Below are 53778 nucleotides of genomic sequence, written 5' to 3' on the forward strand. Positions count from 1 at the left end.
ATCTTAAAACGGAAAAGCTACACTTAGAAAGGCCGAAGACCTTCACCGAGACCCAACAGCATATTGCTGAGTATATCGCCTACTACAACTACGAACGTTTCCAGAAAAAACTCGGCGACCGCTCCCCCGTGGAATACCGGGAAGCGATCGCCGCTTAACATACTCTTTTCTTACTGTCTACTTGACGGGGCTATGACCAGGATGTAGGTATATACTACCGGTTATTACCTACGTAGGAGAGGATTTTGTTTTTATGAAAAAATGGGGGATTATCGCATCACTCGTTGCTGTCTCAGTCGTATCAGCTTCGATCGGTGCAACGGCTGCAACAGGAATTCAAGAAGTAAAGGCTTATTTGAACATGACATTGAACTTGAAACTTGCTGGTGACTCCTGGGCACCGCTTGACGGGTCTGGGAACCGAGTATATCCGATTACGTATAATGGAACGACTTACCTGCCTGTACGAGCCGTGGGAGAAGCGATGGGCGTAAATATCGGGTTCGATACGGCCACCAACACCGTCTTGATCGGTGGGGGCGCAGCGTCTGGCACCACTGCCGGAGCTAGCTCCGTTTCGAAAGGCGTTGGGTACTCACGCACGAATCCCGCTCCTCTCGGTACTGTTCTAAGCTTCAATGGCGAGCGAGTCCTAACCATTAATTTCGATGGCAAGATGTCCGTTTCTGAAGTAATTCGCGGGGAAGAAGCATGGGAAATCATTCGAGAAGCCAACATGTACAATGATGAGCCTCCAGCGGGGCATGAATATCTTCTTGCGAAAATCAATATTGATGTGACGAAGACCGTAAAAGACGGTGCTGTCGCCGTTATTTCACCGGTGTGGTTCACATTAGTGTCAACAGCAGGGAAAGATTACGAGGACGGAAGCGCTTTTGGTCTTGAGCCTAAGATTCGTGCCGCCCTCTACGAAGGTGCATCGCACACCGGATGGGCAAGTTTTATTGTTAAAACAGATGATCCGAGCCCGGCCATTACCTTCAACAGAGACGATGATGGGTCAGGTGGTATTTGGTTTAAGACGAATTAAAATATAAAATCCCCCGCTGGCCGTTGTGCTGCGGGGGATTGCTTATGCCAGGAACTCCACAAATACCGGATCGCGCAACATGCCGAACCTCGTATAATTCCGGGTTTTCACTTTTGCTCGGAGCAACGGTTGGAGGTACACGAAGTCCTTGTGCGATCCTGATTCGATCAACTTCGCGACCTCGAAGAAAGCTTTCTTATGTGCCGGCGCTACGCCGAACTCGATGACACCGGCGGGTTGCAGACGATCTCCTACTGCGAGAGATACAAGCCACCCGAATTCGGATTTACGGTACCCTGTGATGACAACCTCCGCATAGGTCCAGTTGATGACCTTAAGCCATTTCGCGACTCGTCGGCCGGTCGCGTATCTACTAGCCTTTTCCTTCGCGACGATGCCCTCCATCCCCCGCTCCTGTATCGAGCGGAACAAGGCTATCCCGCTCCCATCAAAAATGGGGATAATCGAGATGTTCGGGTTCTGTACCTGAAGCCCGGCGAGGATTTCCTTACGCCTCATCAGCGGAAGCGAGCGGAGATCTTTGCCCCGCAGTTGTAGGATATCGAACACGATGAAGCTGACCGGGTTCGTTCGGGCCGCGGCTTGGATCCGCTCCGTTCTTCGCAGCTGGAAGCGCTCGTTCAACGCTTCAAACGAGATTGTCCCCGTCGCGGGATCGACCTGCGCGACTTCACCGTCAAGGATTACATCGTCCTCGAGTCCGGGAAGTAGCTCGGGATATTTCGTCGTCACTTCGTTATTGTGTCGGGTATATAGCCGGGTCCCGCCGTTTATGTGGGAATAGATCATACGGTGGCCGTCTATCTTCGGCTCGAAGATATGGTCGGAACTGTCGAATGGTTCGTGAGCCGTCTCGAGCAGCATCGGAGAAATGAACATTTTGCATCACCTGCCTAACATTGTACCGCTCGTCGGTGAATGCGTTGAGTGGGAAGTCGAGGAAAAGAGAATCCCCCGTCAGCCATAACGGCCAGCGGGGAATTCTCATTTGCTACTGTAAGATACTACCCGCAGCAATGCGAGATCATAACGGGTAGGGTGTAACCTTAACTGAAAATTGGTGATTGGGAGAGAAATCAAACGGTGTACGTGGAGACACTACTAGGTACAATTTATCGCCAGGCCCAACCGGGGTTGTGTGGCCGATGTCCGTTCCACCAGGACCGTTATCTCCGATAGCAATCCCACTAGTAGTATAATTTATAGAGGCAATATATTTAATAAAATATAGATCGTAGTTGTAGCCAGGGGGGCAATTCAATTCAAAAAAAGCTCCGTCATAAGTTTTTCCTGATGTATTTTCCCATACAAACCAATCAATGTCTGTGGAGTCATAGATGGTGTGATAGTTTGTTCCGAAGGGTACAAGCGGGATAGCAGTTTCCATGGAATTCGCTTCATTATCAGCTGCAAGAGCTGATTGCGTTGTAGCAAACATGCTAACGGTGAGCAAACTTGCCACTAAAAGCTTTCTGATTTTGGACATCATTATCTCTCCCACTAGTTATTGGGACTGGCCAGTCGCCTACAATAAATCTATCATTTAACCCAAAATATTACAAGGAAAAAGATTCCACAAAGGGATATTTACATCTTCATTAGGGTGCAGTTTGTTTAGGATTACTTGGTATCAGGCGTTGTGTAAGGAACGAGTGTTCTGTAAAGAAACCCTTCCCGCTCCTGCTTCGTAGGTGTATACTACCAGTGATTACCACCGGAAGGGGCTGCGGTCATGGCAGTGTATTACGTTTGTCCGACATGCCAAGCGAAGAATGAAGAACAGCGAAGCTATTGCGATAAATGCGGTCATTGGCTGCTCAGCACAGCCTACCCCGCGAAGAGGATCGACACGAAGAAGCGTGCGAAGAAGGCCTTCGGCGGTGGTTCAATAATTGCTCTTCTCTTCATCGGTGCCGTGTTCTATTTCGGCTTTGTAGAGCAAGGGGCGACTCCGACATTTTCGCCGGGGACATATAGTTTCGAGAAAATGGAGATTGGGGAGCAGTACACCATATCTCAGTTTGTTGTTGATCCGAAGAGGCCATCAGCAACGGCCGACTTAACAGCCGTCAACGAGTCTCGAGATCCTATAGAGGTTAAAGCGGTGTTTTACGATGAGGCTGACAACCGTGTCGGGGTGGCCTCTACGATCATTACCAACGCCATAGCGAAGGGGCAAACGACTACGATCTCCCTCGATTTCGAAGAGGCGACCGGCTTAGATAAGCTCCGGCAGGTTCGCATCGAGGTAAATCCCCTGTCCCCTCTAATGTTGCTCGATCGGATGGGCGACAAGCTGAACAATGTGAATCCTCAATAACGCAAAAATCCCCCGCCAGCCAACACGGCCAGCGGGGGATTCGTCTTATTTCCGGTATTCGATTAAATCCGCGACATCCTCGATTTCGAGCGCCTGCATGACTTTCTCCAAATTTTCAGGCGACCAATGCTTCGCCTTGTTCTTCGCCATGTCGTCAACCGTGTTCCAGCGAATGCCGGTCATCTCGCTCAGTTGACGTGTATTGACGCCCTTCATTGCCATGGCCTGGTCCAACTTAAGCATCAACATCCCCCATCACCTCATGAACATAATACAACGAATCTCGATTAAATTCAACTATTTTCGTTGATATTCAACGATATTCGTTGTATAATAAAGTCATAAGGAGGTGAGACACAAATGGATAAGCTGACAGCTAGCGCATTTGAAAAAATGCAAAAAAGAGAACACTCCCTGCGAGTGTTGCGCGACCGGGTGGGACTGGGGCGCATAACTCGGGAAGTGTTCCGGACTGAATGCTTGAAGGTCATCGAGAGGTACCAACTCTCTGATGACGAGCAACGCGCTTACGACCTGTACAACCAAGTACAGAAACAACGTAAACGCAGGTAATACGGTTGGAGGGGGTTGCCGCCCCCTCCTCCTTACATTAACATATACGCGGGTAATAATGAAGGGTTGGCGATAGCTGTGAATGGATTAAAGCAGTTAAAGCATCTTGATTATGCGGTTTACGGGAACGTGATCGTTCCGTTACTAATGTTCGATACTGAAGTGTGGTTCCGTATAGACGATGACTGCGAGGCTGGGAAGTGTCGGGTCGTATGCCGTCCACGGCGGTTTGGTAAACGGCATGGGAGGAATGCCCGGACGTATTCTCTGACGGAAAAACCTTCGACCTTTTCGGAGGATGAATATTGATAATCCCCGCCAGTGACGACGACCAGCGGGGATTCATTTAATCGCGCTTCTCCACGGTGTTCTTCACGCCTGAGTACGCGCCGATCGCGGACAGTCCCATCACGAGGCCGACGAGGATCGCCTGCGGCGGATCTTCAGGGGCGACGTAGATAAACCCACCCGCGAGCCCGAGAACGAGCGCCACGGCGGGCAGCAGGCGTACACCGACGCCCATTTTGCCGGCGAGCCCGACAAGCGCGATGATGATCGGAATGAGTGCGATGTCGTAAGCGGTATATTCCATCTTACTTTTCCTCCTCGATTTCGAATGTCATAATGCGGGAGAACTTCTCGTCGATGTAGACGGCCACGGCGGCGACTCCTTCGTGAACAGCCAATAACTCGGTGCGGATATTGACCGCCAGCCCTTTCGCGTTCGCCATCGGCTACTTCGCTCCCTTCGTCGTAAGTACAACGTTTGCGCCATCCCATCCCACTTCTGCCCCGAACAGTTCAGCGATCAAGCGGATCGGCACGTGCGCTCGAGCCTCGATAATGTACCCGCCACCGATTCGCTCGCCATTCAAAAGCACGCCGCAGGCACCCTCCACGGCCGGCAGCTGCTTCGCATTCCAGTTTGCGAAGAAGTCCGGCTCCATCACGTTCACGTCGAGCCGGCCATTGTACGGCAGGCCGTCGTTGTCGCTTGTGTACTGGAACGCCGCCCAGTTGCCCCAGACGCCGTTGTCGCCTGGCGTCTTCACGCCGTAGTGCGCGATCCAGACCGGCCACGGCCGGAGCTCCGGTCCGAGGTACGACTTCGCAAAATGCGTGTACGTGTAGACGATTGGCGTCTCGCCAGTCAGCCGCTCGATCTCCTCGAGCCACTTCTTGGAGAAGAACGTGATCTGCTCCCGATTGTACTTACCTTCGTTCGTCTCGATGTCGAGCGCGAAAGGCAGATCGTGCGGCAGATCCTTCGTCGCTTTCAGCAAGTTCTCGACTTCTTTGCGCGGGTCGTTATACGGCCGGGCGTAGTGGTAGAAACCGATTCTCAGTCCCGCGCGGCGCGCGCCGGAGTAGTGCTCCTTCAGTTTCATATCGATATACGTGACGCCCTCCGTCGCCTTGATGTAAACGAACTGGACGCCCGCGGCGCGCATCGCCATCCAATCGATCGCGCCCTGGTGCCGACTGACGTCGATGCCCTTGATATGCTTGTCCGTTCTGGTTTGCATTACGCTCCTCCTCCCTGCCCGTCCAACCTGTTAAGTCGGTGATGGGCTTGTTTTGCAGATTCTTCTAGCCTTGTTACCCGTTCCGTGAGAGCGTCAAAGCGCTGCCCCTGCGCTCGTTGCTCGATTCGAACGTCGTCGATCCCGCGCTTGATGTACTCCATGTCGGCGTGCAATCGAGCATCTTTGCTTGCTTCGGCAACCGTCTCCTGCCGAATGGAACGGGATCGCCCCATCCATCCAAGTACAATGCCAGAAATGCCAGCGGCCGCCCCTACGACCACCGCGATCGATCCCGCATCCATATATCCACCCCGCCCCTATCAAATAAAAAGCCCCGGTCGGCTCGGGGCTACGCTGCATATGGATCGCCAGTGATGAGCTCATATTCTTCAGGCGTGATCTTGTTGTATTGGACATACCGTGCGACCTGCTCCTTCGTAGCCCAGCCTTTGTCGTAATACGTCTAAGAGAATTAGCGGACAAGCTTAAAAATAAATCTCTGGATTACCTTCTCGGTCTTGAAGTCGACACGATCGCCGCGCACCACGAAGAAGAGGACTGGACAGAAGAAGAAATCGAAGAGATCGAACGCTTCAAGGAGTTCGTCCGTTCGAAGCGGCAGAATAGTTAATTTGGAGCTGACGCCATTTGCCTTACGAGAGATTATTGAAGGATGCGGAAGAGGGGCAAGTCGACGTTTACGAAAAGAATATAAAGGGGAATATTAAAGGGCTATATTCAAATAACATCATCTGGATCAATCGGAATATCACGACCGCAGCTGAGAAGACGTGTATATTAGCTGAGGAACTTGGGCACCATCATACAACCGTCGGCGACATATTGGACCAGACCAAAGTTACGAACCGAAAGCAGGAACGTCGAGCACGGTCCTGGGCGTATGACAAGCTTGTACCCCTATCCGCGATCATCGAAGCACATAAAGCAGGTGTAAAGAGTCGGCACGAATTCGCAGAGCGACTTCAAATCACTGAGGAATTTTTAGCAGCAGCAATCGAATGGTACCAAGAAAAGTATGGACTTTTTATCCGTTATCAAGGATCAACCATATATTTCGAACCGCTCGTGGTCTTGGAATTGTTCGAATCATAATTCCTTTACCAGCCGCGAGGCTGTTTTCTTATAGCATTAAACCGAACATATGTTTTGAATGGAGGAAAGGAAATGGCATTCTTCCGAAAACGTGGGGAGAAGTGGGAGTACCGTATCAGCTTCGTCGATCGGCAAACCGGTAAGCAAAAAGAGACAACGAAGGGTGGATTCAAAACAAAGAAAGAAGCCCAAATCGCAGCAGCAGAGGCTGAATCAAAGATCCATTACTACGGTTTCGCTGAAAATGGCGGAGGATCAGTAGAGAAGTTTTTCAATGAATGGCTTGAGGTGTATAAGCGACCGAACGTGAAGCCGATAACATATTCCGTACAGGAGCGGAACGTTCGTCTTAATCTCCTGCCTCGTTGGGGGAAATACCGACTGAAGGACCTTTCCAGAAATGAATATCAGAAATGGATCAACGAGTTGCGTGGACATTACAGTGAAGGGACGGTCCGAAGGATTCATAGCATCATGAGCAGCGCCATGAACGACGCAGTCCACGAATTCAAAATCATGCGGGAGAATCCGATTCAGCGGATCAAGATCCCGAAAGAAGTGGACAAGCAGACAGGTGTGCAGTTCTATAGTCGGGAGCAACTCGAGAAGTTCCTCGATGCCACGAAAGAACCGGTAAAACACGCTAAGTACCAACATTCGATTCAATATTATGCGCTCTTCACATTGCTCGCCAGAAGCGGCCTGCGGATCGGCGAGGCTTAGCGTTAACATGGGACGATATCAACTTCGACCAGTGCACCGTCACCGTGAATAAAACGCTCGTATACCCTTTGAATTCGGAGCCTTACATCTCCACTCCGAAATCCAAAACGAGCGGCCGGACGATCAAATTGGATGCCGTGACGATCGCGTTAATGAGACGTCACCGAATCAACAAGAAAGAAGTCATATTACGGTATGAAAATTACAAGCAGACTGACAAAAACATCGTATTCCATCAGCATGACGGCCGCTGGTTGCGGACCAATATCGTCAGAGATTACTTCAAAACGGTATGTAGACGCGCCGGTGTTCCTATTCTGTCTCCGCACGCACTCCGACATACACATGCGGTTCACCTTCTCGAAGCTGGCGCAAATATAAAATACGTGTCCGAGCGACTTGGGCACGCAAGCGTGAAAGTCACAGCGGACACGTATCTGCATGTTACACAAAAGATTGAAGATGATGCGCTCGCCCTCTATGAGCGCTACGTCCAGAAATAACTGACCGGACAAAAACCGGACAAACCCCGTTTTGAAGCCCGAAAACCCTTAATCCTACAGGGTTACCCGATACTTCCTTCCATCTCGAACTTGATAAGACGGTTCATCTCGACCGCGTACTCCATCGGGAGCTCCTTCGTGAACGGCTCGATGAAGCCCATAACGATCATCTGCGTCGCTTCGGCTTCCGACAGGCCGCGGCTCATCAGGTAGAAGAGCTGATCCTCGGACACCTTCGACACCGTCGCTTCGTGCTCGAGGGTGATGTTGTCGTTCATGATTTCGTTGTACGGAATCGTGTCCGACGTCGACTCGTTATCCATGATGAGCGTATCGCACTTGATGTTCGCCTTCGCGCCTTCGGAGTTGCGTCCGAAGGAAGCGAGGCCGCGGTACGTTACCTTGCCGCCGTGCTTCGAGATCGACTTCGAGACGATCGTCGACGTCGTGTCCGGAGCGAGGTGGATCATCTTCGCGCCCGCGTCTTGGTGCTGGCCCTTGCCCGCGACCGCGATCGACAGCACGCTGCCCTTCGCGCCGCGGCCTTTCAGGATGACCGCCGGGTACTTCATCGTCAGCTTGGAGCCGATGTTGCCGTCGACCCATTCCATCGTCGCGTTCTCTTCCGCGACGGCGCGCTTCGTGACCAAGTTATAGATGTTCGGCGCCCAGTTTTGAATCGTCGTGTACCGCGCGCGCGAATTTTTCAAGCAAAGAATTTCGACGACGGCGCTGTGCAGCGAGTTCGTGCTGTAGATCGGCGCCGTGCAGCCTTCGACGTAATGGACGAACGCGTCCTCGTCGACGATGATGAGCGTCCGCTCGAATTGGCCCATGTTCTCGGAGTTGATCCGGAAGTACGCCTGAAGCGGAATTTCGCACTTCACGCCCTTCGGCACGTAGATAAAGCTGCCGCCCGACCATACCGCGCTGTTGAGCGCCGCGAACTTATTGTCCGCCGGCGGTACGACGGTGCCGAAATATTTACGGAACAGCTCCGGATGCTCCCGAAGCGCCGAGTCCGTATCCATGAAGATAACGCCTTGGTCTTCGAGCTCCTTCTGCATGCTGTGGTAGACGACCTCGGATTCGTACTGCGCCGAGACGCCGGCGAGGAACTTCTGCTCCGCTTCCGGGATGCCGAGCTTATCGAACGTCTCCTTGATTTCCGTCGGCACTTCTTCCCACGTCTTGCCTTGCTTCTCGGACGGCTTGACGTAATACTGGATGTCTTCGAAATCCAGATCGTCCATGTTGCCGCCCCACTTCGGCATCTCCATCTTGTGGAATTGCTCCAGGGACTTCAGGCGGAACTCGAGCATCCACTCGGGCTCGCCCTTCATCTCGGAGATGCTGCGGACGATATCCGCGTTCAGGCCCTTCCCGCTTTGGAAAATCGCCTTATGCTCGTCGCGAAAACCATATTTATATTCGCCGATCTCGGGCATTTGCTTCGCCATCGATAAACCCTCCTCTATGAAAATGTTCCCTGCTTACCGCTTCTCGACGGAAGCGGTTCGATCTATCTGAACGGATTTGTTCACGGTTGCGATTCTACGCCCTTGCGCAGCGCGTTCCATGCAAGTGTAGCACACTTGATGCGAGCGGGGAACTTATTCACGCCGCTCAGCGCTTCGATGTCTTCGTATTCCTCGAACTCGACGGCCTCGCCCTTCATCAATCCGGAAAACCGCTCCGCGAGATCGATCGCCTGCTCCAACGTCTTGCCCTTGACCGCGTCGGTCATCATCGAGGCGGACGCCATCGAGATCGAACAGCCCTCGCCTTTGAACTTCGCCTCGCGCACGACGCCGTCTTCGATCCGAAGCTGCAGCGTAATGCGGTCGCCGCACGTCGGATTGCTCAGCTCGACGCCTACGGTTCCTTCGGCGAGTTCGCCTTGGTTTCGCGGGGTTTTATAATGATCCATAATCACGCGACGGTACAGATCATCCAATTGCATGGCCGAAGTACTCCTTTGCGCGTTGTAGCGAAGCGATTAAACGATCGACATCCGATTCGTCGTTATACAGATAGAAGCTCGCCCGCGCCGTCGCCGACACCTTCAGCCACCGCATGAGCGGCTGGCAGCAATGGTGGCCGGCGCGCACCGCCACGCCCTCGGCGTCGAGCACCGTCGCGACGTCGTGCGGGTGGACGTCGTCGAGATTGAACGTCACGAGCGACGTGCGTCCGGACGCCGGGCCGAACACCGACACGCCGTCCATGGCGGAGAGCCGCTCCCACGCGTACGTCGCGAGCTGGCGGTCGTGCGCCTCGATGTTGTCCATGCCGACTTCCGTCAGGAAATCGATCGCGGCGCCGAGACCGACCGCGCCGGCGATGATCGGCGTGCCCGCCTCGAAGCGCCACGGAATTTCCTTCCACGTCGCGTCGAACAGGTCGACGAAATCGATCATCTCGCCGCCGAATTCGACCGGCTCCATCGCTTCGAGCAGCTCGCGCTTGCCATAGAGTGCCCCTATGCCCGTAGGCCCACACATCTTGTGGCCCGAGAAAGCGAAGAAGTCGCAGTCGAGCTTCTGCACGTCGATCTTCAGATGCGGCGCGCTCTGCGCCCCGTCGAGGAGCACCTTCGCGCCGTGCTGATGCGCCAGCGCGATGATCTCTTCGACCGGCGTGACGGCGCCGAGCACGTTCGACAGATGCGTCACCGCGACCATCTTCGTGTTCGGCGTAATCGTCGCCGCGGCGCCCGCGAGGTCGAACGACCCGTCGTCGTTCATCGGGAGATGCTTCAGCGTCGCCCACGTCGCCTTCGCCGCCTGCTGCCACGGAATGAGATTCGCGTGGTGCTCGATCGGCGAGATGACGATCTCGTCGCCCGGCTTGCAAACCGCGCGGGCGTAGCTGGCGGCCACCGTATTGATGGACGTCGTCGCGCCGCGCGTGAAGACGATCTCCGAAGCGGAGCGGGCGTTAATGAACCGCGCCACCTTCTCCCGCGCGCCTTCGTAGGCGTCCGTCGCCCGCGTGCCGAGCGTATGGACGCCGCGGTGCACGTTCGCGTTGTCGCGCTCGTAGTACCGCTGCACCGCCTCTATCACTTGGCGGGGCTTCTGCGACGTCGCCGCGCTGTCGAGGTACACGAGCGGGTGGCCGTTCACGTCCTGCTGCAAAATCGGAAACAGCGACTTCAGCTCCGCAGGCGAGAGGGCGCTCATTGTCCGAGTTTCCTCTCGACCAGCGCGCTAAGCTGCTCCCGCAGCGCCTCCAGCGGGATCTCCTCGATGACCGGATACAAGAAGCCGTAGATGATGAGGCGCTCGGCCTCCGGCTTCGGGATGCCGCGGGACATCAAGTAGTACACTTGGTCCGGGTTCACTTGTCCGACGCTCGCGGCGTGGCCTGCGGTGACGTCGTCTTCGTCGATGAGCAGAATCGGGTTCGCGTCGCCGCGCGCCTTCGGGCTCAACATGAGCACGCGCTCGGTTTGCTGGCCGTCCGCCTTCGTGGCGCCGTGCTCGATCTTCGTGATGCCGTTGATAATGCCCGTCGCTTCGTCGCGCATGACGGCGCGCGTAATCATGTCGCTCGCCGACGACTTGCCGAAGTGAACGGCGCGGGTCGTGTAATTCAGTTTCTGGTCGCCGACGCCGACCGCAATGACTTTCATGTCGGAATTGGAGCCGTTGCCCTTCAAGATCGAATACGTGTCGGCCACGCCGTTGCCGTGGCTCAACTCGCCGACGATCCATTCGATCTTGGCGTCGTTCTCGAGCACCGCGCGGCGGTAGTTGACGTCCGTCACGTGTGCCCCGAGATCGTGCACCGTCGCGACGCGGACGCTGGCGCCCGGCTTCGCGAACACTTCGAGTACGCCGTTATGCAGCATCTTCGTCTCCGAAGCGGCCGACAAGTAGTTGTCGACGTACGTGACGGAGCTGTGCGTATCGGCGACGATGAGCACGTGCGGCGCGAACGTCGCTTCCGGATTTTCGCTGTAGAAGATCGCCTGAATCGGCTCCTTTACTTCTACGTTCTTCGGCACGTACAGGAACAACCCGCCGTTCCAGAGCGCCGCGTGCAGCGCGGTCAGACGGTGTTCGTCTTTCTTGACCGCTTGCATGAAATATTGTTGAACGAGCTCCGGATGGTCGCTCGCCGCTTGCTCCAGGCTCTTCAGGATGACGCCTTGGCTCTCCAGCTCCGGGGACACCCGAACGAACACGACGCCGGAATCATGCTGCACCAGCAGGTTCGGGCTCGGGTTGTCGCCGATCAGGTTCGCGAGCTCGCCCGGAAGCTCGGCCGCGTTCGCGACCGGCTTCGCCGGACGGTACGCGCCCGTGCCGCCGAGCGTCCAGCGGTCGATCCGCGTCTTCTCGAGCTTCGGCAGCGCCAGCTGCGACGCGAGCGCGAGCGCTTCGGCGCGCGATTGCGCGAGCCAAGCCGGCTCTTGCTTCGCCGCGGCGATCGAAGCGTACGTATTTTGGTCGATGGCAATCGTATCTGTGGTCACTGTTGGCCGCCCCCTTACGAAAATTTCGGAGCGGTGGTGTTCTTCGGAACGACGAACTCTTCTTTGTCGTTGCCTACCGTCTCGTCTTCGATGCCAAGCTCCGCTTTCACCCAGTCATAGCCTTCCGCCTCGAGGCGTTCGGCCAGCTCCGGACCGCCGGACTTCACGATGCGGCCCTGCATCATGACATGAACGAAATCCGGTTTAATATAATTTAACAACCGCTGATAGTGCGTAATGATCAGGAACGAACGATCTTCCGCGCGCATCGCGTTCACGCCGGCCGCGACGACCTTCAGCGCGTCGATGTCGAGACCGGAGTCGATCTCGTCGAGAATGATGATGCGAGGCTCGAGCACCATCATCTGCAGAATTTCGTTCCGCTTCTTCTCGCCGCCGGAGAAGCCTTCGTTCAGGTAGCGGTGCATGAACTGCGGGTCCATCTCGAGCTCTTTCATCTTCGCTTCCATCTGGCGAATGAACTTGATGAGCGAGATTTCTTTGCCTTCGCCGCGGCGCGCGTTGATGGCGCTGCGCAGGAAGTCGGCGTTCGTCACGCCCGTAATTTCGCTCGGGTACTGCATCGCCAGGAACAAGCCCGCGAGCGCGCGCTCGTCGACGCCCATCTCGAGCACGTCTTCGCCGTCGAGGGTGACGCTGCCGCCTTGGACTTCGTATTTCGGATGACCCATGAGCGTCGAAGCGAGCGTACTCTTGCCCGTTCCGTTCGGCCCCATGATCGCGTGGATTTCGCCGCCCTTGATTTCAAGGTTGAACCCCTTAAGAATTTCCTTGCCTTCGATCGAAGAGCGAAGATCTTGTATTTTCAAAACCGGTGCTTGTGCCATAACGACTGTTTCCCTCCAAGTTTAATTTTCTATTTAGAATTATTCTAAATTGATTCTCACTGATTCTCAACTGTTAATTTTAATATAGAATTATTCCAATTCGCAAGGGCGGCCGGAAAATCGCTCGTTTGCGCGAAAACTCTTACCTTTTTAAAACTTCCTGGATGTCCGCCGCCTTCCGCGCGAACGCTTCGTCGGACAAGACCGGTCGCCCGAGGGCGGCTCGGTCCGCGCCGATCGGCAATCGTACCCAGGACTTGCATCCGGCGAACCCCGGGTCGTTAGGCACATCGATCGGCGCCTCGAACCGATATACGCGCAGCAGCAGGCAATGCAGCGGCTTCGTCCGCTTCCAATGAAGCCGCTCGGAGGCGTAATCGTCCGTCCATATATGATATGGAGACAACGCTCGCAGGCGTTCCTCGTCCTCGATCAGCAGATCTTCGACCGCTTCGGCCCAAGCTTTGATGGGCACGACCGGCGCGTCCGGCGTCCACTCCGCCTTCGTCGCGGCGACGAGCCGCCGGTACGGCTCTTTCAATAGATGCTCTTTCTGATGTTCGTAGGTCGGGAAAAAATAAAACGATTCGTTCGTCAATTCGAAATCGCGCGTCTCCTCTCGAATCCCGCCCTTGCGCAAGGCGAGAATCGTATCGCCGCCAAGAAACGCTTCCACCGCGGACGCCCATTCCTTCAGCGCCGCCGTCGCATTTTCGCTCATGCTATGTATCCGCCTCCCCGGTAAAACAATGCAAGGGCCGTTCCGTATCGAAATGCCCGTCTCTCCCCATTCTAATATCGCAGTCATCATTCTCGCCAAAGGAGTGACGGTTTCATGCGCGAAGGATTAATTCCGGCCATCCTCGGCACCGCGGTCGCCACGACGGGAGCTGCGATGCTCAAGCGGAACCCGGCTGTCGGCTACGGAATCCTCGGCTTCGGGCTCGCCCACATCGTGCTCGGCGCCATCGACTTGATCGAACACAAATAATCAAGCCGCCAGGAGCGAAAATGAAGAACACCTGCGCCCGACATCGGCAGCAGGTGTTTTCATTATACATAAAAAGTTGCTATTCGTTAAACGACCGGAGCATCCATGCATGCTTCTCCAGCGAGGAACGAATGCCGAGCAGCATGTCCGACGTCGCCTCGTCGCCGGCCTGCTGCGCGATGTCCATCCCTTGCTCGAGCTCGGCGATGATCGCGCGGAAGTCGTTTTCGATGTTCCGCACCATATCGGCCGGCTTCTCGCCGCCCGCCGCTTCCCCGATCGAGGCGGTGACGAGGTATTCCCGCATCGTCGCGGGCGGCATGCCTCCGATCGACAGCACCCGCTCCGCGAGCTCGTCGATGTGGAGCGCCGCTTCGTTGTACAGCTCCTCGAATTTGAGGTGCAGCGTGAAGAAGACCGGCCCCTTCACGAACCAGTGGTAGTTGTGCAGCTTGACGAATAAGACGTTCCAGTTGGCGATCTGCTTGTTCAGGAACGCGACGACGTTCTGCGTCGTCCCCGAGCCTTGAGCGGACAGAGTCCGGTCGAGCGTTGCGTTTGGGGTCATGAGTTCCGCTTCCTCCTCTTGTTCGAATGACTTGCTTTCTTCTTCGAGTACCATTATTTTGCAACGAAGCAGCGGATCTTATCACAACGCCGCGAAATGTATTTTCTTCCGAGCCCCGCTTGTCTTATACTAAGAGGTAATGTCTTTAGAAAAGGCGGGATCCGAACCATGAGCGCATACCATCCGTTAACCGAAGCCGAAGCGATTGTAAGGGCTCGCGCCGTACCGGGCGTCTTCGCCCCCGGCGCGAACCTGACCGTACGCGAGATCGGCGACGGCAATTTGAATTTGGTGTTCCATATCCAAGAGTCCGGCCAAGGCAAAGGGCTGATCCTGAAGCAGGCGCTTCCGTACGCGAAGGTCGTCGGCGAATCGTGGCCGCTGACGCTCGACCGCGCCCGCATCGAGAGCGAAGCGCTGATGATCCAAGGCGAGCTCGCGCCCGGCCTCGCGCCGAAGGTGTACGAATACGAGCCGGAGCTCGCGCTGACGATCATGGAGGATTTGAGCGACCACGTCATCATGCGCCGAGGCCTTATCGAAGGCAACGCATATCCGCTCTTCGCCGGCCATATCGGGGAGTTCCTCGCGCGAACGCTGTTCTTCACGTCGGATTTCGGCATGAACCAGCAGCAGAAGAAGCTGAAGACCGGGCGATTCATCAATCCCGAGCTTTGCAAGATTACGGAAGACTTGATCTTCGACGATCCGTATACGGTATCGGCGAACAATAATTACGATCCCGCGATCGAGAAGGAAGCCGCGTCGCTTCGCGAAGACCGCGAGCTTCATCTGGAGGTCGCGCGCCTGCGCTACGGCTTCCTGACCAAGGGGCAGGCGCTGCTGCACGGCGATCTGCACACCGGCTCCATCTTCGTCACGCCGACGTCGACGAAAGTCATCGACCCCGAGTTCGCCTACTACGGGCCGATGGGCTTCGATATCGGCGCCGTGCTGGCGAACCTGCTGCTGAACGCCGTGGCGCAGGGGGGACGCATGGACGATCCGTCGAAGCTCGGCGACTTCCGCGCGTATTTGCTCGACACGGTCCAGCAGGTGTGGGACGAGTTCGAGACGCGCTTCCGCGCGTTATGGGCGGAGCACTGCGTCGACCGTCTGCTGCGGGAATCCGGTTACCTGGACGCGTTCCTCGCCGAGCTGCTGCAGGACACGTTCGGCTACGCCGGCGCGAAGATGGTCCGCCGCATCGTCGGCCTCGCCCACGTCGCCGACATCGACGGCATCCCGGACGAAGCGCGCCGCAACCGCGCCCGCCGCGTCGCGCTCGCGATCGGCACCGATCTTATCAAGCGGCACCGGACGGCGGGATCGATCGGTCAGATGCTCGCTGTCGCAAACCTCCATCTTGCATCGAAAGAAGGCAACTGAATTGACTGCTACGAACCATGACAATTGGCTGCAATCGGTCCGCTGGAACGCGGATCATCTCGACTTGCTCGATCAACGGCTCCTCCCGGAGGAAGTCGTCTATTTGAAGCTCGTCGCGTCGAAGGACGTCTGGGACGCGATTAAGGAGCTGAAGGTGCGCGGGGCGCCGGCGATCGGCATCGCCGCCGCGTACGGACTGTATCTCGGCGTCCGGGACGCCGTCGGCGGCGTGCCGGAGCTGCTCGACGCCGTGAAGCGCGAGCGCGATTACTTGGCGTCGTCGCGCCCGACCGCCGTCAACCTGTTCTGGGCGCTCGACCGGCTCGTCCGCAAGGCGTCGGAGCTGGCGGAAGCCGGAGCCGACGCCGCGGCGATCAAGGAAGGCCTGCTGCAGGAGGCGATCGTCATTCAGTCCGAGGACGAGGAGACGAACCGCGCGATCGGCGAGCACGCGCTGTCCTTGTTCGAGGACGGCTACGGCGTCTTGACGCACTGCAACGCCGGCGGTCTCGCCACCGCCCGCTACGGCACCGCGACGGCGCCGATGTATCTGGCGAAGGAGAAGGGCTGGAACCTGCGCGTGTTCGCGGACGAGACGCGCCCGGTGCTGCAGGGCGCCCGGTTGACCGCGTTCGAGCTTATGCGCGCGGGCATCGACGTGACGCTCATTACCGATAACATGGCCGCGATGGTCATGTCCAAGGGCTGGATCCAAGCGGTCATCGTCGGCACGGACCGCGTCGCGGCGAACGGCGACGTCGCGAACAAGATCGGCACGTACGGCGTAGCCGTGCTCGCGAAGGCGCACGGCATTCCGTTCTACGTCGCTTGTCCGATGTCGACGATCGATCTGAACACGCCTACGGGCGCCGATATTCCGATCGAAGAGCGGCACGAGGACGAAGTGACCGTCGGCTTCGGCAAGCGCACCGCGCCGCAAGGCGTGAAAGTGTACAACCCGGCGTTCGACGTCACCCCGGCGGAATACGTATCGGCGATCATTACCGAGAAGGGAATCGTTCGCGCCCCTTACGCGGACAACCTGCGCCGCCTGTTCGAATAGTCGAGTTTCGTAAAAAAATGCTGCCCTCCGAAAATCGGAGGGCAGCATTTTCTATGTTCAGATCATCTTTAATAGCGCGTCCGCCCCCTTCATGCCGACCTGCACGCCGAGCTTCTCCGCTTCGATCGTCACCGACTCGAGCGGCGCGTTCACGAGCTCCTCGAGCGTCTTGACGCCGACGGCGCGTCCCGCGACGATGCCGCGGTCCTTCAGACGTTCGTTCAGCAGGGCGACGTCCAACGCTCCGCACATAATATACCCCCGGTCGGTCGCGACGGCGACGAGGTTCGTCTTCGGCAGCTTCACCTCGATGCCGATCATCGCGTGTCCTCCGATAGTCATGGGCACCATCCGCATCATCCGTATTCGCCTCCCTTCGTCTCGCTTTCCTTCTTCCCATATATATGCGAAAGGATTCGCCTCGTGAGGGCTGGCGCAATTCGGGCCAATTCCGGGGACCGTCTGTCCATGGCTCGGCGGGTCGCGCTTCATATGCTGATGGTGATAGGGAGGAGATGAAGAGGATGCAACGATCGAATATAGCCTCTAAGGCGAAGTCGCTTGTCGGCGGTCCGATCGTCGTCAAGATGAAGGACGGCAAGACGGTGTCCGGCACGCTCGTCCGCATCGCCGGCCAGCGACTGTACGTCGCTCCGAGCTGCGCCGCCGGCGGGAAGCGGAAGTCCGCCCCGGTTCGGACGAAGGCGCTGCTCCCGCTGCTTCTGTTCGACGTCGCGGCGATCGGCGCCGGCGTGCCTTACGGGTACGGCGGCTACGGACCCGGACCGTACGGCGGTCCCTTCGGCCCTTACGGCCCATATGGACCGTACGGCGGCCCCCAAGGCGGTCTCTGGTTCTAACGAAAGGGGCGATGCTTCGGCCATTCGGTTTTCGAATGACCGGCATCGCCCCTTCTCGCCGTTACGCCGTCGACGTTTCGTCTTTCGCGCGGTTCGCTTCGGATCGCAGCCGATCCCGAAGCTTCTCGGGCGACAACGGCGGACTGTATAAGTAACCTTGCAGCTCGTCGCAGCCGTAGGTGCGAAGGTAGGCCAGCTGCTCCTCCGTCTCCACGCCCTCCGCGATGACCGTCTGTCCCAGATGATGCGCCATCGTAATGATCGTCCGCACGATCGCCGCGTCGTTCGGGTCGTCCATAATGTCGCGGACGAACGATCGGTCGATCTTCAGCTTGTCGACCGGGAAGCTCTTCAAGTAGTTCAACGAGCTGTAGCCCGTGCCGAAATCGTCGATCGAGATGCGAAGGCCCAGCTCCTTCAGACGCATGAGCGCCGCCGTGGCGAACTCCACGTCCATCGTCATGCTCTCGGTAATCTCCAACTCCAAATATTGCGGCGCAAGGTCGGTTTCGATTAGAATCGCCGCGACGCGCTCGGTCAAGTTCGGCTGAAGGAATTGCCGCACCGACAAGTTGACGGATACCGGAATCGGGGGAAGCCCCTCGAGCTGCCAAGCCCGGTTTTGCCGGCATGCCTCCCGAATGACCCATTCGCTGAGCGGCACGATGAGGCCCGTCTCCTCCGCGATCGGGATGAATTCGCCCGGCGAGACGATGCCGCGTTCCGGATGCCGCCAACGGATCAGCGCCTCCGCGCCGACGATCTCGAACGACGGAATATGGACCTGCGGCTGATAGACGAGGACGAACTCCTCGTCTTGAATCGCCTTGCGAAGATCGTTCTCCATCGTAAACTTCGACAAGTACAGCTCGTCCATCTCGGGCGTATACAGCTCGTAACCGTTCTTGCCCCTCTCCTTCGCCTTGGAGAGCGCAATCCCGGCGTTCTTTAACAGCACCGTTTCGTCCGAGCCGCCGTAGCCGACGGCGATGCCCATGCTGGTAGAGATGTGCAGCGTATAATCCTGGATCAGGAACGGCTCTTCCAGTTCTTGGGTAATGCGGCGAGCCAGGTCGCCGGGCGGTACGGCGCCGCCGCTGTCGCGGAACAGGATGCCGAATTCGTCCCCTTCCATGCGCGCCGCCATGCCGAAGTCGGATACGCTCCGGTTCAACCGGTCGGCCAGCTGCAGGAGCAGCATGTCGCCGATGTCTTGACCGAGCGAGCCGTTGACGAGCTTGAAGCGGTCCACGTTCAGCAGGACGACGTAGATCCGGGTACGGTCCCCTGCCGATACCAAATATTCCGAGACCATGTCCCGAAACAGCCGGCGATTCGGCAGCCCCGTCAAGTCGTCGTAATACGCCATATGCTTGATGCGTTCTTCCGTTTGCCTTTTCTTCGTAATGTCTTCGTAGATCGCGATCACGCCCGTAATCTTCCGCTTGTCGTCCTTGATCGGAAGCGTGGTCACGTGAATGTCGGCCGGGAACCCGGTATTCAGCACGAGGACGGAGTGGAACGACGCGACGTCGCCGCCGAGCGTCTGTTGGAAGCGCCGCATCGTCTCGTTCAAATGATTGACGTGGATGAATTCCGTGAACGACTTGCCGATGACCTCCGACTCCGCGTATCCCGAGATGTTCCGGGAAGCCGGATTCGTCCGGACGAACGCGCCGGACCGATCCAGCAGCGTAATCGCCACGGGAATCGAATCGAACAGCGACGTGAACACTTCGTCCTTCTGCGCCAACTTCCGTTCGACCGACGCTTCGTCGGCTTTCTCGTTGCGGGAGCGCCATACGATCCCGACGGCGGCCGCGACGAGAAAAGTCGCCGATATCCACGCATACGCCCGATCGGGCGGGGAGTGTCCTCCTCCTTGAGCGAGCCAAACGAAGAAGGCGGCGGCTTGCGCCGCCACCGCAATGACAGTCAGCGACTTCGGGTTGAGGAATGGAAGTTTACGCATAGTTGAAATCCTTTCGCGCGAGCCGACGCCGGAGGCTGGTCGAATGTGAAGCGCTGTAAAGTCGAATCATGTAATAATTTGTCGCCTTGGGGTCGAAATCCTGCCTGCCCGAAAATTATTCCGCTCATCCTTCCTTCCGCGAGACCAAGGCGGCGCTCAGCACGCACGCCCAGCCGGTCAAGAACGCAACGCCTCCGAGCGGCGTAATCGCGCCGAGCCACGAAATTTCCGTAATGCTGAGCACATATAAACTGCCGGAAAACAACGCCGTCCCCAAGACGAACGCCCAACCCGCCCACGACAGCAGCTTCGGGCGATGGAGCGAGCCGCCCAAGAGGCCGACGATCAGCATCCCGACCGCATGCAGCATGTGATATTGCACTCCCGTATCGTAAATGTCCGCGTAATAATCCTCGAGCTGCAGCCCGTGCGCGCCGAACGCGCCGATCGCCACGCTGAGGAAAGCGCTGACGGCTCCCGCCGCCACCCATGTTCTCGTCGCCAAAAAAATCTCCCTTTCTATCTGGCCTTCCCGTTGGTTAAAATGATAATGCATCGGATGAAAAAAGGAAACTTTTTTCATGATATACTCTATGAAAAGAGGAAAGGAGGGTCCCCTCTTGGAACGTACACATTCAAGAATCGGCATCGCTTCGTTCATCCTCGCCGTCGTCTCCGTACTCGGCATCATCGGCTCGGCGATCGGCGCGAGCGTCCTCGCCGCCGGCTTCGCGAACGACCCGGCGTTCTTGAACGGCGTCGAGGCCGGGGTGCTGCCGGAAGGCATGGGCGGTTTCTTGGCGGTCATCGGGCTTATGTTTCTTTTTATTTTGACCGCGCTCGTCGGCGCGGTGCTCGGGCTCGTCGGCCTGTTCCAGAAGGAACGGCTCAAGCTGTTTTCGATTCTGGGGCTCGTGTTCAATTCGCTCGTCGTCCTGTTCGTCATGGTCATCATGATGATCGGCATGCTGGCGGCTCCGGCGCTGCCGGGCACATTCCAGTAAACGCCGGGGAGGGGCTGTCGATGCCTATGTGAATAGGAAATCCTCCCTTTCATTAGCTTGATCTTGGCGGCAGCCGCTCAACGAACGGGAAAAACTCCTCCTTATTAGCGAGAAATTGACCGAAAACCTCGGTTAAAGCGAAATAGGGCGGAGGATTTCCCGTGTAAGGTCGTTTCGGAGGAGGATTCCGGGTTTTGAGCGGGAGGTTTTCCCGTTCGCACTCTATCGAGTTGACCTTCTCAACAAGAACCCCGACTCATCCAATGCCGGAAGCTTGCCCGCACACTTTCACCCACGAAAATAGGCTGTCTCCCAAGCGGGTCGCCCGCTTAAGAAACAACCCTTCTCTCCCTTACAATTGCGCCTCCACCGCCTGCACGACCCGTTCCGCATGGAACGGCTTGATCAGGAAGTCCGATGCGCCCGACGCCATCGCCTCCAGGACCACCCCGCGCCGTCCTAACGCGCTGCACAGTATCACCTTAGCCCGGGGCTCGATGGCCCGGATGCGCTGCAGCCCGTGGAAGCCGTTCGACTCCCGCAACGTAATATCCATCGTAACGACGTCGGGCTTCAGCCGCACGAACTGTCGTACGGCGTCCTCCCCGTTCTCCGCCTCCCCGACCACCTCGTGTCCCCTCGACTCCAAGGCGTCTCGGATCAACACCCGCATGAACGCCGCGTCGTCCACGACTAGAATTCTCGCCAATCATTTCACTCCTTCTTCTTCGTCCGTTTCGTTACAGCCATTGTACCTCCGGCTTGTCCAGCGACGAATAGGAAGGGCTTCTCATTCCAACCGATGGGAATTCCTATCTTTCGTTTGAGCGGAAAATGACAAAATGCATGATTTCAAACGCATCGCTCCTTTGCACCGTGCAAAACGAACGACCGACTGACATTCTCGGAGGCCGGCCGGAGCACGATCCTGAAGGCCTCTTTTTTCGTTTCCGGATCGGCGATGCCATTCCTCACTCATTCCCCCCGTCCCTCCCGCATATAGTGAATACAAGACCCATTTCCGATTTCATTCACCATGGGGGGTGCACCCTTTATGACGGAGCCGTTGTTTATCGTATCCCAGGAGGACTGGTCGCTGCATCGCAAAGGGTACGAAGACCAATCGCGACACCAGCAGCGCGTGAAGGACGCGTTGAAGCGCAATCTGTCGGACATCGTCTCGGACGAGAGCATCGTGCTGTCGGACGGACGCAAGCAAGTGCGCGTCCCGATCAAGAGCCTCGACGAGTTCCGCTTCCGCTACAACTTCAGTAAGAGCAAGCACGTCGGTCAAGGCGACGGCGACAGCCAGGTCGGCGACGTGCTCGGCCGCGACCCGCAGCCCGCCCAGCAGCCGGGCAAGGGCGAAGGCGCCGGCGACAAGCCCGGCGAGGACGTGTACGAAGCCGACGTCGACATGGAGGAGCTGGAGAACGTTCTGTTCGAGGACTGGGAGCTGCCCGATCTGAAACGCAAAGAAAAGCAAATCGTGCAGACGGAGGATACCCGCTTCACCGACGTGCGCAAGAAGGGCATGATGTCGAACATCGACCGCAAGCGCACGCTGCTCGAGAATTTGAAGCGCAACGCGACGCGCGGCGTTCACGGCTTCGGCGGCATCTCGCCCGACGATCTCCGTTTCAAGACGTGGGAGACGATTCGAAAGCCCGAATCGAGCGCGCTCATCATCGCCATGATGGACACGAGCGGTTCGATGGGATCGTTCGAGAAGTATTGCGCGCGGAGCTTCTTCTTCTGGATGACCCGCTTCCTGAGACGCAAATACGAACACGTGGAGATCGTGTTCATCGCGCACCACACCGAGGCGAGGGAAGTGACCGAAGAAGAATTTTTCACGAAGGGCGAGAGCGGCGGCACGATCTGTTCCTCCGCGTACCAGAAGGCGATCGAGCTGATCGACGCGCGGTACCCGCCGTCGCAGTATAACATCTACCCGTTCCACTTCTCCGACGGCGACAACCTGACGAGCGACAACGAGCGCTGCGTCAAGCTCATCCGCGAGCTGCTCACGCGCTGCAACCTGTTCGGCTACGGCGAGGTGAATCAATACAACCGCAGCAGCACGCTCATGTCCGCGTATCGCAACATTAACGAGCCCGGCTTTATGTACAGCATCATTAAGGAAAAGGGCGAGGTGTATAAGGCGCTTAGACACTTTTTCGGCAAAAAGGAGACCGTGGGGGGGTAACCGACAGATGCTTGCGGAGGAACAAAAACAACTGGAAGCCGCCATCGAGGAAATTACGGACATCGCGCGAAACTTCGGGCTAGACTTCTACCCGATGCGATACGAAATTTGTCCCGCCGACATCATCTATACGTTCGGGGCGTACGGCATGCCGACGCGATTCAGCCACTGGAGCTTCGGCAAGAGCTTCCATCGAATGAAGACGCACTACGACCTAGGATTGTCGAAAATTTACGAGCTCGTCATCAACTCGAACCCGTGTTACGCGTTCCTGCTCGACGGCAACTCGCTCATTCAAAACAAGCTGATCGTCGCGCACGTGCTCGGACACTGCGACTTCTTCAAGAACAACGTCCGCTTCTCCCGGACGAACCGCGACATGGTCGAGAGCATGGCCGCGACGGCCGAGCGCATCCGCGGCTACGAGATCGAATACGGCACCGAAGCGGTCGAGCGGTTCCTCGACGCGGTGCTCGGCATCCAGGAGCATATCGACCCGAGCCTGACGCGGCAGGCTCGGCCCGGGGAGGCGCGCAAAAGCGACGGAAAGCCGCAGGTCGATGCGCCCGATCCGTACGGCGATCTGTGGGAGCTCGACGAGGAGGCGCGCGCCGCCGCCGCGGCCGAAGCCGAACCGGAGAAGACCCGCTTCCCCGCGGAGCCGGAGAAAGACATCCTCTGGTTCATCGAGCAGTACGCGCGCGGCATGCCGGCGTGGCAGCGCGACGTCTTGACGGTCATGCGCGAGGAGATGCTGTACTTCTGGCCGCAGATCGAAACGAAGATCATGAACGAAGGTTGGGCGTCCTATTGGCACACGCGCATTTTGCGGGAGCTCGACCTGACCCCGGAGGAGACGATCGAATATTCCAAGCTGAATTCCTCCGTCGTCGTGCCGTCGCGCCACCAGCTGAACCCGTATTATCTGGGGTATAAGATTTTCGAGGATATTGAGAAGCGGTTCGGCCGCGACTACATGTTCGAGGTGCGCGAGCTGAATTCCGACCAGTCGTTCCTTCGCAACTACTTGACGAAGGAGCTCGTCGAGGACCTCGACCTGTACGTGTTCGAGAAGCGCGGACAGGAGTGGCTCATCACGGATAAGGCGTGGGAACGCGTGCGCGACCAGCTCGTCGCTTCGCGCGTCAACGGCGGCTTCCCCGTCATCCGCGTGCTCGACGGGGACTACATCCAGAACGGCGAGCTGTATTTGAAGCACGAGTACGACGGCGTCGAGCTCGACATCAAATACATGGAGCGTACGCTCCCGTACGTGAACCAGCTCTGGGGCCGAACGGTGCATCTGGAGACGATCGTCGAGGATAAGAAGATCGTGTTCACCTACGACGGGAAGAAGCATCATCGAAGGTTTATATAAAGAGGGAGCCGCCTGATCCGTGACGCGACAGGCGGCTCTTCTCTGTATGAACGATTACCGAGGCATAACTACGAAACGTTCGCCCTCTGCGACGAAGAACTTGAACAACCGCTTCCGCTGGGAAGCGTCGCAAGTCGCCTCGCCTTAACCTCGCTTTTCCCACAGATCGCTTCCTATCGGCGCGGCCCTATCGTCGTCAAGCTCGCATTCGGGGGAGTGCCGTTCCTTTCGATATAATTAATTTCGTTATCCGATAATGTGCGCCCGATGAGAACGAAAGAAGACATTCTATTATCGAATAAACCTAAAGAAGCATTGTTCATAGCGCCGCGATATACGCGCCGATCGCCTCTGAAGTGGGTTCTCGACCATAGCACTAGGGTAACGACTTCTTCGTCTTCCCTCCGGTCTAACCGAAAACTCGAAAGTTGACCGTTAAAACGGATTTGTCTAGCATCCGTAACGGCCAAAGCCCCGCCGCGTACGATTAGGCGCCTTCCCGTGAAGTTCCTGCCTGAAAATAACTCCAGCCTGATATTGGATCCAGCCGTGGACAACCCTACCACTCCTTTCCCATAATGAGTAGGGTATGATCTGAAGTTGTTTTACGCCACGGCACATTGACTTTTACCGTCCGTCGGTATGCGACTACGGCCGGAATTTCGGACGGCTTTACAAACGGCAAAAGCTGCCCTCTTCCGCGAAGGCAGCTCTTAAGTATGACGGAACATTCCATTCATTATCTGAATCTGGATTGTAGGGTATCGGCGATTTCCCGGCCATGGAGCCGTCCGTCGTCGATAAACACCTGATTCGCAATCCCGCCGTTCACGACGTCCGCTACGAATACGTTCTGGGTATTCGTTTCATAAGTTTCCGGATCGAACGCCGGAATCATGCTTTCGTCCCATCGGATTCCGAGGCTATGCAGCAACGCCGCATCGGGTTGGTAGCCGATCAGCGAAAAGACGAAGTCGTTTTCCACGGGTCGTCGATGCCCGTCACGCCCGTTTGAGGAAAAAACGAGGGAAAGGATAGGATCGAGTTCACGATCGCCCCTTTCTCCAATGCCAAACATCGGATTCCTCTTTCATGTAAAGACAAGGCAGCTGATAAACCGCAAGGTCCCCCGCCGATCCCAATAACCTCTTCCATTACGTGTCCACCTCCCGCGTCATTCTAGGGTGGTTATCGAGTCCCGACAAGTCGGGCGAGCGCCTTCTTCCCGAACGGCATGAACGTCTGAATCAACGGGCCGACGAGCAGCGTCGCGACGAGCGTCCCGATGCCGATCGCGCCGCCGAGAAGAAGAGCGATGCCGAGCGCGGCAACCTCGCCGGCGATGCGCGAGGCGCCGAGACCGAACCCGAACCGAGCGTGAAGCGCGAGCATCAGGCCGTCGATTTGGCTTTTCGGAAAGCCGCTCGGGACGTAGATCGCGACTCCCGCCGCCATGCACGCGATGCCGAGCCCAAGCGAGGCATAAGAGACCATGCCGGTCGGCGCGAAATGCTCGAGCAACAGTAACAGCGAAATGTCGATTGCGACGCTATTGACGATGACGGTCGCCAGGGAAAGCCATTCGGGCGGGCGCCTGACGAGCGCGGCGTTCAGGAACAGCAGGATGCCCTGAACGATGAACACGCAGGTGCCGACGGTAAACCCCGTCGTTTCGCTAAGCGCGACGAACAGGGTATCCCAAGCGCTTGCGCCGAGCCCCGCTTTGATAATCAGCGCGATGCCGAAAGACATGAGGAAGATGCCGAAAAGAAAGAACAGCGTTCGTGCGATCCATTTCATCGGAAGCAGCCTTTCTCTAAGGTGGTGGGCGAACTTTCATAGTATACGCGGTCTCCCCGCAAAAACCTAACCGATCCCGCGAAAAAAGGACCGCCTTCGAACCTGCGAAGGCGGCCCTGCCGCGAAAATCCCGCCGACCGTAGCGCCAGTTACGGCGTACACGGTTCGCATCGGTTTCTCTACGCCCTCATACTCCCGAACCCATCGCCCCTTCGCCCCGCCCTGGAGAGCGACGCAACGCCTAATCCCATCCAGCATAGAGCGAGCGGCACGTTTTTCACGCCGATGGCGATCTCCCACATCAAGCTGCCGTCCGAGGTTTCGCTGATCCAAAATTCCAACAATAAAGCGCCCAAGGAACAGACGCCGACCGCCAGAAACAACAGCGCTTCCGCCCTCGGAAGGGCGCGGCGGACGGCAAGCGCCGCCCCCCAAAGCGACATGCCGACGACGAACGACAGCACCGTCAGCAGGAAGAGCAGCCAACCGCCGACGACGACAGGCGATCTCCATTCCGTCAGCGGATCGACAATGTTCGTTTGCAAAATAAACGAAACCGACTGCAGCAAACAACTTCCTTGGGCCGTTCGAAGACCGACGCGGCCCATTCTCCCGACCTTCTCGAAGCTTTCTTCATAGCCTAACAACGCGATGAAGAAGAAGAGCGGCGACAGAAACATGAATTGACTGAGCTCGACCGCGCTGACGCCCAGCCATGGATCGTTGCGGTTATAGGTCGTGCTTCCATGGGCGACTGCGAACGCAATGCCGCTAACCATAAAATAAACGCCGCCTAAGAGGCTCATCGTCCCCGCCCAACGAACTCTCATTCCGACTCCCCCGCCCCTGCTAACTTCATCCGCATCTCCCCGCTCCTATTCGTTCCAAGCCGACGGAAGCGTTATCGTAAACACGGTGCCCTTGCCGACTTCGCTCCGCACGCTTACGCTCCCCCTCATGGCCTCGATTATGCGATAGCTGACCATTAAGCCCAACCCCGTTCCCCGATCCTTCGTCGAATAGAAGGGATTCCCCAGACGGCGGATCTGCTCCTCCGACATGCCGCAGCCGGTGTCCTCCAGCCGGATCACCACTTGATCTTTGCGCTTGTAGGCGGTAATGACCAACCGGCCGCTCCGGTGCATCGCTTCGACGGCGTTCTTGATGAAATGAACGAGGACTTGGGAAAATTGCTTCGGCTCGGCGAATACATACAATGCTTCCTCCGCTTGGACGTCCATCGCATGACCGTTGGAGACGACGAGCGGCTCCATCATGCTTGCGACGTTACGGATTTGTTCTTTCACGTTCAGCGATTCCATAGGTTCCGTGTGCGGCTTGGAGTATGTCAGGTAATCGGAGATGATCGTCTCGGTCCGCCTCAACTCCTCCAACGCCAAATTCAAATAATTCACGTCCGTCTCGTTCTTCGATCGGGACCGCAGCAGTTGAATGAATCCATGGGTCACCGTCAACGGATTGCGAATTTCGTGAGCGATCGTGGCGGCCAGCTGCCCGAGCACATGCATCTTCTCCGATCGCTGCAATTCGCTGCGCATCCGGGCGTTGTCCCGCAGCGTCTCGATCAGGTACGTCGACATCCACATGCATCCCGTCACCAACGAACAATAGACCGCGAAGAAATAAAAATATCCCGGCTCGTTCGCATTCATCTTGAGTACGCTGACCAAGGACACGGTGACGGAGGCGACGAACGCGAGCAGAACGCCGACGGTGACGGTAATATCCCGGGAGGCGCGTTTCATGATACAGACGCTTGCGATCGCAAGGAGAATGATGGGGATATAGGAATACAACGTCGCTACTAGACCGTCCCCTCCAAGGTAGAGGCGGTAGGCGATTAAGGCGGCGGCGACGAAGACGCCCGTACGGACGCCGCCATATAGGATCGCAATCAACAAGGGGACGATCCGGAGGTCGTAGATATACCCGGGAAATACGGTGAACGGGAACGACATGCAGAACAACACGCCCGCAGTGCAGAAGATGCCGGCGCCGATCGGGGACCACTTGCCTTGGTCCGCCCAGAAGAAGGACCACCCGAAGACGCTGACGATAATAAACAAGAAATCTAATAGGAGATTCTCGAAGCCAAGCATGACCCATCCCCCTATCGGAAGTCCGATCCGTCGCCTCGTTCCGGCGACTATTAGAATGATTCTTTAGTTCGAGGGATTTTCCTTTTTTTCTCGACGAAAATGTCCGAACGCCGGCCCTTCTAGCTTTCTTAAGAAGCGAAAAAAGGCGTCTGCGGATTGTTGGCATATGTACGAACCCTCTTCTATATATTGGTTAGCGACGCTAATTTACAATATATGGAGGTGTAGTGGTGGTTTCCCTCGCTTTACAAAGACGTCTGGCGGCAGCGCTGCTGGCGGCGGCTACGATCGCTCTATTCGGGTGGACGTTGCCCGCCTCGGCCTCCGCCGAAACGAAAGGCGACTCGCTGCTGATCGTCAATAAATCGACGAACGAGCTGGCATATTTCAAAGACGGCGAAATCGTGCGCATCTTCCCCGTCGCCACGGGGAAAACCGAGGAGCTGACGCCCGAAGGGACGTTCCCGATCGTCAATAAAATCAAGAATCGTCCCTACTACAAGGAGAAGATTCCCGGCGGCGACCCGGCCAACCCGCTCGGGAAGCGCTGGCTCGGGCTGCATGTCGGGGATACAGTCGGCACGACCTATGCGATCCACGGCAACAATAACGAGAAATCGATCGGCAAGTATGTAAGCGCCGGCTGTATCCGGATGCATAACGATGACATCGAATGGTTGTTCGAGCAGCTCGACGTCGGCGCGAAGGTCGTCGTGACTTCTTCCGAGCAGACGTTCGAGGAGTTGGCCGTCAAACATCATTACGAGGTGCTGGCCCCGTTCGACGCCTCCCTCTCCGTCAATGGCCAACGGTTCCCTCTTCAAAAACCGCTGTTCCTGTACCAAGGCGTGACGTACATCCCGCTGAGACAGGGCTTCGAGCTGCTCGGCGGCATCGTGCATTGGGACGCGGAGACCGGCCTCGTCGCCTCGACCGTCGGAGACCGCGTCATCGTTCATCGCCCGGGGACGTCGGAAGCGACGCTGGACGGGGAAGCCGCGTCGCTCGGGGTCGCCTCCCGCAACCGGGACGGCACCGTCATGATCCCGCTCCGCGCCATGGCGACGTTAACCGGGTGGTCAATCCATTGGGATGCTGCGAAGCGAACGATTTTCGTGGAGAGGGCGCTATGAACGCCCCTTCCCCGCCTGCATAACACCGGAAGCGGATTATTATTTTGAATCGTCAGACTATTTTCCGAGCCAATGGGAATACTCCGGATGTACCAACTTTTCCCACGAGGGCAGGTGAAACGATGGACGCCGACATGAGCGTAGTGGATGTGCTCGAGGAAATTCGGCGGCTTCGCCGAACCGGCGATTCGCTGAACAAAAAGAAGCTGAAGCAGAGCCACCCGCAGTTGCTGCGCAATGCGCTGTACTACTTCCCGAGTTGGGAACATGCCGTCCAAAGCACAGAAGCCTAACCTTTCATCCAAGCGACCGCATAAGGATATTGAGGCAGAGCGACGCTCTGCTTCTTTTTTTTCGGGGGATCGAGGTATAGCAAAAAAAGAAGCCGATCCGCTTAGGGATCGGCTTCTTCAAGTTTACAGCACTTTGCTCAAGAATTCCTTCGTCCGCGGGTGCTGCGGCGACGAGAACAACGACTCGGGCGAAGCGTCCTCGAGGATAGCGCCGCCGTCCATGAACAGGACGCGATCGCCCACCTCGCGGGCGAAGCCCATCTCGTGCGTCACGACGACCATCGTCATGCCTTCCCGCGCAAGCTCCTTCATAACGTCGAGCACCTCGCCGACCATCTCGGGATCGAGCGCCGACGTCGGCTCGTCGAACAGCATGACGGCCGGCTGCATGGCGAGCGCCCGCGCGATCGCGATGCGCTGCTTCTGCCCGCCGGACAGCCGCGACGGATAGGCGGCCGCTTTCTCCTGCAGGCCGATCCGCTCGAGAAGCTTCATGGCGATCGCGTTCGCCTCGGCCTCCGGCATCCCCTTCAGCTTCTTCGGCGCGATCGTAATGTTATCGATGACGCGCAGATGCGGGAACAGGTTGAACTGCTGGAACACCATGCCCATCCGCTCGCGCAGCTTGTTGATGTCCGTCTTCTTCCCCGTCAGCGCCAGGCCGTCGAACACGATCTCCCCGGATGTCGGCGTCTCGAGCAGGTTAAGGCAGCGCAGGAACGTACTCTTGCCCGATCCGCTCGGACCGATGACGACGACGACCTCGCCCCTTGCGATCTCCGTATCGATCCCCTTGAGCACCTGCGTCTTTCCGAAGCTTTTCGTCAACCCAGTAACCTTAATCACCGGCTCTCATCCTCCTCTCGAGCAGCCCGACCAGCTTCGAAAGCGTAAAGACGACCACGAAATAGAACACCATGACGATCAAGAACGGTTCAAGCCCTTTGAACGTAATGCCCCGAATAATGCCGGCTTTGTACATCAGCTCGCCGACGCCGATCGTCGACACGACGGCCGTCTCCTTCACCACGACGACGAATTCGTTGCCGAGCGCCGGAATGATGTTCTTGATCGCCTGCGGCAAAATAATGTTCCGCATCGCCATGCCGTGCGGCATGCCGAGCGACCGCGCGGCTTCCATCTGCCCTTTGTCCACGGACAAGATGCCCGCGCGCATAATTTCCGCCACATAGGCCGACGAGTTGATCGACAGCGCGATCACCCCATAGAAAAATACCGACGGCAAGCCGAGCATATCCGGTATCTTGGGGAACATTTGCGTACCGCCGAAATAAATGAGCGACACCTGCACGATCGACGGCGTCGAACGCAAGAAGTCGATGTACGCGGCGGCGATCCAGCGCAGCGGTCCGATGCGCGACAGGCGCAAGAGCGACACGATCACGCCTAGGAGGACGCCGAACACGATGCTCACGACGCCAAGCAGCACCGTGAACTTCAACCCTTCAAAATAAAACGTATGATACTGCGCGAAAATGTCGACGATCCATTCCCAGACGCTCTTCTTCTGCTCCATTGTCGGCACCCCTCCTCCTAACACGGAAAAGGAGACAACGGGTCATCCGCTGTCCCCCACCCATCACACTTATTCGGCCTTGTTCTCCATGGCGTTCGTCGCGTCGGTGACGAACTGCGCGATCTTGCCTTCGTCCGCGAGTCGCTTCAGCGTCGCGTTCACCGCTTCGACGAGCTCCGCGGAGCCCTTCGGCATCGCGATCGCGGAGCCCGCCTCGTCTTGCTCGAGCTGGATATCGGCAAGAACGAGCTCCGGGTTCGCCGCGATATACGCGTTCGCGACCGGCTCCTCCACGACGAGCGCCTCGACGTTGCCCGACTTCAGATCGAGCACGAGGTCCGGCAGCTTCGACAGCGCGCGAAGCTCCGATTGCGGCATCTGATCCGTGACGATGCCTTCTTGGATGGCGCCGAGCTGCGCGCCGACCTTCTTGCCCGCGAGCGATTCGACCGTCGTGTACGTCGCCTTGTCTTCGGCGCGGACGATGACCTTCTGGATCGCCACGTAGTAGACGTCGGAGAAGTCGACCGCTTCCGCGCGCTCCGGCGTCGGCGTCATGCCGGAGATGACCATGTCGATGTTGCCGGATTGCAGCGCCGTCAGCAGTCCGTCGAAGCCCATGTCCGTCAGCGCGAGCTCGACGCCGAGATCCTTGGCGACCTCTTTAATAATCTCGATGTCGAAGCCGATGATCGTATCTTTCCCGTCGACGATCGCATGGAACTCGTACGGCGGATAGTCCGCGCTCGTGCCGACGCGCAGCTGGCCGGACGCCTTGATCGCCTCGAGCAAGTTCGCCGCATCGGGCTGATCCGCAGGCGTCTCCACCGGCGGCTCTTCCTCGCCGCCGGCGCCTTGCGAACCGTTGTCCGTCGCATTGCCTCCGCCGCAGGCGCTCACGAATACCGCAAGCAGCAATACCATGGCCAATATGAACCAAGAAGTGTTGTTCTTTCTCTGAGTAAGCTTCATATGTTACTCCCTCCCGAATGTCCATCGCATATTTATGCAAATATGATTCAAGATTATAAACCACTGTTCAGGCGCTTGCAACCTTAATTTGACGGGCTTCCAGCCGTTTCCTTAAGCCGAATTTGCGACCAGTCGGTACGGTAATACCGAAGCATCAGCGCAAGGCCGAACGCGGTCATATACAGATACAACGATACCCATGCCCCGTAGCTGCCCCACTCGAAGACGAACACCGCCAAATACGCGACCGGCAGGAACAGCAGCCAGTTAAGCGCGACGGACGCCTTCAGCAAATACGCCGTGTCCCCGATGCCCCGAAGACCGCCGCCGAAGAAGTTGTAAAACCCGTCGAACAGCTGCAGGAACGCCGCGACCTGAATGAGATGCGCCGTCAAGCGGTACACCTCGGGGTCGTCGGTATACCATCGCGCGATCGACTCGGCGAAGACGAATTCGACGGCGCCGAGCGCAAGCAGGAACAAGCTGCCGAGCAGCGCGGTGTGCGTGCCGAGCTTGCGGGCGAGCTCGGGCGCCCCCCGGCCGATCTCCTGGCCGACGAGGATCGTCGCCGTCGCCCCGAACGCGAAGGCCGGCATGAAGCCGAACGACATAACGTTCAGCGCGACCTCGTTCGCCGCGACCGCCGTCGTGCCGAGCTCCATGACGAACCGGGTGAAGACGAGCATCGAGACGCTCATCGCGAACTCCTGCAGGCCGAGCTTGCCGCTCTCCGCCGCAATGAGCTTCGTCTCGGACAGCGACGGCCGCACCCGCCGGCGCGTGCCGAAGCGTCCCGCCATGCGGACGTAGTACACGTACAGGCAGCCGAGCAAGCCGACCGCCTCGCCCGCGACCATGCCCCAGCCCGCGCCGGCGAGGCCGAGGGTCGGCAAGCCGAACTCGCCGAACGCAAGGCCGTAGGTCAGGAAGACCATTACCGCATTCCCTAGAATCGTAAGGATCATCGGGGTGCGGGTGTCGCCGACGCCGCGCAGGAAGCCGTGAAAGACGAAGATCGGGATCGAGAACGCCATCGCCGCGAACCGCAGCCGCAAATACGGCGTTCCCTCCGCCACGAACGCCGCGTCCCCGCCCATCATCGCGAGGATCGGCCCCGACGCGAACAAGCCGACGACGAATACCGCCGCGCCCATGACGGCCGAGACGAGCAGCGCGATATACGTTCGCATAATGCCCTGGTCCATCCGTTCGGCGCCGTAGCTCTGCGCCACTAAATAATTGATCGTGTGCCCGAGCCCGGAAAACAAAGCCCAAGCATTGTACATAATGATATTGCATACGCCGACGATCGCGATGACGAGCGCGCCCATCTTGCCGACCAATATGAGGTTGATCGTGCCCGACGCCGTCATCGTCGCGAACGAGAGAATCGACGGCAGCGCGAGGGCCAGAATCGTTTTCCAATAACGCATGATTTGCAGCAGTCCCCTTGTCGTTCCGCCCTTCCCTCGAGCGTACGTGTCATCATTCTAACATACGGACAAGCGGCATACATTAGCGATAGAAGCGCTTCGTCCGCTTCCGTTTCGAAGGAGGGATTCGTTATGTTTCCTCGCCGTCGCCTTCATCGACTGCTCATCCTTGCGATCGCGCCGTTCTTCCTATTCGTTCTGTACCGCGCCGCGGAAGACTCGCTGATCCGGCTGTCGCCGAGCCCGGTCCCGCCGGCGTCGGCGACGACGGAGCAGCCGTCCGCGATTCCGGCCGACGCCGGAGGCGAACGTCTGCCATATGCCGACGAACGGACCGCCGGCGAGCTCGCCGTCGTCGTCAATAAGGAGCATCCGCTCCCGGCGGGCTACGCCCCTTCCGATCTCGTCGCGCCCGACATTCCGTTCGTCTTCGAGGGCGAACACGAGAAGCGCCTCCTCCGCGATATGGCCGCCAGGGAAATCGAAAAGCTGTTCGAAGCGGCCGAGGAGGACGGGGTGCAGCTGTACGGCGTGTCCGGTTATCGTTCTTACGAAACGCAGAAAGCGCTCTACTCCTTTAATGTACGCACGAAGGGCGAAGCTCATGCCGCGCGGTACAGCGCCCTGCCCGGCACGAGCGAGCATCAGACCGGACTCGCGCTCGACGTCTCTTCGGCGAGCGTCGATTACAAGCTCGTCCCCGCGTTCGCCGACACGGAGGAGGGCCGCTGGCTCGTTCGCCACGCCCATCTGTACGGCTTCGTCATCCGCTATCCGAGCGGGAAAGAGGACATTACGGGCTATGCGTACGAGCCGTGGCATCTGCGGTACGTCGGCCGCCCCGCCGCCTTGTCCGCGCATACGTACGATCTGACGCTCGAGGAGATGGCCGCCGGCGCCGTGCCCGTCGTGGCGCAATGAGCGCGAGAAGAAGTCGTTCCTCCGCTCGTCCGATTATGGTACATTGGATGGTAAAGGAAGAAAACGATTTCGCCCCGGCTTACGGCCGGCGGGTACGGGAGGACGGATCGGCGATGATGAGAGACGTATTAACGGAAGCGGAGCTTCGCGCGTTGCTCGGCGAATCCGGAGATCAAGACGGCGCGGGAATGAACGCGTCGACTTGGGACGTGAACGACCGCAAGCTGCTGCATGCGCTCGTGCGCAACCAACTGCGGCTGCTTCATATGATCGAAGAGATGCAAGCCGAGCTTCGCATGCTGAAGGCCGCCGCCATGCCGCCCTCCGGCGCGGGGCGCCAGCTCGCCGCCGCCCTCGAACCGCTGCCGCTGCCGTTCATGAAGCAGTCCGCGGCGGCCGGCCGGGTCGACGACGAGGCCGAACGAGATAACGCCCCTTCCGCGGAAGCCTCGCGGAAAGAGCGTTATAAGCGCAAGTCGTTTTGGTGATCGACGGCCCGCTTACCGATTCAACAGGCTTCCCACGTACCGCAGCAGCTCGTTGGCGCACGTCGGGCAATAGCCGTGTTCGTCGATAAGTCGCTTGATGACCTCGTTCATTTTCTTCAGCTGCGTCTCGTCCGGCGTCTTGGTGGAGGTTGTAATCTTCACCACGTCCTTCAAGTCCGCGAACAGCTTCTTCTCGATGGCTTCCCGCAGCCGGTCGTGCGTGCCGTACTCGAACGTCTTGCCTTTGCGCGCGTAGGACGACATGCGGATGAGGATTTCCTCGCGGAACGCCTTCTTCGCGTTCTCCGAGATGCCGATCTGTTCCTCGATCGACCGCATCAGTCTTTCGTCCGGATCCATCTCCTCGCCGGTGAGCGGATCGCGAATTTTCGACCAGTTGCAGTACGCCTCTACGTTGTCGAGATAATTTTCGAACAGCGTCTTCGCCGACTCCTCGAACGAGTAGACGAACGCTTTCTGCACTTCCTTCTTCGCCAGCGAATCGTACTCCTTGCGCGCCAGCGAGATGAAGTTCAGATTCCGCTCCCGCTCCTCCTTCGTGATCGAAGGATGCTGATCCATGCCTTCCTTGATCGCCCGCAACACATCGAGCGCGTTGATGCACGTCATGTCGTGCCGAATGAGCGCCGACGAAATCCGGTTGATGACGTAGCGCGGGTCGACGCCGCTCATGCCTTCGTCCAGGAATTCGTTCTGCATCTCCTTGACGTCCGCCGCCTTGTACCCCTCGATCGATTCGCCGTCGTACATGCGCATCTTCTTGACCGGGTCCATGCCTTGCTTCTTCGATTCCTTGAGCCGCGTCATGATCGAGAACATCGCCGCCGCCCGAAGCGCGTGAGGCGCGATATGTACGTGGTTCATGTCGGAGCTGCCGATCAGCTTCGCGTAAATCTTTTCCTCGTCGGACACTCTCAGATTGTACGGAATCGGCATGACGATCATCCGGGACTGCAGCGCTTCGTTTTTCTTATTCGCGATGAACGCTTTATACTCGGTTTCGTTCGTATGCGCCACGATCAGCTCGTCGGCGCTGATGAGCGCGAACCGCCCCGCCTTGAAGTTGCCTTCCTGCGTCAGCGACAGCAGATTCCATAGGAATTTCTCGTCGCACTTGAGCATCTCCTGGAACTCCATCAAGCCCCGGTTCGCCTTGTTCAGCTCGCCGTCGAACCGGTACGCCCGCGGATCGGACTCCGAGCCGTACTCCGTAATCGTGGAGAAGTCGATGCTGCCGGTCAGGTCCGCGATATCTTGCGACTTCGGATCCGACGGAGAGAACGTGCCGATGCCGACCCGATTGTCCTCGGAGATGAGCACCCGCTCGACGCGCATCTCTTCGATGCGGCCGCCGTATTCCGTCTTCAGGCGCATCTGGCACGACGGGCACAGATTGCCTTCGATTTTCACCCCGAGCTCCTTCTCGATTTCCGGACGCAGCCCGTGCGGGATGAGGTGCAGCGGCTCTTCGTGCATCGGGCACCCTTCGATCGCGTAGACGGCGCCCTGCTCGGTCCGCGAAAATTGCTCCAGCCCTTTCTTTAGCAGCGTCACGATCGTCGACTTCCCGCCGGACACCGGTCCCATTAACAGCAAGATGCGCTTGCGCACGTCCAGCCGTCGGGCCGACGAGTGAAAGTATTCCTCGACCAGTTTCTCCAGCGCGCGTTCGAGACCGAATATTTCTTTCTCGAAAAACATATATCGGTTTTGGCCGTCTACGGTCTCCACGCCTGCGCTTTTAATCATCTCGTACACGCGGGAATGGGCGGTCATCGCAAGATGCGGCTTCTCGCGGACGAGGTTCAGGTACTCGGCGAACGTGCCGGACCACGCCAGCTGTTCCTCTTCACTTCGATACTGCGAAATACGCTTAAGTATGTTGTCCATAGAACTAACCTCCTTCTCGGACGCTGGAAGAGCTGCAATGCACCTGGGTAGTGGAGGGACATTCACAGTTACCTTGTTTGGTGCCGTAATTCAGTCTATGCGCCGTGGCGAGAAACCTTGACCTGAAAATTCGTACAAATTTCGGAGAAGGCAAGCGGGACGCATGCTATAATACGGGGACGAACATGAGGCGGAAGGAAGAAGGCAGCTATGGGGAAAAGGTTGTCCACCGACGAAGCCGCGGTCCGCGCGAAGGCGGAAACCGAGCTGTACGCGCCGGTGAAACGCTGGCTGGAGACGCAGGGCTACGCCGTGAGGGGCGAGGTGCGCGGCTGCGACGTCGTCGCCGTGCGGGACGGCGAATCATGGCCGGTCGTCGTCGAGCTGAAGAAGCGGTTCAACCTATCGCTGTTCCTCCAGGCGGTGGAACGGCGGGCGTTGACGCCGTATGTCTACGTGGCCGCCGAGCGGTCGGATCGAAGGAACGCCTTCGCGATCTCCGAGCTGCGCCGGCTGTGCGGGCTGCTCGGCCTCGGGCTGCTCACGGTGAAACTATATAAGCGCAAGCCGGCGCTCGTGGAGCTGCACTGCGATCCGGCGGGTCCGGACGAAGCGGCGGCCGGGGGCCGGCTCGCCGGTCCGGGCGGTCCGCCGAAGTCGCCTGGGCGGCGGACGGCGCGGGTGCTCGACGAATTTCGCGAGCGCTCGGGCGACTACAACGCCGGCGGCGTAACCGGGCGGAAGCTCGTGACCGCCTACCGGGAGAAAGCGCTCCGCTGCGCGGAAGCGCTGCATACGCACGGGCCGCTCGCGCCGCGGCAGGTGCGGGATCTGATCGCCAGCGACATGGCGCGATCGATCTTGGCCCGGAACGTGTACGGCTGGTTCCGTCGCGTGTCGCGCGGCGTCTACGCGCTGACGCCCGCGGGCGAGGAAGCGCTCGGCGAGTTCGCCGAAGTCGTTGCCTCCGCCGGCGCCGGCGACGCGCGCGAATAGCCGGCCCGGCCTGGCTGCCGGGGGCCTTCCCCCGGCCTCTATTCTAAGGCGGTTCCCACTGCTCAGGTAAAACGCCCCTCTGCCGCGGGCATGAATTGTCGCGCCGCCCTTGAGACCCCCTCTCCGACTACAGCCTCCGCCCCCGCGCACGCCAAAATAGCCGGAGAACGCATTCCCCGGCTACCTCCATCGACGGCGTCGTTTACTCGTCGTACGGCCATGTGCCGCGCGGCACGCTCGCGCGGTCGCCCGGATCGCTCTCGTCCCCGGTTTCGAGATCGGTCAGCTTCCGCTTGTCGGTCTCGTTCAGCGCCATGGAACGAAGCGCCTCCTTGCCGGCCGTCTCCTTATTGACGGAAGCGACGTTGTTTCCGCTTAGGCCCCGATCGTCCAACGCGACTTCGGTCGCGCTCATGCGGTGCAGCTCGTTTTCCGCGTGGGTGATCTTCGCATCGTTCTTCATTGCTCATCCATCCTCTCTGCTATCGTTCGACCTGTACCGGATTAGGGTTTGCCCGCGCCGACCAAGCTATGCGCCGGAGTCGGCGGCGCCCCCGCGGACGCTTTCTCCCGGGCGAGCAGCCACTTATGCATCCAGATCGCCGACTGCAGCCCTTCGCCCATGGCGATGACGAGCTGCTCCGAGTGCACCCCGACGTCGCCCGCCGCCCAGACCCCGGGGACGCTCGTCATCTTCGTCCGGGGATCCGTTACGATATGTTTCGTCTCCATCCGCTCGACGTGCAGCTGCTTCGCGAGATCGGTCCGGACCTCGTTGCCGCCGAAGGCGACGAACGCCCGCTCCGCTTCGAGCGTCTCTCCCGAAGCGAGCGCGACGCCGCGAAACCGGCCCAACGTCTCCTCCCCTTCCGTCAGCACGCGCTCGATCGCGGCGTCCGCCGTTCGGATGCCCGCGTTCCGCAGCTTCTCGGCGAGCGACGCGTCCACGGGCTTCCGCTCATGATTCACGAAGAGCAGCTCGTTGCAGAAGTAGGTGAGCGCGAGCGCCATCGACGCCCCCGCGTTCCCGGATCCGAGCACGAGCGTACGCTTGTCCCGGGTCTCGTACCCGTCGCAATCGGGACAAATAAAGACGGTCAACCCGAGGCAGCCTCGCAGCCCGGGCAAGTCCGGAAGCCGGTCCATGACGCCGGTGGCGATCAGGAGCGTCTTCCCTTCGTACGTCGTCGGCAAACTATGCTCCGTCTCGCACGTAATCAGGAAGCCGGCTTCGTACTTCTCCGCCTTCGTCGCGTCCCCTTCCGCGAACTCAACGCCGTATCCTTGCGCTTGCCGACGACCGAGCGCGCGAAGCGTCTCCCCGCTGACGCCTTCCGGGTAGCCAAGGACGTTATGGTAGTTCCGGCACAACGTCGAACGCCCGTCCCCCCGGTCGATGACCAGCGTCTTCCGACGGTAACGCCCGAGCTGGATCGACGCCTGCAGCCCGGCGATGCCGCCGCCCACGATGATACAATCGTACATAAGAAAAGACACCCCTCTCTGCCGTCGCGTCTCGATCGAAGCCGAAACCGCGCTATAGGCGTTAGGGTGCCCTATCTGATGTAGAACTATATAAGCTTGATGCCGCTCAGCAGAATGAGCGTCGCCACCACCGCGCGCAGCGGCTTCGACGGCACCTTCGTGCTTAGCGCGCTGCCGACCAACACGCCGGGCACCGAGCCGATAAGCAGGTTGAACGCGAGACCGTAGTCGACGTTGCCCATGCCGGCGTGGAGCGCGCCCGCCACCGTCACGAGGAAGAAGGCGTGCACGATATCGGTGCCGACGACCTCGGACGACTTAAGCCGGAACAAGTAGATGATCGCGATGGCGAACAGCGAGCCCGAGCCGACGGACGTCAATCCGACGACGAAGCCGAGCGCGAAGCCGATGCCGACCGTCAGCCACTTCTTCTCCTCCATGGGCTTGGCCTGCCATTTGTTCTCCTTCTCGGTCTTCCAACCAATCAAGCGCAGCAGGATCGCCGCCGCCACGACGACGAGCATTATGCCGAGCGCGGTGCGAATGACATGTTCCTGGTTGTCGAAAAATCGATCGAACACCTTCAACAGACCGACGGCGATGACCGCCCCCGGGATGCTGCCGCTCGCGAGATACCCGACCAGCTTCCACTTTACCGTATGCTGCCGCCAATGCTGGAACCCGCCGAATAATTTCGTGATGGAGTTATAAAATAAATCCGTGCCGACCGCCACCGTCGCCGGAAACCCGAACCAAATCAGAACGGGCGTCAATAGCGCGGCGCCGCCGACGCCGGTAAGCCCCACCAGGAAGCCGACGCATAGTCCGATAATCGCTGTCGTGATATCCATGTCTCCACCCGCTTCTCTCTTAATCCCTAGTATATTAATAGGAATTATAAGATTAATAAGCTCGTCTTGTAAAGCGAAAAGTTTTCACAGAACGGTCGTTTCCTTTTTCCGCGCGTTGGCGTTATAATGGAGGACATAGAGAAACGTTAAAGGAGGTCCGAGCCGTGTCTTTTTCCATGGTTTTCTGGATCGTTATGCTCGTTCTGACCTTGTTCTTGGTCACGATCTTTACTTCGTCGTACAACGACGATAAGACGAAGGGCTTGTAAGCCGCCCCGGAAGACCGTCCCGCCCCGGCGGAGACGGTCTTCTTTTTTGCTTCGATATCCGAAGATAAGCGTAGTATTCCCGAACGAACGCGAAGCCCTCCGCATCCTCCGTGTCCTATGATAAACGGGAACGAATCGACGATCAGGAGGGGTTCCCTATGTCGCTTACGGCGGAAGACGTACGACATTACCGCGAGAACGGGTACGTACTGCATAAGAAACAGCTATTTTCCCCGGCGAAAATGAAAGCGTTATCCGACATCTTCGAGGAACAGTGGGAGGCGGTCGGACGGAAGCTGAACAGCGAGCTCGATACGCCTCACTTCCGGGACGAACGGCTGCTTGAATTTCTACTGGCCGACCAGGTGCTCGACCTCGTGGAGCCGCTCATCGGCCCGAACATCGGTCTATGGTCGAGCCACTTCATCTGCAAGGAGCCGTTCGTCGGCAAGCAGACGCCGTGGCACGAAGATTCCGCCTACTGGAACGGACGGCTCACCCGCTTCGACAAGATCGTTACGGTCTGGCTCGCGATCGACCGCAGTACGCGGGAGAACGGCTGCATGCGCGTCATTCCGGGGACGCATCATAACGGATTTTCGGAATACGAGGCGGTCGATTCGAACGAGAACATCTTCTCGACGGAGATCAAGTCGATCGACAAGTCGAAGGCGGTGTACTTCGAGCTGGAGCCCGGGGAATGCTCCCTGCACGATTCGCGGATCGTGCACGGCGCTGAAGCCAATAAGAGCTCGAATCGACGGTGCGGGTATACGATGCGGTACTTTTCTACCGAAGCAAGGGTCATTCCCGAGAAAAATCCGGGATTTAAGGTGTGGTTGGCGCGAGGGAAGGACGTAGCGGGGAACAATCCGTTCGTGCACTTATAATCTTTATAGGAAAAGGGGGCGGCTGCGATGGACCGACGGCATCCGGAACGGTTGACGAACGAGCGGTATTTAACGCTGTCGTCCCCTTTCCGCATGTTCAAACACGAGATCGGCGTCCCCATTCGCGTCCATTGGCATGAGTTTTACGAGCTGGCGCTCGTCGCGTCGGGCGAAGGCACTCACGTGCTGAACGGCGCGCCGGGACCGATGCGGCGAGGGACGATGTTTCTGCTGTCGCCCGCCGACTTCCACGAGTTGCTCCCAGGCGGGGGAGAGACGCTCCGCTTGTACAACGTCATCTTCACCCGGCAGTTTCTTCGGGACGAACTGTATGCGCTGCTGTTCCATGAAGCGCGGGAGTATGCGTTCGACTTCGAAGAACGGGACATGCCGCCCCTCGTCGACGCCTGCGAGCGGCTGTGGACGGAGTCGCGAGAGCCGGGCTTCGGCAGCGATCTTCTCATCCAAGGCGCTCTCGAGCGGCTCCTCATCGAGCTTGCCCGGCGAGCGAGGACGGCCCAAGGCGGCGGCGCCGTCCGTCCGCAGCCCGGGCATCCGTCGATCCGGCGGGCGATCGCTTATATCGAACGCCACTTCCGCGACGCGATCTCGCTCTCGGACGTGTCTACGTACGCCGGTCTTTCCGCGGGCCACTTCTCCGAATGCTTCCGCGCGCAAGTCGGGACGACGTTCCAGTCGTTCCTCCAGCAGCAGCGTCTTCGATTCGCGGCTTCCTTGCTTACGGCCACGGCGCTTCCGGTAACGGAAATTTGTTATGCGTCAGGCTTCAACACCGTCTCTCATTTCGAAAAGGCGTTCAAATCCCGCTTCGACGCCTCTCCGCGGGCATTCCGGCAGCGCCGAACGCCCGTCAATTCGTAAGCGACTCCCGCTCCCGCTTCGGCAGCGACTTCGCGACGAGCGCGTACGAATGGTCGATCATCCAGCGCACGTCCTTCTCCGGCACGGTGCCGTCGAGAACGACCGTATTCCAATGCGTCTTGTTCAGATGATACCCCGGCTTCACCGCATCGAATTCATGCCGCAGCATGAGCGCCGTCTCCGGGTCGCACTTGAGCGACAGGTGGACCGGCTCTCCCCCGCCGATCAGCGCGAACATCTTCGACGCGACCTTCATGACCAGCGGCTCCGGTCCGAACGGGTAATCCTCCCAAGCGCCGGGCTTGTCTGCGCACCACTTCGTCACCGTCTCGCGATCCATACGGCTTGTCCCCCCCGAAAAAATATTTTTGGCAATATGTACGACTCGACTCCGATTCCCTTCATTGTAAAGTTCCCCTCTCGCCGCTTGCAACCGCCGCTTTCCGCCGCTTTGAAACATACCCATAGGCGTTCGCCCGCAAATCGCCTCTCAAGGCCGCGCTTCGTCCTTCTCCGCCGTCGACGCTGCCGGAACCTCGACTACCGCAATTTAATAGAAATATAGCAGAAGAACATTGTAAACGATCTCAATATCCGATTCACCGGGAGAGGGTATTCATGGAATTGAGCGATTGTATCCGGAAGCAATTCGGCAGGGTTGAAGATTGGTCCGAAGAGAATATCGGGGAAGCGTTAAGCGGCATACCGGAGCTGAAGGCGCTCGTGCGTCCGCACGTCACGGAGCCGGACGGCCACGCGTACGGCAGGAACGTCGTGTACGCCGACGAGCGGATGGAGGCGATCGTCATTCACTTGCCGGCGGGGGCGCGAACCGCCATCCACGATCACGGCGACTCGATCGGCTGCGCCGTCGTCGTCGAAGGGCGGATGACGAACGAAGTGTTCCGCTTCGATCCGGACGGCCGGCTTCGCCTCGCCGAGGCCGACGCTCATCGCGCGGGGGAACGGATGCCTTCGCCCGCCGGCGTCATCCACCGGATGCGGAACGACGGCGACGCGCGGCTCGTGTCCCTTCACGTCTACGCTCCGCCGCTTCGCGGCATGACCCGCTACGACTAGCGTAAAAAAACACCCCATTGCGAGAGGTCCGCTTCAGAGACCGCAATGGGGTGTTTTTCATTCGGCCGGTTCGATCCATTGATCGGCCCAGCGTCCGATGTCTTCGAACAGCGGAGAGAGCGCCTTGCCCTTCTCGGTCAAGGAATACTCGATGCGTACGGGCATCTCCGGATAGACGTCGCGGCGAATCAAGCCTTCCGCTTCCAACTCCCGGAGCCGCTCGGTCAACATCTTGCCGCTCAAATTCGGGATAAACGCTTCGATCGCGTGAAATCGCTGCGGTCCCGGGAGAAGGGCAAAGATGATGAGCGCGGTCCAGCGCTTGCCTAACAATTCCATCGCCTTCTCGAAGCGAGGACATAACTGCGACAGATTCGATGGGTTCATCGGGTTCACCTTCTTTATATAGAAAGTATACCATCGAGAGCCGCAGGAATACATCCTCAATCCGAGCCGAACATCGTTCCGAATTTTATATATGCACCGGCATCGGATCGACCTTCATGCCGTTCTCGACGACGGCGCAGCGGTCGCCGTCGAACGTGTAGATGCGATGGATGAGCGTCCACGCCGCGTCCCCCGGCTTCAGCGCCTCGCGCTCGAGCGACCGGTAAGCGGTCACGACGCCCGCATCGAGCTGCACGTCGATCTGCCAATGTCGGCCCCGGAAGGTGACGTCCTTCACGACGCCCTGCTCGGACGCGTTCGGGAACGACAGCTCCTTCGCCGTCCCCACCTCGACGAACTCCGGCCGCACGACGGCGCGGTCGACGCGCCCGATCTCTTCGAAGCCCTTCAGTCGGTCCGGGCGTTCCAGTACGTTCGTTTCGCCGACGAAGCCCGCGACGAACGGCGTCGCCGGACGCTGGTAGATGTCAAGCGGCGAACCTTGCTGCTCCAATCGGCCGCCGTGGATGATCATGATTTCGTCCGCCACCTCGACGGCCTCCTCCTGATCATGCGTGACGAAGATCGTCGTGATGCCGACTTGGCGGATCATCTCCTTCAACCACGTCCGCAGCTCCTTGCGCACCTTCGCGTCGATCGCGGCGAACGGCTCGTCGAGCAGCAGCAGCTTCGGCTCCGGCGCGAGCGCCCGCGCGAACGCGACGCGTTGGCGCTGGCCGCCCGACAGTTGATGCGGCAGCCGCTTCTCGAGACCGCGCAGCCCCGTCAGCTCGATCAGCTCGGCGACGCGCCGCGCGATGACGTCCTTCTTTCGCTTCTGCACCGTCAGCCCGAACGCGATGTTGCCTTCGACGGTCATGTGCCGGAACAGCGCATAGTTCTGGAAGACGAACCCGATGCCGCGCTCCTGCGGCAGTACGTCGTTCACCCGGCGTCCGTCGAAGAGGATCTCGCCGCCGTCCGGCGTCTCGAGGCCCGCCAGCATGCGCAGAATCGTCGTTTTGCCGCCGCCGCTCGGACCCAGGAAGCCGATCAGCTTGCCGTCCTCGATCTCGAACGATACCCCCTTCGACGCTTCGAAATCGCCGAACCGCTTCGTCAGCCCTTCCGCCTTAATTCGCATGCGCGTCCTCCCCTTTCGTTCCCCCGGCCAGCATCGCCCGGTGTTTCCATTCCATCAAGCTCTTCGCGATCAACGTCGCGAGCGCCAGCAGCACGAGCAGCGAAGCGACCGCGAACGACGCCGTAAACTGATATTCGTTATACAAAATTTCGATATGGAGCGGCACCGTGTTCGTCAAACCCCGAATATGGCCCGAGACGACCGAGACGGCCCCGAATTCGCCCATCGCGCGGGCGTTGCACAGAATGACGCCGTATAATAAACCCCATTTGATGTTCGGGAGCGTAATTTTCCGGAAAATGCGCCATCCGCCGGCTCCCATGCTCGCCGCCGCTTCCTCCTCGCCGCTGCCCTGCGCCTGCATGACGGGGAGCAGCTCCCTCGCCACGAACGGGAAGGTGACGAAGATCGTCGCGAGCACGATGCCGGGAAGCGCGAAGACGATCTTGATATCGTGGCTCTGCAGCCACGGCCCGAGCAGCCCTTGCGCGCCGAACAATAAGACGAAGATGAGACCGGAGATGACCGGCGACACCGCGAACGGCAGATCGATGAGCGTAATGAGCAGGTTCTTCCCTTTGAATTGGAACTTCGCGATCGACCAGGCGGCCGCCACGCCGAAGATCGTATTGAGCGGCACCGCGATCGCCGCGGTCAACAGCGTCAACTTGATCGCCGCGAGGGCGTCCGGTTCGGTAATCGATGCGACATACACTTGCACGCCTTTGGAGAGCGCCTCGACGAGCACCGCCGCCAGCGGCAGCGCCAAAACGAGACCTAAGAACAAGAATGCTGCGCCGAGCAGCAGCCATCGAACGACGGGGGGCTCGGTCAGATGCTTCGGCCGCGCCCCGGTCGCGGCGCCGGCCCCATGATTCGTTACGTATCCGGCCATGAGAATCCCTCCTATTTCGATGTGAACCGGCGATGGCTGAACCACTGCAGGACGTTGATGAGCAGCAGCAGCAAGAACGAAAAGACGAGCATCATGAGCGCGATCGCCGTCGCTCCCGTGTAATCGTACTGCTCAAGCTTTGTCATAATGAGCAGCGGCACGATTTCGGTTTTCATCGGCATGTTGCCCGAGATGAAGACGACGGAGCCGTACTCCCCGATGGAGCGGGAGAACGCGAGCGCGAAGCCGGTAAGGAGCGGCGGCAGCAGCTCGGGGAACAACACCTTGCGGAACGTGAGCCAACGCTTCGCGCCGAGGCTGACGGCCGCTTCTTCGATTTCCTTTTCCAACTCGCCGATGACCGGCTGCACCGTGCGCACGACGAACGGCAGCCCGATGAAGATGAGCGCCACGGTGATGCCGATCGGCGTGAACGCGACCTTGATGCCGAGCGGCTCGAGCCATCGGCCGATCCAGCCGTTCTGCGAATAGATCGCCGTCAGCGAGATGCCCGCGACTGCGGTCGGCAGCGCGAACGGCAAATCGATCATGCCGTCCACGAACCGCTTCCCCGGGAACGAGTAGCGCGTCAGCACCCAGGCGACGAGGAAGCCGAAGACGACGTTGACGATCGCCGCCGCGAAAGACGCTAGCAGCGTAATGCGGAACGAGGCCAGCACGCGGTCGCTGGAGACGGCGTTCCACAGCTCCGCCCAGCCGGCGCCCGTCGCCTTCAGGGCGACCGCGGCGAGCGGAATCAACACGATGATGCTAAGGTAAAGCAGCGTAAACCCCATGGTCAGCCCAAAGCCGGGCAAGATGCTTTTCTGTATGAACCTAGTTTTCAAGGACTCCTTCGCCTCCGGCATGTCTGGTCGCGGAATCGAATCTTCGCTTTTCCGTACGTTCGATTTGCACGATTTTTCCGTCGTGGACGACGATCTGGACGCTGCCGTATTTAATGCCGGCGAGACTGTCCGCGATCCGCTTCAGCCAGGCCGAATCCCACTCGTTCGTTTGTTTCATCCCTCGGGTCCCTCCGTACAATCGTATTTAAATCATCCAGCCGAACCATTCGGTCTTCTGCTTGTCGAGCTGCCGCAGCCAATCGAGCGTCGTTCGAATCGCCCTCTCCGCGTGCCCTCGGCCGGAGAAGACGTGATCGCCTTGCATGATGATTTCTTTCTCGCACTGCCCGCCGCTTCGCGTCCGGAACACCTTCTGGTACAAGAAGCTGTACTCGACGGGGATGACGGCGTCCGCCGTGCCGTGCACGAGAAGCGCATCGCCTTCGAACGTCCGAGCTTCTCGGAACGGATGGCAGGTCGCCAGCGAAGCGAAAAACGCGGGCTTCAGCGCGTAGCCCAAATATTCGGTTTCGCCTTGCGTGACGGCTTCCTCGTACGCGGCCTTGCCGACGATGCCGACGATGTCTTGGAACGGGTGGCCGGTCGGCGCCCATAGCGCCAGCGTCTTCGCCCGCTTATCGCGCGCGGCCGTCAGCGCGGCGACCGCGCCGCCGAGGCTGTGTCCGAGCAGCGCGACGCGGTTTGGATCGACGAAGTCGAGATCCAGCACGTAGTCGAGCGCGCAGCGCGTCTGGGCGATCCAATCGTCCATGCCGGTATCGCCGTAATCGCCGCCGCTCTCGCCGCAGCCGGCGTAGTCGAACCGCAGCGCCGCGTACCCGGCGCTCGCGAACGCTCGCGCGGCCTTCACGAACAGCCGATGTTCTCCGATGCGGTCGCCTGCGAAGCCGTGGCAGATCACGACGGCGGGGAAGCGGGACGGCTCCCAGGCCCCTTCCATCGGCGGGTAGTGCAGCGTCGCCGCGAGGCGCGCGCCTTGGCTTCGGATCTCGATATGTCTCTCCATTCGGAACAACCTCGCTTCTATGGTACTGGGCGGTGCAGTCGGAGAAACTCCGATCATTTCCGCCCGCCTCGCATTATGGTTGGTAGATTTGGTCGAAGATGCCGCCGTCCGAGAAAAACTTCTTCTGCGCTTCCTGCCAGCCGCCGAAATGCTCGTCGACCGTAAGCAAGTTCACCGCCGGGAACTGATCCTTGTATTTCTCCGCGACGGAGGCGAGACGCGGACGGTAATAGTTTTTCGCGGCGATTTCTTGCCCTTCTTCCGAGTACAGGTACTCTAGGTACGCCGCAGCCGCATCCGTCGTGCCGCGCTTCTCGGCGACCTTGTCGACGACCGTAACCGGAGGCTCCGCCAGGATGCTCAGCGACGGAACGACGATCTCGAACTTGTCGGGGCCGAGCTCGTTGATCGAGAGGAACGCTTCGTTCTCCCAAGCGAGCAGCACGTCCCCGATGCCGCGTTCGACGAACGTCGTCGTCGAGCCCCGGGCGCCGGAGTCGAGCACGGGCACGTTCTTGAACAGCTGCGTTACGAATTGCTGCGCCTTGGCTTCGTCGTTGTCGTTTTGCTGCAGCGCGTAGCCCCACGCCGCAAGGAAGTTCCACCGCGCGCCGCCCGACGTCTTCGGGTTCGGCGTAATGACTTCGACGTCTTCGCGAACGAGGTCGTTCCAATCTTTGATGCCTTTCGGGTTGCCCTTGCGCACGAGGAAGACGATCGTAGACGTGTACGGCGAGCTGTTGTCGGCGAGGCGGTCCTGCCAGCCTTCCGCGATCAGCCCCGCGCCTTGGATTTCGTCGATGTCGTACGCGAGCGCCAAGGTGACGACGTCGGCTTCGAGTCCGTCGATGACCGACCGGCCTTGCTTGCCGGAACCGCCGTGCGATTGATTGATCGTAACCTTCTGACCCGTCTCCGCTTCCCAATGCTTCGCGAAGGCGGCGTTGAACGTTTCATAGAGTTCGCGCGTCGGATCGTAGGATACGTTCAGCAGCTCCACCGGTTCCTTCGGCGTCTCCGCTTCTTTCGCCGGTTCCGCCGGGGCGGCCGCGCCGCCGGAAGCCTGCGTCGTCTCCGCCGGCGTCTCCGTCCCGGCGCCCGTGCCCGCCGTGCCTCCGCCGCATGCCGTCGTTACCGCCAACCATCCGCTTACCATGACCAACAAGAATGCCTTCTTCATTTCGTTTCCCCACCCTCGTAGAGTTAAAATTTATAGGGTCTCCGGTGGTCCGGTGGACATTTCCTTTAATCCCGATATGTTTAGTCGGGTTTTATGACATGAATCGTAGCACCCGTGAAATTGTACTGTCAATACGCCGAAAACATGTTGTCAAGATGAATTTTAGTCGGGGAATATCCTCCTTCCCCCTCCACGCATCCTGTCCGAACCGAAGCTTCTTCCCGCGAAAATGGATTAAAGTCCACATAAAAAACGCCCGCCGACTCAATGCGTCTGCGGACGGGAAGAGTGCCGCCATTGCGACGGTGTCAGTCCGGTGTAGCGCTTGAACACCGTCGCGAAATGCTGGCTCGTCTTAAAGCCCAGCTCGAAGGCGACCTCCGTGATCGAGACGTCCGGCCGGCGCAGCCGCTCGCAGGCGCGCTCTACGCGGACCCGCTCGATATAGGTGGCCGGCGATTGTCCCACCGCTTCCCGGAAGACGCGATAGACGTGAGAGTCGCTGACGCCGAGCGTCGAAGCGAGCTCGGCCGTCGTCCAACGGCGCTCCGGCTCCGCCTGAATCCGGGCGCACAGCTTGACCAACGCTTCGCTCAGATCCGGAGGCAGGTCCGGCGCCTTCCCGGGCCGCAGCGCGCGAAGCAACAGATCGACGATGCCGGTGCGAATCTCCAGCGCGCGCAGCGCCCCGCCTTGCTCCAAGACGAGCCTCATGCGGCGCAGCGGCTCGAGCGCGCCCGGTCCGATCGTTGCGACGCGAGGCGCTCCCCGTAAGGCGTCGGCGAGCGTAACCCGCTCCCCCTCCTCGAGACGCAGCCATCCCATCGTCTCGGCCGGATCGAGCACGATCATCCACCAGATCGAGCACGGCTCGATATGGTTCGAACGCGCTCGGTGCACTTCGCCGGGGCGCGTATGGAACAGTTGACCGGCATGGGAGGCGTACGAGGCTCCGCCGACCTCCCACGTCGCCCTTCCGCTCTCCATATACACGAACTCGTACGACCGCTCGTGCCTATGGTCCGGCAGCGGGATCGCTTCCGAGAAGCGATCGTAGCCGAGCGTAATGAGCTCGGGCACGTCCGACGCGGCTTCCCCGCGGTCGTTCGAATACATCCAACGCGACGACGCCGTTTTCCCCATCCTCGTTCCCATGCCCCCCATAGCGTTCTCAATCGTATCAATGTTTCCGATCCTACTCGATACGTTCGAGGAAGTCAAAGCCGGCCCGCCGGTTTACGATGAAATCAACCTAATAACGAGGTGAACCGAATGAGCGTGATTTCGTATCAAGTGACCGAAGAGGACAAGGCTCGTTTTCAGAAGGATGGGTATTGGATCAGCCCGAAGCTGCTCGACGACGACGCGATCGGACGGCTGCGGCAAGCGCATGAGCGAATTTGGAAACGCGACTTCGACGGAGACGGATACCCGATGCATCCGATTCCCGTCCCCTTCGACCCGCTGGCGATCAAGAAGACGGAAAACGGCTGGTGGATCAACGACGAAGTCCGCGCGATCGTGACGGATCCCGAGCTCGGGCGCATGGCGGCCGATTTGTTGAACGAGGACGAGATCCGGCTGTGGCACGACCAGGTTATCTACAAGCCCGGCGCGGGAGACAAGGAGACGAAACTCGGCAACGTCGGCTGGCATCAAGACTACGGATACTGGCGCGCGAGCAGCACGACGAATATGGTGACGGTGTGGATCGCCCTGCAGGACACGGACCTGTCGAACGGCGCCATGACGACGATCCTGGGCTCGCACAAGTGGGGAGAAGTCGAAGGGAGCGACACGTTCTTCGACCAAGACATGGAGAAGCTCCGAGCAAGGTTCGCGCGGCGCGATTGGACGGAGGAGCCTTGCATCCTGAAGGCGGGCCAGGCCAGCTTCCACCATGCGCTGACGTTCCACGGCTCCGGGCCGAACCGGACGAACGAGCCGCGCCTGTCGGTCGTCGCTCACCTCATGCCGGGACATACGTCCTTCCGCGCCGGCCGGCAGCGGCACGACAATGTTCTCTTCCTCGGCCCCCGGCCGTACGACGGACAGCGGTTCGACAACGAGTACTTCCCGCTGCTGTACAGCAGGAACCGCTGAAACGAGCGAAAGACCATGCTTCCCGGTCGCCCCGGATGCATGGTCTTTGCAGTTGCTGGCGTTCAATGAAAATATAGGCCGTCCCGAAGGAGCGCCGGGATCTGTTGCATCTAATCGTCTACGCGAATGTCCAGTCTGGCGGCAACGCCGGCCGGATTGGCGTCCGATCGCCCGCCCCCGATATTAAAGGCGATGATGATGATATCGTTGCGCCCGTTGCGTAAGTGTTGTCTCACGTTAAATGTTCTGCCCGGGTTAAAATAAGCCGGGTTCGCTTCCGGGTTGTCGTATACTACGATTCTTCCATTGATAAGAACGACGGCGTAATTGTCGACGGACAGGAACAATCGGCCTCGTTCGATGTCTCCGCGGGGAATTCGAAATCGTCTAGACACGACGGCGAAATCGCCGTTCGTATTCCGATCGCTCCAGACGTAAACCGCATCGTTCACCTCCGCCCAGGCGGGGTTTCTGGCTACTTCAAAGGCATTCGTCCATTCTTCGTCCGTTCCGATTCGGATGTTTCGGTCGCTGATGGACACGTTCTTAACCGGCGTCGCATGATGCAGACGGAGGCGGCTTTTGTAGATCGACATGATCTTGGCAACGGGGATCCGCTTTCTACTCGTTCTCGGCCCCGGTTTTCTAAGCGAGGGTTTTCTATTGTGAATCGGCATTCGGGATTGCCTCCTTTTTGCAATTTTCCTCCTTTTCTTCCGTAGTATCCTATGAATTATGCAAAAAGGATGTCTGTGTTCCTGTCTCTCTTTCTATACAACCCGCATCTCACGATCTTAATATTTATATTTGGCATGATAATGATGACATCGGCAGGTTTTATAACACAACACACCTATTGAGCTCGTGCGATACGCTGACGGGGCGGTTTTGCGCAACTTTCCAACAACTGGAATGGTATTAATGATTTGTTGAGTAATTCAACTTTGATTGATTTATAAATTAAATGCGGGCTAATTGGGAGGCGCTTTCGTGACAACGGTCGGTATTTTGGGGGTAGTTCATGATGATCAATTAAGACGAAAACACAATGTAACGTTGGATCTTATTAAGGAATTGATATTGGAGTTCGGTCCCGATGTGATCTGTGGAGAGGTACTTCCCGCCAGTTGGGAACATTATCGGCGAGACCGTAATTACCGAGGGTATTGGGGAGAACCTCCGAGCGAATATTGGGATTTAATTTTCCCTTTATGCGAAGAGATGAAATACGATTTTGAACCAATCGATTGGGTCGAACTTGATGTTTGGCTCGATTTTGATCCTTTCCATGCTTTCAATGAACAGATTCGCGGCGAGTATAACGCAGAATTAAATCGATGGTTTGAAAAACAACTCGCAACGTTGGATTCCAGCGTACTGCCTTTCAATTCTGCAGAATGGGATAACGTTACAAAGCAAAAGTATTCATGGTTAGAAACAATCAACCCCCAATCGCATTTATTCAGGTATGTATGCAGACATCTAATCATGATTCAAAGGATTAAGAATGCCGCTAAAAAGCATGCAGGGAAACGACTTCTGTGTGTGGTTGGTGCGGACCACAATCACGCGCTTTATGAGGGGTTATCTTCAGAAAGAGATATCCGGCTTATATACCCTTTGCGCTAAGGATTGAGCTTACGGGTCGGGCAGAATTAGCCCAATAGTAATCGAATAATTCATAGGGGGGGAATCGGCACCGTATGGTTTCAAACTTTATTTTGGTAAGGCATGCTTTAAAGGTAAAGGCGATTGGGGATGTTTCAATAACTCCCGATGGAGTTATGCAAGCACAACTAACCGCAAAACATTTGTCGGGTATGCCTGTAACAGCAATTGTATCGAGTCCACTCCGCAGAGCAAAAGAAACGGCTGAATACATCGCATCAGCAACGAAATCAGTAGTGATTGAGGATACTCGTTTGCGTGAGCGCGCTAACTGGGGGGACTTACCCGGTCAAACCTTTAACGAATTCGTCGAAATGTGGGAGCGATGCACCCGCGATCCCGACCATATACCTCCCATAGGCGACTCCGCAAGAAAGGCATGTGAACGCATGTCATCATTGTTATTTGAATTCGGAAGGAAACACCCGCCTGAAAGTAACATTGTAATTGTTAGTCACGGCGGATGTATCACCGATTTTCTGGTTAATACCATTCCCGAAACCGACTTAAACGTTTGGCATCCCCGTTTTATAGAAGTACAAAGTAACCTTATTCCAGAATGTTCGATAACGAAGCTCAGGTACGAAAACGGACATTACAAGATAGACGATTTCGCGTCAGTAAAGCACTTGAGTTAGGTGAGAACATCCGTTGCGTTAACGGAGACGTTGGTTCCATAAAACAGCGGCAGTCTAGGACTTTACTTTTCTGTCCAAGGCTGCCGCTGCTTCTATATGAAAGCCAGTCTAACGATGCCCCGCGCCAGAGACGCTAAGCTCTCCTGTAAAGCGAAGCTCCCTTCGTTGTTCCATCGCTCGTTCCTCCGCTCTATCGTACGACCCGGCGCGGCAGCGACTCGCTGTCCGGCTC

65 protein-coding genes and 2 pseudogenes are annotated in these 53778 nt (G+C 58.4%); 25 read left to right on the forward strand and 42 right to left on the reverse strand.

Going from position 1 to position 53778, the window contains the following annotated elements:
* Both RIN49_RS28810 and RIN49_RS15090 read left to right on the forward strand, forming a co-directional pair.
* Positions 1-158, forward strand: a 158-nt coding sequence (locus RIN49_RS28810) for an IS3 family transposase (protein WP_375295258.1), incomplete at its 5' end; no start/stop codon positions are given.
* A gap of 95 nt (positions 159-253) precedes the next feature.
* Positions 254-1051, forward strand: coding sequence for a stalk domain-containing protein (locus RIN49_RS15090; RefSeq protein ID WP_309120995.1), 798 nt, complete (start codon positions 254-256; stop codon positions 1049-1051).
* 42 nt (positions 1052-1093) lie between these two features.
* Here RIN49_RS15090 and RIN49_RS15095 read toward each other — a convergent pair whose 3' ends face one another.
* Together RIN49_RS15095 and RIN49_RS15100 are read right to left on the reverse strand one after the other, a co-directional pair.
* Positions 1094-1951, reverse strand: coding sequence for an ATP-dependent DNA ligase (locus tag RIN49_RS15095; protein ID WP_309120996.1), 858 nt, complete (start codon positions 1949-1951; stop codon positions 1094-1096).
* 145 nt (positions 1952-2096) lie between these two features.
* Positions 2097-2558 (reverse strand): hypothetical protein, encoded by a 462-nt coding sequence (locus RIN49_RS15100; RefSeq protein WP_309120997.1) that lies wholly within the window; start codon positions 2556-2558, stop codon positions 2097-2099.
* A 246-nt stretch (positions 2559-2804) separates the two neighbouring features.
* Between RIN49_RS15100 and RIN49_RS15105 the strand changes: the two genes are divergently transcribed.
* The gene (locus RIN49_RS15105) at positions 2805-3392 is read left to right on the forward strand and encodes a hypothetical protein (protein WP_309120998.1); all 588 of its coding nucleotides are present in this window, start codon (positions 2805-2807) and stop codon (positions 3390-3392) included.
* A 45-nt stretch (positions 3393-3437) separates the two neighbouring features.
* On the opposite strand, the gene RIN49_RS15110 is transcribed toward RIN49_RS15105, so the two are convergent.
* Positions 3438-3641 (reverse strand): helix-turn-helix domain-containing protein, encoded by a 204-nt coding sequence (locus RIN49_RS15110; RefSeq protein ID WP_309120999.1) that lies wholly within the window; start codon positions 3639-3641, stop codon positions 3438-3440.
* Positions 3642-3752: 111 nt separating this feature from the next.
* Here RIN49_RS15110 and RIN49_RS15115 point away from each other — a divergent pair, with 111 nt between their 5' ends.
* Positions 3753-3965 carry a hypothetical protein gene (locus tag RIN49_RS15115; protein ID WP_309121000.1) on the forward strand — a complete coding sequence of 71 codons (213 nt, stop codon included), beginning with the start codon at positions 3753-3755 and terminating at the stop codon, positions 3963-3965.
* 346 nt (positions 3966-4311) lie between these two features.
* Here RIN49_RS15115 and RIN49_RS15120 read toward each other — a convergent pair whose 3' ends face one another.
* The 5 genes and pseudogenes from RIN49_RS15120 to RIN49_RS28815 form a co-directional block, all read right to left on the reverse strand.
* Positions 4312-4557, reverse strand: a complete 246-nt coding sequence (locus RIN49_RS15120; protein ID WP_309121001.1) for a hypothetical protein — start codon at positions 4555-4557, stop codon at positions 4312-4314.
* A gap of 1 nt (position 4558) precedes the next feature.
* Entirely contained in the window at positions 4559-4696 is a 138-nt protein-coding gene (locus RIN49_RS15125) for a hypothetical protein (RefSeq protein ID WP_309121002.1), read from the reverse strand.
* Positions 4697-4699: 3 nt separating this feature from the next.
* Positions 4700-5491, reverse strand: a complete 792-nt coding sequence (locus tag RIN49_RS15130) for a GH25 family lysozyme (protein ID WP_309121003.1) — start codon at positions 5489-5491, stop codon at positions 4700-4702.
* On the reverse strand, positions 5491-5793 hold the full coding sequence (locus RIN49_RS15135) for a hypothetical protein (RefSeq protein ID WP_309121004.1): 303 nt from the start codon (positions 5791-5793) through the stop codon (positions 5491-5493). The genes RIN49_RS15130 and RIN49_RS15135 overlap by 1 nt, the downstream gene beginning before the upstream one ends.
* Positions 5794-5840: 47 nt before the next feature.
* Positions 5841-5909 (reverse strand): annotated as a pseudogene (locus tag RIN49_RS28815) (XkdX family protein); the annotation flags it as partial.
* Between the two features lie 230 nt (positions 5910-6139).
* Between RIN49_RS28815 and RIN49_RS15140 the strand changes: the two are divergent.
* The 3 genes from RIN49_RS15140 to RIN49_RS15150 all read left to right on the forward strand — a co-directional run bounded on the left by RIN49_RS15140 (position 6140) and on the right by RIN49_RS15150 (position 7830).
* Positions 6140-6604 (forward strand): ImmA/IrrE family metallo-endopeptidase, encoded by a 465-nt coding sequence (locus RIN49_RS15140; RefSeq protein ID WP_309121005.1) that lies wholly within the window; start codon positions 6140-6142, stop codon positions 6602-6604.
* A 72-nt stretch (positions 6605-6676) separates the two neighbouring features.
* A complete protein-coding gene (locus RIN49_RS15145) occupies positions 6677-7327 on the forward strand; it encodes a tyrosine-type recombinase/integrase (protein WP_309121006.1) in 651 nt (216 codons plus the stop codon).
* A gap of 44 nt (positions 7328-7371) precedes the next feature.
* Entirely contained in the window at positions 7372-7830 is a 459-nt protein-coding gene (locus RIN49_RS15150) for a site-specific integrase (protein ID WP_309121007.1), read from the forward strand.
* A gap of 62 nt (positions 7831-7892) precedes the next feature.
* Here the strand turns inward: RIN49_RS15150 and sufB are convergent, their stop codons facing one another.
* From sufB to RIN49_RS15180, 6 genes are all read right to left on the reverse strand, one after another.
* On the reverse strand, positions 7893-9290 hold the full coding sequence (gene sufB / locus RIN49_RS15155; RefSeq protein WP_309121008.1) for a Fe-S cluster assembly protein SufB: 1398 nt from the start codon (positions 9288-9290) through the stop codon (positions 7893-7895).
* A gap of 80 nt (positions 9291-9370) precedes the next feature.
* Positions 9371-9793, reverse strand: coding sequence for a Fe-S cluster assembly sulfur transfer protein SufU (sufU, locus tag RIN49_RS15160; RefSeq protein WP_309121009.1), 423 nt, complete (start codon positions 9791-9793; stop codon positions 9371-9373).
* Positions 9780-11015: a cysteine desulfurase gene (locus RIN49_RS15165; RefSeq protein WP_309121010.1), complete on the reverse strand. Its 1236-nt coding sequence runs from the start codon at positions 11013-11015 to the stop codon at positions 9780-9782. Before RIN49_RS15165 ends, sufU begins: the two co-directional genes overlap by 14 nt.
* Positions 11012-12313, reverse strand: a complete 1302-nt coding sequence (gene sufD, locus RIN49_RS15170) for a Fe-S cluster assembly protein SufD (RefSeq protein ID WP_309121011.1) — start codon at positions 12311-12313, stop codon at positions 11012-11014. The genes RIN49_RS15165 and sufD overlap by 4 nt, the downstream gene beginning before the upstream one ends.
* A gap of 14 nt (positions 12314-12327) precedes the next feature.
* The gene (gene sufC, locus RIN49_RS15175) at positions 12328-13161 is read right to left on the reverse strand and encodes a Fe-S cluster assembly ATPase SufC (protein ID WP_309121012.1); all 834 of its coding nucleotides are present in this window, start codon (positions 13159-13161) and stop codon (positions 12328-12330) included.
* 142 nt (positions 13162-13303) lie between these two features.
* Positions 13304-13882 carry a DUF1802 family protein gene (locus RIN49_RS15180; RefSeq protein ID WP_309121013.1) on the reverse strand — a complete coding sequence of 193 codons (579 nt, stop codon included), beginning with the start codon at positions 13880-13882 and terminating at the stop codon, positions 13304-13306.
* 114 nt (positions 13883-13996) lie between these two features.
* Here RIN49_RS15180 and RIN49_RS15185 point away from each other — a divergent pair, with 114 nt between their 5' ends.
* The gene (locus RIN49_RS15185) at positions 13997-14152 is read left to right on the forward strand and encodes an asparagine synthase (RefSeq protein ID WP_138195436.1); all 156 of its coding nucleotides are present in this window, start codon (positions 13997-13999) and stop codon (positions 14150-14152) included.
* Positions 14153-14231: 79 nt separating this feature from the next.
* Here the strand turns inward: RIN49_RS15185 and RIN49_RS15190 are convergent, their stop codons facing one another.
* On the reverse strand, positions 14232-14720 hold the full coding sequence (locus RIN49_RS15190) for a Dps family protein (protein ID WP_309121014.1): 489 nt from the start codon (positions 14718-14720) through the stop codon (positions 14232-14234).
* 168 nt (positions 14721-14888) lie between these two features.
* Here RIN49_RS15190 and mtnK point away from each other — a divergent pair, with 168 nt between their 5' ends.
* Both mtnK and mtnA read left to right on the forward strand, forming a co-directional pair.
* A complete protein-coding gene (mtnK, locus tag RIN49_RS15195; protein WP_309121015.1) occupies positions 14889-16109 on the forward strand; it encodes an S-methyl-5-thioribose kinase in 1221 nt (406 codons plus the stop codon).
* A gap of 1 nt (position 16110) precedes the next feature.
* On the forward strand, positions 16111-17172 hold the full coding sequence (gene mtnA, locus RIN49_RS15200) for an S-methyl-5-thioribose-1-phosphate isomerase (RefSeq protein WP_309121016.1): 1062 nt from the start codon (positions 16111-16113) through the stop codon (positions 17170-17172).
* A gap of 57 nt (positions 17173-17229) precedes the next feature.
* Here the strand turns inward: mtnA and RIN49_RS15205 are convergent, their stop codons facing one another.
* A complete protein-coding gene (locus tag RIN49_RS15205) occupies positions 17230-17532 on the reverse strand; it encodes a YunC family protein (protein ID WP_138195440.1) in 303 nt (100 codons plus the stop codon).
* 164 nt (positions 17533-17696) lie between these two features.
* Between RIN49_RS15205 and RIN49_RS15210 the strand changes: the two genes are divergently transcribed.
* The gene (locus tag RIN49_RS15210) at positions 17697-18032 is read left to right on the forward strand and encodes a hypothetical protein (RefSeq protein ID WP_309121017.1); all 336 of its coding nucleotides are present in this window, start codon (positions 17697-17699) and stop codon (positions 18030-18032) included.
* 61 nt (positions 18033-18093) lie between these two features.
* On the opposite strand, the gene RIN49_RS15215 is transcribed toward RIN49_RS15210, so the two are convergent.
* Complete coding sequence (locus RIN49_RS15215; protein ID WP_309121018.1) at positions 18094-20004, reverse strand: putative bifunctional diguanylate cyclase/phosphodiesterase; 1911 nt, start codon at positions 20002-20004, stop codon at positions 18094-18096.
* A gap of 124 nt (positions 20005-20128) precedes the next feature.
* Positions 20129-20509, reverse strand: a complete 381-nt coding sequence (locus RIN49_RS15220; RefSeq protein ID WP_309121019.1) for a DUF423 domain-containing protein — start codon at positions 20507-20509, stop codon at positions 20129-20131.
* Positions 20510-20624: 115 nt separating this feature from the next.
* Here RIN49_RS15220 and RIN49_RS15225 point away from each other — a divergent pair, with 115 nt between their 5' ends.
* On the forward strand, positions 20625-21008 hold the full coding sequence (locus RIN49_RS15225) for a hypothetical protein (protein ID WP_309121020.1): 384 nt from the start codon (positions 20625-20627) through the stop codon (positions 21006-21008).
* 352 nt (positions 21009-21360) lie between these two features.
* Here the strand turns inward: RIN49_RS15225 and RIN49_RS15230 are convergent, their stop codons facing one another.
* Positions 21361-21717 (reverse strand): response regulator, encoded by a 357-nt coding sequence (locus RIN49_RS15230; protein WP_309121021.1) that lies wholly within the window; start codon positions 21715-21717, stop codon positions 21361-21363.
* Positions 21718-22062: 345 nt separating this feature from the next.
* Between RIN49_RS15230 and yhbH the strand changes: the two genes are divergently transcribed.
* On the forward strand, positions 22063-23217 hold the full coding sequence (yhbH, locus tag RIN49_RS15235) for a sporulation protein YhbH (RefSeq protein WP_309121022.1): 1155 nt from the start codon (positions 22063-22065) through the stop codon (positions 23215-23217).
* A gap of 7 nt (positions 23218-23224) precedes the next feature.
* Positions 23225-24595 carry a SpoVR family protein gene (locus RIN49_RS15240; protein WP_309121023.1) on the forward strand — a complete coding sequence of 457 codons (1371 nt, stop codon included), beginning with the start codon at positions 23225-23227 and terminating at the stop codon, positions 24593-24595.
* 739 nt (positions 24596-25334) lie between these two features.
* Here RIN49_RS15240 and RIN49_RS15245 read toward each other — a convergent pair.
* The 5 genes and pseudogenes from RIN49_RS15245 to RIN49_RS15260 form a co-directional block, all read right to left on the reverse strand.
* The gene (locus tag RIN49_RS15245) at positions 25335-25673 is read right to left on the reverse strand and encodes an NAD(P)-binding domain-containing protein (RefSeq protein WP_309121024.1); all 339 of its coding nucleotides are present in this window, start codon (positions 25671-25673) and stop codon (positions 25335-25337) included.
* A pseudogene (locus tag RIN49_RS28820) lies at positions 25673-25750 on the reverse strand (FAD-dependent monooxygenase); the annotation flags it as partial. The pseudogene RIN49_RS28820 and the gene RIN49_RS15245, both read right to left, overlap by 1 nt.
* 33 nt (positions 25751-25783) lie before the next feature.
* A complete protein-coding gene (locus tag RIN49_RS15250) occupies positions 25784-26395 on the reverse strand; it encodes a YczE/YyaS/YitT family protein (RefSeq protein WP_309121025.1) in 612 nt (203 codons plus the stop codon).
* Positions 26396-26574: 179 nt separating this feature from the next.
* Positions 26575-27225, reverse strand: a complete 651-nt coding sequence (locus RIN49_RS15255; RefSeq protein WP_309121026.1) for a hypothetical protein — start codon at positions 27223-27225, stop codon at positions 26575-26577.
* 45 nt (positions 27226-27270) lie between these two features.
* Entirely contained in the window at positions 27271-28515 is a 1245-nt protein-coding gene (locus RIN49_RS15260; protein ID WP_309121027.1) for an ATP-binding protein, read from the reverse strand.
* Between the two features lie 230 nt (positions 28516-28745).
* Between RIN49_RS15260 and RIN49_RS15265 the strand changes: the two genes are divergently transcribed.
* Together RIN49_RS15265 and RIN49_RS15270 are read left to right on the forward strand one after the other, a co-directional pair.
* Complete coding sequence (locus RIN49_RS15265) at positions 28746-29648, forward strand: L,D-transpeptidase family protein (RefSeq protein WP_309121028.1); 903 nt, start codon at positions 28746-28748, stop codon at positions 29646-29648.
* 134 nt (positions 29649-29782) lie between these two features.
* Positions 29783-29941, forward strand: coding sequence for a hypothetical protein (locus RIN49_RS15270; protein WP_162388360.1), 159 nt, complete (start codon positions 29783-29785; stop codon positions 29939-29941).
* A 123-nt stretch (positions 29942-30064) separates the two neighbouring features.
* Here the strand turns inward: RIN49_RS15270 and RIN49_RS15275 are convergent, their stop codons facing one another.
* The 4 genes from RIN49_RS15275 to RIN49_RS15290 form a co-directional block, all read right to left on the reverse strand.
* Positions 30065-30787: an amino acid ABC transporter ATP-binding protein gene (locus RIN49_RS15275; RefSeq protein ID WP_309121029.1), complete on the reverse strand. Its 723-nt coding sequence runs from the start codon at positions 30785-30787 to the stop codon at positions 30065-30067.
* Entirely contained in the window at positions 30780-31478 is a 699-nt protein-coding gene (locus tag RIN49_RS15280) for an amino acid ABC transporter permease (RefSeq protein WP_309121030.1), read from the reverse strand. The genes RIN49_RS15275 and RIN49_RS15280 overlap by 8 nt, the downstream gene beginning before the upstream one ends.
* A gap of 69 nt (positions 31479-31547) precedes the next feature.
* Positions 31548-32450 carry an ABC transporter substrate-binding protein gene (locus RIN49_RS15285; protein ID WP_309121031.1) on the reverse strand — a complete coding sequence of 301 codons (903 nt, stop codon included), beginning with the start codon at positions 32448-32450 and terminating at the stop codon, positions 31548-31550.
* Between the two features lie 83 nt (positions 32451-32533).
* A complete protein-coding gene (locus RIN49_RS15290) occupies positions 32534-33883 on the reverse strand; it encodes an MATE family efflux transporter (RefSeq protein ID WP_309121032.1) in 1350 nt (449 codons plus the stop codon).
* 132 nt (positions 33884-34015) lie between these two features.
* Here RIN49_RS15290 and RIN49_RS15295 point away from each other — a divergent pair, with 132 nt between their 5' ends.
* Positions 34016-34804, forward strand: a complete 789-nt coding sequence (locus tag RIN49_RS15295) for a M15 family metallopeptidase (protein WP_309121033.1) — start codon at positions 34016-34018, stop codon at positions 34802-34804.
* A 113-nt stretch (positions 34805-34917) separates the two neighbouring features.
* On the forward strand, positions 34918-35292 hold the full coding sequence (locus tag RIN49_RS15300; RefSeq protein WP_309121034.1) for a hypothetical protein: 375 nt from the start codon (positions 34918-34920) through the stop codon (positions 35290-35292).
* 12 nt (positions 35293-35304) lie between these two features.
* Here the strand turns inward: RIN49_RS15300 and RIN49_RS15305 are convergent, their stop codons facing one another.
* Complete coding sequence (locus RIN49_RS15305) at positions 35305-37203, reverse strand: PrkA family serine protein kinase (protein ID WP_309121035.1); 1899 nt, start codon at positions 37201-37203, stop codon at positions 35305-35307.
* Between the two features lie 210 nt (positions 37204-37413).
* Here RIN49_RS15305 and RIN49_RS15310 point away from each other — a divergent pair, with 210 nt between their 5' ends.
* Complete coding sequence (locus tag RIN49_RS15310) at positions 37414-38199, forward strand: DUF2161 family putative PD-(D/E)XK-type phosphodiesterase (protein ID WP_309121036.1); 786 nt, start codon at positions 37414-37416, stop codon at positions 38197-38199.
* 202 nt (positions 38200-38401) lie between these two features.
* Here the strand turns inward: RIN49_RS15310 and RIN49_RS15315 are convergent, their stop codons facing one another.
* The 3 genes from RIN49_RS15315 to RIN49_RS15325 all read right to left on the reverse strand — a co-directional run bounded on the left by RIN49_RS15315 (position 38402) and on the right by RIN49_RS15325 (position 40535).
* Positions 38402-38662, reverse strand: coding sequence for a hypothetical protein (locus tag RIN49_RS15315; protein WP_309121037.1), 261 nt, complete (start codon positions 38660-38662; stop codon positions 38402-38404).
* Positions 38663-38703: 41 nt separating this feature from the next.
* Positions 38704-39684 carry an NAD(P)/FAD-dependent oxidoreductase gene (locus RIN49_RS15320; RefSeq protein WP_309121038.1) on the reverse strand — a complete coding sequence of 327 codons (981 nt, stop codon included), beginning with the start codon at positions 39682-39684 and terminating at the stop codon, positions 38704-38706.
* An 86-nt stretch (positions 39685-39770) separates the two neighbouring features.
* A complete protein-coding gene (locus RIN49_RS15325) occupies positions 39771-40535 on the reverse strand; it encodes a sulfite exporter TauE/SafE family protein (protein WP_309121039.1) in 765 nt (254 codons plus the stop codon).
* 427 nt (positions 40536-40962) lie between these two features.
* Here RIN49_RS15325 and RIN49_RS15330 point away from each other — a divergent pair, with 427 nt between their 5' ends.
* Both RIN49_RS15330 and RIN49_RS15335 read left to right on the forward strand, forming a co-directional pair.
* Positions 40963-41694: a phytanoyl-CoA dioxygenase family protein gene (locus RIN49_RS15330; RefSeq protein WP_309121040.1), complete on the forward strand. Its 732-nt coding sequence runs from the start codon at positions 40963-40965 to the stop codon at positions 41692-41694.
* Between the two features lie 27 nt (positions 41695-41721).
* Positions 41722-42576 carry a helix-turn-helix domain-containing protein gene (locus RIN49_RS15335; RefSeq protein WP_309121041.1) on the forward strand — a complete coding sequence of 285 codons (855 nt, stop codon included), beginning with the start codon at positions 41722-41724 and terminating at the stop codon, positions 42574-42576.
* Here RIN49_RS15335 and RIN49_RS15340 read toward each other — a convergent pair.
* Complete coding sequence (locus RIN49_RS15340) at positions 42566-42916, reverse strand: MmcQ/YjbR family DNA-binding protein (protein WP_309121042.1); 351 nt, start codon at positions 42914-42916, stop codon at positions 42566-42568. The two genes, RIN49_RS15335 and RIN49_RS15340, sit on opposite strands and share 11 nt — an antisense overlap.
* A gap of 278 nt (positions 42917-43194) precedes the next feature.
* On the opposite strand from RIN49_RS15340, the gene RIN49_RS15345 reads away from it, so the two are divergent.
* Positions 43195-43656 (forward strand): cysteine dioxygenase, encoded by a 462-nt coding sequence (locus RIN49_RS15345; RefSeq protein WP_309121043.1) that lies wholly within the window; start codon positions 43195-43197, stop codon positions 43654-43656.
* A gap of 57 nt (positions 43657-43713) precedes the next feature.
* On the opposite strand, the gene RIN49_RS15350 is transcribed toward RIN49_RS15345, so the two are convergent.
* The 8 genes from RIN49_RS15350 to RIN49_RS15385 all read right to left on the reverse strand — a co-directional run bounded on the left by RIN49_RS15350 (position 43714) and on the right by RIN49_RS15385 (position 50280).
* A complete protein-coding gene (locus RIN49_RS15350) occupies positions 43714-44043 on the reverse strand; it encodes a winged helix-turn-helix transcriptional regulator (protein WP_309121044.1) in 330 nt (109 codons plus the stop codon).
* Between the two features lie 85 nt (positions 44044-44128).
* Positions 44129-45187: an ABC transporter ATP-binding protein gene (locus RIN49_RS15355; protein WP_309121045.1), complete on the reverse strand. Its 1059-nt coding sequence runs from the start codon at positions 45185-45187 to the stop codon at positions 44129-44131.
* Positions 45177-46082 carry a sulfate ABC transporter permease subunit CysW gene (gene cysW / locus RIN49_RS15360; RefSeq protein ID WP_309121046.1) on the reverse strand — a complete coding sequence of 302 codons (906 nt, stop codon included), beginning with the start codon at positions 46080-46082 and terminating at the stop codon, positions 45177-45179. The genes RIN49_RS15355 and cysW overlap by 11 nt, the downstream gene beginning before the upstream one ends.
* A gap of 11 nt (positions 46083-46093) precedes the next feature.
* Positions 46094-46930 carry a sulfate ABC transporter permease subunit CysT gene (gene cysT, locus RIN49_RS15365; protein ID WP_309121047.1) on the reverse strand — a complete coding sequence of 279 codons (837 nt, stop codon included), beginning with the start codon at positions 46928-46930 and terminating at the stop codon, positions 46094-46096.
* Positions 46920-47108, reverse strand: coding sequence for a YezD family protein (locus RIN49_RS15370; RefSeq protein ID WP_309121048.1), 189 nt, complete (start codon positions 47106-47108; stop codon positions 46920-46922). The genes cysT and RIN49_RS15370 overlap by 11 nt, the downstream gene beginning before the upstream one ends.
* Before the next feature lie 27 nt (positions 47109-47135).
* On the reverse strand, positions 47136-47957 hold the full coding sequence (locus tag RIN49_RS15375; RefSeq protein ID WP_309121049.1) for an alpha/beta hydrolase: 822 nt from the start codon (positions 47955-47957) through the stop codon (positions 47136-47138).
* 73 nt (positions 47958-48030) lie between these two features.
* Positions 48031-49137: a sulfate ABC transporter substrate-binding protein gene (locus RIN49_RS15380; RefSeq protein WP_309121050.1), complete on the reverse strand. Its 1107-nt coding sequence runs from the start codon at positions 49135-49137 to the stop codon at positions 48031-48033.
* Between the two features lie 264 nt (positions 49138-49401).
* Positions 49402-50280, reverse strand: coding sequence for a helix-turn-helix transcriptional regulator (locus tag RIN49_RS15385; protein WP_309121051.1), 879 nt, complete (start codon positions 50278-50280; stop codon positions 49402-49404).
* A gap of 129 nt (positions 50281-50409) precedes the next feature.
* On the opposite strand from RIN49_RS15385, the gene RIN49_RS15390 reads away from it, so the two are divergent.
* Positions 50410-51240: a phytanoyl-CoA dioxygenase family protein gene (locus RIN49_RS15390; protein ID WP_309121052.1), complete on the forward strand. Its 831-nt coding sequence runs from the start codon at positions 50410-50412 to the stop codon at positions 51238-51240.
* A 110-nt stretch (positions 51241-51350) separates the two neighbouring features.
* Here the strand turns inward: RIN49_RS15390 and RIN49_RS15395 are convergent, their stop codons facing one another.
* On the reverse strand, positions 51351-51836 hold the full coding sequence (locus tag RIN49_RS15395) for a hypothetical protein (protein ID WP_309121053.1): 486 nt from the start codon (positions 51834-51836) through the stop codon (positions 51351-51353).
* A gap of 394 nt (positions 51837-52230) precedes the next feature.
* On the opposite strand from RIN49_RS15395, the gene RIN49_RS15400 reads away from it, so the two are divergent.
* Entirely contained in the window at positions 52231-52869 is a 639-nt protein-coding gene (locus RIN49_RS15400; protein ID WP_309121054.1) for a hypothetical protein, read from the forward strand.
* Between the two features lie 74 nt (positions 52870-52943).
* On the forward strand, positions 52944-53546 hold the full coding sequence (locus RIN49_RS15405; protein ID WP_309121055.1) for a histidine phosphatase family protein: 603 nt from the start codon (positions 52944-52946) through the stop codon (positions 53544-53546).
* Positions 53547-53778 lie beyond the last annotated feature (232 nt).

This window comes from Paenibacillus sp. (assembly GCF_031177825.1).
Classification (GTDB): domain Bacteria; phylum Bacillota; class Bacilli; order Paenibacillales; family YIM-B00363; genus Paenibacillus_AE.

Excerpts from the sequence above, each read along its gene's own strand:
- RIN49_RS15210 (WP_309121017.1), top strand. The coding sequence starts at position 17,697 with ATGCAACGATCGAATATAGCCTCTAAGGCGAAGTCGCTTGTCGGCGGT.
- RIN49_RS15115 (WP_309121000.1), top strand. The coding sequence starts at position 3,753 with ATGGATAAGCTGACAGCTAGCGCATTTGAAAAAATGCAAAAAAGAGAA.
- RIN49_RS15380 (WP_309121050.1), bottom strand. The coding sequence starts at position 49,137 with ATGAAGAAGGCATTCTTGTTGGTCATGGTAAGCGGATGGTTGGCGGTA.
- RIN49_RS15190 (WP_309121014.1), bottom strand. The coding sequence starts at position 14,720 with ATGACCCCAAACGCAACGCTCGACCGGACTCTGTCCGCTCAAGGCTCG.
- sufC (WP_309121012.1), bottom strand. The coding sequence starts at position 13,161 with ATGGCACAAGCACCGGTTTTGAAAATACAAGATCTTCGCTCTTCGATC.
- RIN49_RS15125 (WP_309121002.1), bottom strand. The coding sequence starts at position 4,696 with ATGGCGAACGCGAAAGGGCTGGCGGTCAATATCCGCACCGAGTTATTG.
- RIN49_RS15105 (WP_309120998.1), top strand. The coding sequence starts at position 2,805 with ATGGCAGTGTATTACGTTTGTCCGACATGCCAAGCGAAGAATGAAGAA.
- RIN49_RS15320 (WP_309121038.1), bottom strand. The coding sequence starts at position 39,684 with ATGTACGATTGTATCATCGTGGGCGGCGGCATCGCCGGGCTGCAGGCG.
- RIN49_RS15345 (WP_309121043.1), top strand. The coding sequence starts at position 43,195 with ATGGAATTGAGCGATTGTATCCGGAAGCAATTCGGCAGGGTTGAAGAT.
- RIN49_RS15300 (WP_309121034.1), top strand. The coding sequence starts at position 34,918 with ATGATGAGAGACGTATTAACGGAAGCGGAGCTTCGCGCGTTGCTCGGC.
- RIN49_RS15285 (WP_309121031.1), bottom strand. The coding sequence starts at position 32,450 with ATGAAGCTTACTCAGAGAAAGAACAACACTTCTTGGTTCATATTGGCC.
- RIN49_RS15135 (WP_309121004.1), bottom strand. The coding sequence starts at position 5,793 with ATGGATGCGGGATCGATCGCGGTGGTCGTAGGGGCGGCCGCTGGCATT.
- RIN49_RS15375 (WP_309121049.1), bottom strand. The coding sequence starts at position 47,957 with ATGGAGAGACATATCGAGATCCGAAGCCAAGGCGCGCGCCTCGCGGCG.
- RIN49_RS15130 (WP_309121003.1), bottom strand. The coding sequence starts at position 5,491 with ATGCAAACCAGAACGGACAAGCATATCAAGGGCATCGACGTCAGTCGG.
- RIN49_RS15255 (WP_309121026.1), bottom strand. The coding sequence starts at position 27,225 with ATGAGAGTTCGTTGGGCGGGGACGATGAGCCTCTTAGGCGGCGTTTAT.
- RIN49_RS15100 (WP_309120997.1), bottom strand. The coding sequence starts at position 2,558 with ATGTCCAAAATCAGAAAGCTTTTAGTGGCAAGTTTGCTCACCGTTAGC.
- RIN49_RS15270 (WP_162388360.1), top strand. The coding sequence starts at position 29,783 with ATGAGCGTAGTGGATGTGCTCGAGGAAATTCGGCGGCTTCGCCGAACC.
- RIN49_RS15305 (WP_309121035.1), bottom strand. The coding sequence starts at position 37,203 with ATGGACAACATACTTAAGCGTATTTCGCAGTATCGAAGTGAAGAGGAA.
- RIN49_RS15095 (WP_309120996.1), bottom strand. The coding sequence starts at position 1,951 with ATGTTCATTTCTCCGATGCTGCTCGAGACGGCTCACGAACCATTCGAC.
- RIN49_RS15245 (WP_309121024.1), bottom strand. The coding sequence starts at position 25,673 with ATGTTTGGCATTGGAGAAAGGGGCGATCGTGAACTCGATCCTATCCTT.
- RIN49_RS15340 (WP_309121042.1), bottom strand. The coding sequence starts at position 42,916 with ATGGATCGCGAGACGGTGACGAAGTGGTGCGCAGACAAGCCCGGCGCT.
- RIN49_RS15165 (WP_309121010.1), bottom strand. The coding sequence starts at position 11,015 with ATGAGCGCCCTCTCGCCTGCGGAGCTGAAGTCGCTGTTTCCGATTTTG.
- RIN49_RS15240 (WP_309121023.1), top strand. The coding sequence starts at position 23,225 with ATGCTTGCGGAGGAACAAAAACAACTGGAAGCCGCCATCGAGGAAATT.
- RIN49_RS15370 (WP_309121048.1), bottom strand. The coding sequence starts at position 47,108 with ATGAAACAAACGAACGAGTGGGATTCGGCCTGGCTGAAGCGGATCGCG.
- RIN49_RS15185 (WP_138195436.1), top strand. The coding sequence starts at position 13,997 with ATGCGCGAAGGATTAATTCCGGCCATCCTCGGCACCGCGGTCGCCACG.
- RIN49_RS15260 (WP_309121027.1), bottom strand. The coding sequence starts at position 28,515 with ATGCTTGGCTTCGAGAATCTCCTATTAGATTTCTTGTTTATTATCGTC.
- RIN49_RS15385 (WP_309121051.1), bottom strand. The coding sequence starts at position 50,280 with ATGGGGAAAACGGCGTCGTCGCGTTGGATGTATTCGAACGACCGCGGG.
- RIN49_RS15215 (WP_309121018.1), bottom strand. The coding sequence starts at position 20,004 with ATGCGTAAACTTCCATTCCTCAACCCGAAGTCGCTGACTGTCATTGCG.
- RIN49_RS15325 (WP_309121039.1), bottom strand. The coding sequence starts at position 40,535 with ATGGATATCACGACAGCGATTATCGGACTATGCGTCGGCTTCCTGGTG.
- RIN49_RS15395 (WP_309121053.1), bottom strand. The coding sequence starts at position 51,836 with ATGTCGATCTACAAAAGCCGCCTCCGTCTGCATCATGCGACGCCGGTT.
- RIN49_RS15120 (WP_309121001.1), bottom strand. The coding sequence starts at position 4,557 with ATGGAATATACCGCTTACGACATCGCACTCATTCCGATCATCATCGCG.
- sufU (WP_309121009.1), bottom strand. The coding sequence starts at position 9,793 with ATGCAATTGGATGATCTGTACCGTCGCGTGATTATGGATCATTATAAA.
- RIN49_RS15330 (WP_309121040.1), top strand. The coding sequence starts at position 40,963 with ATGTCGCTTACGGCGGAAGACGTACGACATTACCGCGAGAACGGGTAC.
- RIN49_RS15295 (WP_309121033.1), top strand. The coding sequence starts at position 34,016 with ATGTTTCCTCGCCGTCGCCTTCATCGACTGCTCATCCTTGCGATCGCG.
- RIN49_RS15315 (WP_309121037.1), bottom strand. The coding sequence starts at position 38,662 with ATGAAGAACGATGCGAAGATCACCCACGCGGAAAACGAGCTGCACCGC.
- sufB (WP_309121008.1), bottom strand. The coding sequence starts at position 9,290 with ATGGCGAAGCAAATGCCCGAGATCGGCGAATATAAATATGGTTTTCGC.
- yhbH (WP_309121022.1), top strand. The coding sequence starts at position 22,063 with ATGACGGAGCCGTTGTTTATCGTATCCCAGGAGGACTGGTCGCTGCAT.
- RIN49_RS15280 (WP_309121030.1), bottom strand. The coding sequence starts at position 31,478 with ATGGAGCAGAAGAAGAGCGTCTGGGAATGGATCGTCGACATTTTCGCG.
- RIN49_RS15350 (WP_309121044.1), bottom strand. The coding sequence starts at position 44,043 with ATGAACCCATCGAATCTGTCGCAGTTATGTCCTCGCTTCGAGAAGGCG.
- RIN49_RS15145 (WP_309121006.1), top strand. The coding sequence starts at position 6,677 with ATGGCATTCTTCCGAAAACGTGGGGAGAAGTGGGAGTACCGTATCAGC.
- RIN49_RS15335 (WP_309121041.1), top strand. The coding sequence starts at position 41,722 with ATGGACCGACGGCATCCGGAACGGTTGACGAACGAGCGGTATTTAACG.
- RIN49_RS15355 (WP_309121045.1), bottom strand. The coding sequence starts at position 45,187 with ATGCGAATTAAGGCGGAAGGGCTGACGAAGCGGTTCGGCGATTTCGAA.
- RIN49_RS15250 (WP_309121025.1), bottom strand. The coding sequence starts at position 26,395 with ATGAAATGGATCGCACGAACGCTGTTCTTTCTTTTCGGCATCTTCCTC.
- RIN49_RS15180 (WP_309121013.1), bottom strand. The coding sequence starts at position 13,882 with ATGAGCGAAAATGCGACGGCGGCGCTGAAGGAATGGGCGTCCGCGGTG.
- RIN49_RS15205 (WP_138195440.1), bottom strand. The coding sequence starts at position 17,532 with ATGATGCGGATGGTGCCCATGACTATCGGAGGACACGCGATGATCGGC.
- RIN49_RS15310 (WP_309121036.1), top strand. The coding sequence starts at position 37,414 with ATGGGGAAAAGGTTGTCCACCGACGAAGCCGCGGTCCGCGCGAAGGCG.
- RIN49_RS15390 (WP_309121052.1), top strand. The coding sequence starts at position 50,410 with ATGAGCGTGATTTCGTATCAAGTGACCGAAGAGGACAAGGCTCGTTTT.
- RIN49_RS15405 (WP_309121055.1), top strand. The coding sequence starts at position 52,944 with ATGGTTTCAAACTTTATTTTGGTAAGGCATGCTTTAAAGGTAAAGGCG.
- mtnK (WP_309121015.1), top strand. The coding sequence starts at position 14,889 with ATGAGCGCATACCATCCGTTAACCGAAGCCGAAGCGATTGTAAGGGCT.
- RIN49_RS15110 (WP_309120999.1), bottom strand. The coding sequence starts at position 3,641 with ATGTTGATGCTTAAGTTGGACCAGGCCATGGCAATGAAGGGCGTCAAT.
- RIN49_RS15090 (WP_309120995.1), top strand. The coding sequence starts at position 254 with ATGAAAAAATGGGGGATTATCGCATCACTCGTTGCTGTCTCAGTCGTA.
- RIN49_RS15290 (WP_309121032.1), bottom strand. The coding sequence starts at position 33,883 with ATGCGTTATTGGAAAACGATTCTGGCCCTCGCGCTGCCGTCGATTCTC.
- cysW (WP_309121046.1), bottom strand. The coding sequence starts at position 46,082 with ATGGCCGGATACGTAACGAATCATGGGGCCGGCGCCGCGACCGGGGCG.